The sequence below is a fragment of the Methylobacterium aquaticum genome (genome assembly GCF_016804325.1).
Taxonomy (GTDB): Bacteria; Pseudomonadota; Alphaproteobacteria; order Rhizobiales; family Beijerinckiaceae; genus Methylobacterium; species Methylobacterium aquaticum_C.
This window is the reverse complement of record NZ_CP043627.1, coordinates 5,898,691-5,956,361: the sequence shown is the minus strand read 5'-3', so window position 1 is coordinate 5,956,361 and position 57,671 is coordinate 5,898,691. Positions and strand designations below refer to the sequence as shown.

Sequence of the window (57,671 nt, the reverse complement as noted above, 5' to 3'; positions counted from 1 at the left end):
CGATGTCGGGGAAATGGCCGGTGGAGGTATCGTGCGTGATCAGCCGGAAACCGGTCCCGTCTCCGTAGGGGGGATCTGCTGCTTCCTCGGCGATGTAGACGCCGTAGTCGAGCTTGAACAGCCGCCGCTGAACGACGTCGGCGGTGTCGAATGGAACGATGCGAAAAGCAATGTCGGCCTCCCGCTGGGCGAGGTTGAACAGGCGCGTGCCGGTCAGGATCTCGACGTCGACATGGGGGTAGGCCTTCGCGAAGTCCGCCAGGATGGGCGGGAGGACGTAGGCCCCGAACCAGTCCGCCGACGAGATACGGAGGCTGCCTTTGAGGTTCTGCTCCTGCCCCGCGAGCCGGCGCTCCATGGCGAGCGCGCCTTCCTCCATCTGCTCGGCCAGCGCGATGATCCCGTGCCCCTCATCGGTCAGAACGAGACCGTCCGCCGTGCGCTGGAACAGCGTGTGACCGACCGCCTGCTCAAGGGCGCGGAGGCGCCTGCCGACGGTCGGATGGCTGGTGTGAAGCGCGCGCGCGGCACCGCCGAGCGTGCCGGATCGCGCGACAGCGAGGAAGATTCTGACGTCGCTCCATTCCATCGCGACCACCTGTACGAAACTGAACGCCTGGAGTGCAACTCTGTCAGTTAACGAACAAATCTGAGCATTTAAATTCCCGCCATCGCCACGGGCCAGCTCGCAGGCGCGGGTTGCGGCCCGACGATCCCCCGGCGGCCTGTTCCAGCTCCGATCCGAACGACAGGAGACGGATCATGCAGATAGGATTCATCGGCCTCGGCAGCATGGGCTCGGCCATGGCGCTCAACCTGGCGAGGGCCGGCCATGACGTGCGGGCCTGGAACCGGAGCAAGGTTGCTCAGGAGCGCGTTCCCAGGGTGACGCTGGTCGAACACGCGGCGGAGGCATTCGGGGCTGACGCCGTCTTCACGATGCTGTCCGACGACGCGGCCATTCGGGAGGTGATCCTCGATGCCGGCCTGCTGGCGAGCGCGCGACCGGGGCTGATCCATGTCGTCACGTCGACGATCTCGGTCGCTTTCGCGCGCGAACTGGAGCGCCTGCACGCCGAGGCCGGCCTCGGCTACGTGTCCGCCCCGGTCCTCGGTCGCCCGAGCGTTGCGGCGAGCAGCCAGCTCAACATCCTGGCGGCCGGGAAGGCCGATGCCGTTGCCGCGATTCACCCGTTGCTCGCCCCCCTCGGCAAGAAGGTCTGGACGTTGGGGGAGAACCCCGCTCGGGCGAATGCGGCAAAGCTCGCCTGCAACATGATGATCGCCATGGCGATCGAAGCGATGGCCGAGGGTGTCGTGCTGACCGAGAGCGTCGGCCTCGACCGCGCGGATTTCTTCGAACTCATCCTGGGCACCCTGTTCTCGGGCCGCGCCTACGAGAGCTACAGCGTGCAGATCACCGAACGAGTGTTCGAGCCGGGCTTCAAGGCCAGGCTCGCCCTCAAGGACATGCGCCTGGCGACCGAGGCCGGCCGCGAGATCGGACGTACGCTCCCGATGCTCGACGCGGTTCGCGAGGGCCTCGGCAAGGCCGTCTCGGCGGGCCTCGGGGATAAGGACTGGTCGATCATGGCCGACATGACGGTTCGCGGCAGCGACAGCGCGGCGGCGTCTGCCTGAAACGAGGAGACCCAGCGATGAAAACCTGGTTCATCACCGGCTGCTCGAGCGGCTTTGGCCGGCGCCTGGCCCTCGCCGCGGCACGGCGCGGCGATCGGGTCATCGCGACCGCTCGCGATGTCACATCCATCGACGAGATGGCGGTGCCCTTCGCCGGCCGCATGATCGCGCTGCCGCTCGACGTGACGGATGCGGCGGCCGCGAGGTCGGCGGTGGCGAAGGCTGTCGAGATATTCGGCGGGTTCGACGTACTGGTGAACAATGCCGGTTACGGATTGTACGGCGCGATCGAGGAGGGCACTCCGCAAGAATATCGACCGATGTTCGAGGTGAACGTCTTCGGCCTCATCGAGACCACCCGGGCCGCCCTGCCTGCCCTGCGGCGTAAGGGCGGCACGATCGTCAACATGTCCTCGGGTGCGGGCATCGCGGGCGGTGGGGGAGGGGGCTACTACAATGCCGCCAAGTTCGCCGTGGAGGGCGTGTCCGAGGCGCTCGCGGGCGAGCTGAAACCCTTCGGGATTCGCGTGCTGATCGTCGAGCCCGGGCCGTTCCGCACCGACTTCCTCGGCCGCTCGATCACTATGGCAGCGAAGGAGATGCCGGATTATGCGGCGAGCTCGCGCAGGCATTATCGCGAGACCAACGACGGCAACCAGGCCGGCGACCCCGACAAGGCCGTGGCCGTGATCCTGCGGGCGGTCGACGCCGACGACGCTCCGCTTCATCTGCCGCTCGGCCCGGTCGCCCACGCGATCGCCGAGCGGAAGCTGACGGCGTTTCGCCGCGATCTCGATGCCTGGCGCGAGATCTCGATCGCGACGGATTTCGATCGGCCCTGAGCGCCGGCCTTCAGCACCGTTCCAACACCACCATCTGACCGGGGTGCGATCATGATCGCGACTTTGCAGGGATTTACCCAGCAACTGGTGCCGGCGAACGGCATCAGGCTCAACGCCGTCACCGGGGGCGCCGGCCCGCCGATACTTCTGCTTCACGGCTGGCCCGAGACCTGGTGGGAATGGCACCACGTGATGCCGGTGCTGGCCGAACGTTTCAGCGTGGTGGCGATCGATCTGCGCGGCGCGGGCTTCTCCGACTGTCCGCTCGACGGCTACGACAAGGCGACGATGGCGCGCGATGCGCACGAGATCATGGTCGCCCTCGGGCACGAGCGCTACGCGGTGTGCGGGCACGACATCGGCGGCATGGTGGCGCTGCCGCAGGCGGCGCTCTACCGGGAGGCGGTCACGCATCTCGCCGTGCTCGACGTGCCGCTTCCCGGCTGGACCGGATGGGAGGCGACGACCGCGAGGCTCTGGCACTTCGGATTCCATAGCAACCGGGATCTGCCCGAGCGCCTGATCCACGGCCGCGAATACGACTATCTCTCGACCTTCATGGCCGAGCGGTTCTACGATTACGGGACCTTCGATCCGGCGGACATCGAGATCTACGCGCAGGCGATGGCGCGCCCCGGCCGCACGCGCGGCGGCATGGAATGGTATCGCACCCTCGCCGCCGACCATGCGGCCGCCCTCGCCTACAAGAAGCGACCGCTCGAGATACCTGTGCTCGGCTTAGGGGGAGACCAGCGGTTCGGGGCCCAGATGGTGCCGATGCTGCAGGAGTTCGCCGGCACCGTGACGGGCGGCGCGATCGCTCGGTGCGGCCATTACGTCGCCGACGAGCGGCCGCACGAGGTCGCGGCGGCCCTGATCGAGTTCCTCGAGGCCGCGTGACAACCAACGCCCGTGCGACAGGGCGGAATACACCGGTCGCGACCCTGCGGGCAAAGCTTGGCCAAGGGGTCGCGATTGATCGACCCAGTTATATCGCCGCGCCCTCGAACCGATCTGTTCGATGACGCAAGGCAAGCCCGAACGGGCGTCGGCGCTGATGCGCCGGACGCCTTGGCAGCGACGTGTCGATGCCAAGGCGCGAGGGTATTAAAGAAGGAGATTGTCATGTCCGCCCCCGTCATTCGCGGCGTCAATCACATCGGCATCACGGTGCCCGATATCGACGCGGCAAAATCGTTCCTGGTGGAAGCCTTCGGCGGTCAGGTGATCTACCAATCCTTCGGACCTCAGGATCCGCCGCGTCAGGGGCCCGACTTCGAGCGGGCGGTCGGCGCGTTCCCCGGAACGGTCGTTCGTGGCCAAGCGATGGTCAAGATCGGAACCGGGGCCGACATCGAGCTGTTCGAGATGCACGGCCCCGAACAGGCCCAACCGATCCGGGCCAGCGACTTCGGCATCACGCATTTCGCGCTCTACACCGACGACATCGATGCGTCGGTCGAGCGCTTCGAGCGGGCTGGCGGCACGCTCCTGACTGCGCCGCGCGCCATTCCCTACGCGACCGAAAAGGGTCCGGGAAACAGGGTCTGCTACTGCCGGATGCCCTGGGGTACGACGATGGAGTTCATCACGACCCCCGACCGCATGGGCTATCATGACCAGACGGATCTGCGGCGGTGGCAGGACGAGGGCTGATACCGACAGTCGCTTTCACCGACCCTTTGTCTCACAGCAGCCAATGACCCGGAGACATGGCGGCGCCGCGCACACCATGCCGCGCGGCCCCGCATCGGGGCCGGTGTGTCGCCCTAAAACCGTCTGCTGCGGGGCGCCTGCCTCGTACGCGGCCAGGGCGGATCCTTCCTCCGACGAAGCTCCGAGATGCCGCTGCGACAAGTCCCGACCGTTCAGTGGAGGCTCCGCGACGGCGTTGCCGCCCGATTCTCGGTTCTCCCGTGCCGGGCGGAACTTCGCGGGTCCGAACCCAGGTGCCGCCGCAGCATGAGCGCGAGGGCATGCGAGCGCCACGGCCGGTGCGCGACGTCGACGATGGGGATCGCCGAGAGCACCTCCGGTCTCACCGTATCCGCGGCCGACAGCGAGAGCACGATGGGGCGATGGACGATTCGGGCGGCGCGGCGAGCGAACGTGAGCCCCGAACGTCCGGATGGCTGGTTCTCGACGATCAGCAGGTCGAAGCGTCCCGGCTCCGCGCGGAGCGCCGCCAGCGCCGCATCCGGATCGGCGTAGCCGACGGGCTCGTAGCCCAACGCCGCGAGCGTCTCCTCGTCCTCCTGAACCGTGGAGCGGGCGTTTCCGACGATCATCACGGTGCCGCCGACGGCAGCGACCTCCGGCCCGGCCTGCGGGCGGACCGGCAACCAGACCTCGAACGCGCTGCCCGCCGCCAGAGCGCTGCGCACATGGAAGGCACCGTCCTGCTCCTGGACGAACTCGAACGCGGTGGCGAGGCCGAGCCCGGTCCCGGCCGGGCGGGTGGTGAAGAACGGTTCGAAGATCCGCGCGAGCGTGGCCGTATCCATGCCGCGGCCTTGATCGGCCACGCGGATGCAGACGTACTCGCCGGGGCCCAGCTCTCCATGCGAGAGCGTTCGGCGCTCGCGCAAAGAGATCCGTTCGAGCCGCACGTCGACCGCGCCGCCCGGATCGGAGGCCTGGAGGGCATTGCGGATCAGGTTGTGGACCACCTGCTGCAACTGCGCCGGCTCTCCCTCGACGACCGCGCCATCCACGGTCCCGGCGAGGCGGATCGCCGCCGGGTCGGTCGTCGAGGTGCGGATCTGGGCCACCGTCTCGGCCACGACCGCCTCGACGACGCTCGTGCCGCGAGCCGCACCGCCCCGCCGCCCGTAATCGAGGATCTGTCCGGCGATCTCGTGCGCCCGGCCGCCCGCCCGGACCAGGAGATCGATCTGCCGGGCGGCCCGTCGCGGGTCGGCCGGCAGGGCGTCGGCGGCGATCTCGGCGTGGCCCAGCATGACGTTGAGAACGTTGTTGATGTTGTGCGCCACGCCGCTGGCGAAGATGCCGATCGCTTCCAGCCTCTGCGCGCGCCGCAAGGTGGCCTCGATCTCGCGGCGCTCGGCCCAGACCTGCTGGCGCTCCAAGGCGGCCCCGAAGCTGTCGGCCCCGATCTGCAGAAGGCCGCGCGAGTGCCGCAGCCAGGCCGGTTGCGGGCTGCCGCGCTCGAAGCACATCACGCCGACGATCCGCTCCCCGCGGCGCAGCCGCGCGCCAGTCCACGAGACGACGCCGCGTGTGGCGAGCGCCCGCACCAGGGCCGGCGGGCCGGCGCCCGCGGCAGCCTCGACGAAGAGGTGGTCGTCGGGCGCGGCGAGGATGTCGGGGATCAGGTCGCGCTGCGCCCGCGGCCAGCCACGGGGAGGCGGGCGGCCGGCCCGGCCCCAGAGGTGGACCGCATCGCTCCCGTCGAGCATGAGCACGTAGCCGTGATCCACGCCCAGGCCCTCGCCGATCATCGCGAGGACCTCGCCGATGCAGGCGGAGATCTCGTCGGGCTGGCTCGCCAGGAAGCGGTTCGCGGCCTGGGCGACCACCAACTGGAAGGCGATCGTCCGGCGTAAGCTGACGGTCCCCGCCCGCATCAGCAGGCCGACGCGGATCACCAGGGCCACCAGGGCGAGGGCGGCCGCGTAGAGAGCGAGGCGGAAGCCATCGGCGCGGGCCTGACGCCGATCCTTCAGGGCGCGGCGGGCCTCGAGGAGGGCGCGCCGCGCCGCCTCGCTCGACGAGGCCGGCAGCGAGCGGGTGGCGGCGTCGACCTGCGGCAGCAGGTCGAGGAGCTGGCGTCCGTGCAGGACGATGGCGGCGATATCCGCCGCCCGGTCCGCCGCGGCAGCGCCGGACGCCAAGTTGCCGGACGCCGAGTTGCCGAACGCCAAGTCGGCGGACGCAAGGGCATCGAGCCGGACGCGGATGTCATCGATCCGCTCACGCGTCGCGTCCCGGGCGAGTTCCGAGACCCGAACCTGAATGGCCGCGACCGCCTGGGCGAGCCGGACGTCGACATGCGTGTCGGAGAGGCGGTCGCTCAGGGAATCGAAATACGCGATCGAGTTCTGAACGAGGGCGTTTCCGGTCTTGAAGCGCTCGGCCATCTGCGCCTCCCTGGCGATCGCCTCCGTCAGGGCGCGCATCGCGGGGTCATCCTGGCCGCTCGCCGCGCGCAGCCCGGCCAGCGCCTCCTCCATCTCCCGAACATGCGCCACGATCGGGTCGTAGTTGCGCAGGAGGCCCGTCCGCGCCCGGAGCACGTCGTGCTGCAGCCGGGATTCGGCGAGCGCGAGGGCGTCGACACTGCGCTGGGTCCGCAAGTGATCGGCGTCCAGCTCGCCCTTGCCGTTGATCATCAGCCAGGTGAGCAGGGCGGCCAGGAGCGCGCCGAGCACGGTCGCCTGAACGGTGAGCCTCATGCGCGCCTCATGGAAGTCAGCCTCTCGGCTGCGGCGGCGGCACTCCGAGGCCGGGTGCCCGCGGCGCCGTCAGGGGGCGTCCCTCGTAGGAGCCGGTCAGGGTGCCGAGGAACGCCACGATCGCGTCGGCCTGCGCGGCGGTCAGCTCCCGGCCGAGCTGGACTCGGGCCATCAGCCTGACCGCCTCGGCGAGCGTGGCGACGCTGCCGTCGTCGAAGTAGGGCGCCGTGACCGCGACGTTGCGCAGGCTCGGCACCCGCAGCACCTCGGCGGCCTTGTCGGGGATTGTGACGAAGATCCCGACCTTCTCGAACAGGTTGGCGCCGACATTGACGCCCTGGTGGCAGGCCGCGCAGCCGATGCCCCGGAACAGGGCGTAGCCCGCCCGCTCCGCCTCAGTAACGGCGCCGGTCTCGCCGCGCATCCATCGGTCGAAGCGGCTGTCCGGGGTGAGCAGGCTGCGCTCGAAGCTGACGACCGCATCGATCACCGCCGCCCGGTCGGCGTCCCGACCGAAGGCCGACCGGAACCGGCCGGCGAGCACCGGATCGGCGCGGATCACCGCCAGGATGGCGGGCCAGGACCCGCCCAGGAATTCCGGGCGCGTCAGATCAGCCTCGGCCTGATCCTGCAAAGTCGGGATCTCGCCGGCCCATCCTAAGCGGAAGCTCAAGGCTGCGTTGAAGACCGACGGCGTATTGCGCGCGAGGGGCCTGCGGTCGGCCGTCAGGTCCCGCGCCACCGCGCTCGCGCCGTTGGTGCGGATGTCGTGACAGGTGATGCAGGCCCGGTCGCCCCCGCGGGACAGCCGCGCGTCGGAGAACAAGGTCCGGCCGAGGGCTGCTCTCGCAGGATCCGCCCCGAGGCTGCCGGGAACCGGGGTGATGACGGCGAGCGCCTCCACGGCCTCCGCGGGCAGTGGATCCGTCGCCGGCCCCTTTGCCGCCGGACCCTCGGCCGGCCGCTCCCGGGCGACGGGAGCCAGGACGGCGACCGCGCTCCCGGCGAGGACAGCCGCGAGGGCGACCGCGAGAATCCGGGCGGGGCGGAGCGCGGCCACGGCTAGAGCTTCTCGACGGTGGTGGCGAAAAGGTAGCCGACGCCGCGCTCGGTGACGATCAGGCGCGGCGCGCTTGGATCGACCTCCAGTTTCCGGCGCAGCCGCAGGATCTGGACGTCGATGCTGCGGTCGAACACGTCTTCGTGGACGCGCGTGGCCTGCAGGAGATGCTCGCGGCTCAAGGGGCGCTGGGGAGCATCGAGAAAGGCCACCAGCAGCGCGTACTCGCCCTTGCTGAGGGCGACGTCCGCCCCGGTGGGGTTGGTGAGGCGCCGGCGGCGCCGATCGAGCACCCAGCCGTCGAAGCGGCTACGGTGCGAGCCCTGAGGGGCATCCTTGCCGGATTCCTGCCCCCGCGCCGCGGCGGGCGCGACCTCGGCCCGCCGCAGGACGACCCGCACCCGCGCGAGCAGCTCGCGCAGGCCGTACGGCTTGACGAGGTAATCGTCCGCGCCGAGCTCGAGGCCGATCACCCGGTCGATCTCGTCGCGGCGGTGGCCGGTGGTGATGATCACCGGCAGGTCGCTCCTGGCGCGCAGGTCACGCAGCAGGTCGAGCCCGTTCTCTGAGCCGAGACGCAGGTCGAGCACCACGAGGTCGAAGCCGCCTTCCGAAAGCCGCCTCTCCGCCTCCGCCCGGTTGGCCGCCGGGGTGACGTCGACGTCGTGGTCGGCGAAGTGCTCCGAGACGATGCGCCGCATCCCCGCATCGTCCTCGACGAGGAGGATCCGCGTCGGGCCCGGTCGCGCGCTCCGACCCTGGCCCCGGTCCAGACTGGGTTCGATCATGGCGAACTCCGCTTCGCGACGGGACGCCGCGACGGCACGATCCCGACGCGCCGGCTCGATGACCGGGACGGCCGGCCGGACGATCGCCGACAGACGGTCGGGCCGTTCCGGTGTCTCGTCCTGGAACTGACGGACGTCGGGTCTTACACGGCTGGGTTGATACCACGCCGTTTGCAACGATGGGCCCTTCATCATGTGCGCGACAGCACAAGGCGAGCATGCGCGCCGGACATGGTCCTGTCTGCCAGTAAAAGCCGTCGTCGTTACCGTTGTAACGGAGCCCGGCGCGGCCCGAAACCGCTCCGTAATTCGTCGCGAACCACGATCGACCGCCCGCATCACGGAGGCGATGATGATCGATACCGGGAGAGACGGTTCTCATTCCCGACGCCGCCGACATCCCCGTGAGACCGGGCCCGAGTGCCGGGGGATCGCCGGCGTCGCGGAGCCCGCCCGAGGCCCGGGGCATGGCGGCTTCAAGCGATGGCTGCTCGACGCGCTGGTGTTCGGCTTCGCCCATGGCGGCTGCATTCACCATACGCATCCGAGCTACCTCGACTGTCTGCGCGATCTGAGCCGGGCGAGGCGGCGTGAGAGCATTGTCCAACGAAGGCGATACCGGTTCGTCGCAGAAAATCCGGCAAAACCAGAGCTCTAGAGCACTTCACGCTTGCAGCGCGTTCGTGACGTGCTCTCCTCGAACCGGAGGGCCCTTACGGGCGGTCCGATTTCTGTTCGCGCACGGGTTTCCGATCGACGGACGACGTTCCGCGATCTCCGCCCCCGTAGCGATCCTTCGTCACGGCTCGCCCCCGCCCCCCGCTTCGTCGCCGAGAAGACGGCGCGCCGAGGCGATGACCTGGCGCGTCTGGGAACTCAGCCGTGGCTGCTGCTCGTAGTGCCTCAGGCGCGCGACGAGATCACGATCGTCCGACGTTCCGTGAGGCATGCCGCCGAGCACGGATGTCGTGATCGCCTGCCTCAGCTGCGTCTCGAAGGCGTCGTCGGTCTGTCCACGTCCTGCAACCATGAGGTCATCTCCTTCCACCAGGCGGACGATGTCTCGATGAGCCGGGTTACCGTATGATGTCGGATGATATGACGCATGAAATGCCCTGCACGGGACGTGTTTCGGCGCACAGTTCAGGGCTGATAGAAGCTTCTGAGCGACCCTTCCTCGCTGTCGAGCTGTCCGGTGCGCCGATTGTTGCAGCCGTCATCATCGATCGGGCATCCGACATCATCCGGTAGCTTGGGATTACGAAACATTCTCGCGCCAGTCAGGCAGCGAGGACCGACCGATGGATGGACCCGAAGACCCGATTCTGCACCCCGGCCCGATCCGGCCTGCGGAGGACATTCCGACGCTGACGGTGGCGGAGCTGGAGGCCGATCCGCACGGGGTGTTCCGTGCCTGGCGGCCCCGGCTGCCCTTCGTCGGCCACGAGATCGCGGGCGCCCTCGTCCTGCGCGCCGCCGATGTCGACCGGCTGATGCGCGACCCCCGCCTCCAGGCGACGGAGACGCTGTACCCGGAAACGCGCGGGATCCGCGAGGGCGCGCTGTTCGATCTATTCGCGCACGGCATGCTCACCGCCAACGGGCCGGCCCATCGCCGGCGCCGCTCGCCCTTCACCCGCACCTTCGCGGCGCGGATGATCGAGGGCGTGAGGCCGCGGATCCGCGCCGCGGCGGAGACCCTCGTCCGGGAGTGGATGCCGGAGGGCGAGATCGACCTCGTCGCGCGCTACACCGCCCTGATCCCGGCCCGAACCATCGCCGACATCCTCGGCCTGCCGCGCGAGGATATCCCGCGCTTCACGCAGCTCGCCTACGAGGTCTCCCGGGTGCTGAGCTTCACCTTCGGGCCGGAGGACATCCCGGATCTCGAGGCGGCGGCGGTCGCGCTCCAGGACTACGTGGACGCGCTCCTCGAGGCGCGGCGTTCCGCGCCGCGGGACGACCTCTTGTCGCGCTTCCTCGCGGAGGCCGAGGCGGCGGGCGAGCTCACGCCGCAGGAGGTGGTCGTCCAGATCGTGCAGATGATCGTCGGCGGCACCGACACGACCCGGGTCGCCGGGGCGATGCAGGTGGCCTTGCTGCTGCGCCACCCGGAGCAATGGGCGGCGGTCGCCCGCGACCCCGATCTGATTCCGGCCGCAGTGGCGGAATCCCTGCGCTACGAGCCGAGCGTCGGTTCCGCCGCGCGGGCCGCCCGGGACGACATCCCTCTCGAGGGGCACGTCGTGCCGGCGGGAAGCCTGGTTCTGCTCTCGACGATGTCGGCCTCCCGCGACGAGGCGGTCTACGCCCGGCCCGACACGTTCGACATCCGGCGCACCGACCTGCCACGCCTGCATCCGGTTTTCGGCGGCGGCGCGCACCGGTGCATCGGCGAGGCCCTGGCGCGGGTCGAGCTGGAGGAGGCCTTAGGCGCCCTGATGCGCCTCGCTCCGGGCTTACGCTTGGCAGGCGCGATGCCGGTGCTCCGGGGCCATAGCGGCATCCGCCGCATCGATGCGCTGCGGGTCGCCGCCTAGCGCCGCCTCCCGCCCGTTGCGGCCGTCACCGTTTCGGCCGCGATCCGCAGCCGCGCCGTAACAGGCCGCCCCCAGCCTGGCTCCCGGGCGCCGCGGCGGATCGTGCGGCCCCCACCATCCCCCCTGCCGACAAGGACGCGCGATGAAGGTCCTCCTCTGCTCGACGCCCGCCACGGGCCATCTCAACCCCCTGCTCGCCATCGCCCGCATGCTGGCCGAGGACGGCCACGAGGTCATGGTCCTGTCCGGCTCGGCCTTTCGCAACCGCATCGTGGCAGCGGGCGCCCGCTTCACGGCCCTGCCGGGCAGCGCGGATTTCGACGGCCGCGACCTCCGGGGCGTGGTGCCCGAGTTGGCCCGGATTCCGCCCGGCCCGGACTGGCTGCGCGTCGCCATCGAAAAGATCTTCATCGACCGGATCCCCGACCAGCACCGGGGTCTGCGGGAAAAGCTGCGGGCCTTTCCGGCATCCGTGGTGATCGCCGACGACATGTTCTTCGGTGTCCTGCCGTCCCTGCTCGGGCCGCGGGCGGAGCGGCCCGCCATCGTCCTGTGCGGCACCTCGATCCTCCACTGCACCCGCCCCGACGGGGCGCCGGCCTTCCTGGGCTTGCCGCCGGCGGCATCGTCGGAGCAGGAGGCGGTCTACGCGCGGATGGCCGAGGCCTACGACGCGGCGGTCGACCGGCCAGTCGGGCTGAGGCTCGCCGCCGTACTGGCCGAGTTCGGCTTCAGGTCCCCGCCCTGGCCGCCCTTCGACGCGGTGGTGCGGCTCGCCGACACCTACCTGCAGCTCACCGCCCCGGGCTTCGAGTACCCTTTCGCCTATCCCTCGACCGTCCGCTTCGTCGGGGCCCTGCCGATCGTCCCCGGACAGGCGCCGCTCCCGCCCTGGGCGGGCGACCTCGACGGCAGCCGGAAGGTCGTGCTCGTCACGCAGGGAACGGTCGCGAACCACGATTTCGGGCTGCTCGTCGGCCCGGCCCTCGCAGGCCTCGCCGGTGAGCCCGACATCCTGACCGTCGTGACCGGGGGAGGGCGGGGGCTCGACGCGATCCGCGACGCGGTTGCGGGTGCGGTCCCGGCCAATGCGCGGCTCGCGTCCTACCTGCCCTTCGAGTGGCTGCTGCCCCGGATCGACGCCATGGTGACTAATGGCGGCTACGGCAGCGTCAACCAGGCCCTGAGCGTCGGGATCCCGCTCGTCGGCGCCGGCCTCACCGAGGACAAGGCCGAAGTGAACGCCCGCATCGCGTGGTCGGGAGCAGGGATCGACCTCGCCACGAATACTCCGACCCCGGAGGCGATCCGGCGGGCGGTGCGGACCGTGCTCGACGAGCCCGGCCATCGCCGGAGGGCGCGGCGCCTCGCCGCCGAACTGGCGGGGTACGATGCGAAGGCCGAGATCCTGCAAGTTCTGACCCGGTACGGCGGCAGCCGCAGCCGCAGCGCCGCCTGACGGGCAGCGCTTCGGCGATGCCGGAGGCGGCCGTGGAGCGCCGCGCAGCCGACACCCGCCCCGTCCGCCAAGATGACGGCACCCGGTCTGCTGGACCGGGTGCCGTCGGCGTTCGTGTTCGGCTAAAAATTTTTTATTTTCGAGCGCTGAAATCAATCATATTTGTATTTCCGATGTAGTCGAGTTTCGGCGCTATGACATCTCGATGAAAGTTCGGACATCTAATTCTGGGGCTTCATCATCAGGAGCACCAGATCATGATCGCTTCCCGGACGAGACGTGCGGCTGTCGCCGCGACCGGAGCCCTTCTCCTGTGCCTGGCGGTGCCGACGACGGCGCGATCGCAGCCGGACCCGCGCGTGGCGCAGCCCGGGGGTGCGATCCCGCCCGCCCTGCCGTCCCCGGCGGGTCGGGAGTCCCGGCCTCCCGCCGTCGAGCGCGAGCACGTCAGGGCGCAGCGCATCATCGCCCGCGTCTGCACGGGCTGCTGATGTCGGCGGTGTCGCTTCCGGAGGCCTGCGCCGAGATGGCAGGCGCCCGTCCCGGGCTTCGGTGGGCGCGAGCGGCCCGGCCCGTCCGTCGCTCCCTGCGCCGTGCCCTTGCCGTTTCCCGCTTCCTCGCCCGTTCCCTTGCCCGATCCCTTGCCGCATCGGCAACGGGGCACGGCGCGCTTCTCGCGGCAGCGCCGATGCCGCTGCTCCTCGGCCTCGCGGCCGCGACCGCGCCTGAGCCCGTCACCCTCGGCCTCGCCGGGCTCGCCCTGGCCTGGCTCTCGCTGCGGGTCCGGCACCTGCACCGTGCCGGGGAGGAGGCGGCCCGCCAGCGCAGCAACCTCGCGCGCCTGACCGCACCGGAGATCGCCCGGCTGGTTGCCGACTCCGATCCCGCTGCCCCGCACACCGGGTGGGAGCAGGAGGCGACGGTGCTCTTCGCGGATATCCGCGGCTTCACCTGCCTCTGCGAGGGCCTGGCCCCCGCCGGCGTCGCCGCGTTCCTCGCCGAGTTCCGGGTCCGCGCCGCGCGGGCCGTCGAGGCGGCGGGCGGCTTCGTCGACAAGTTCGTCGGCGACGAGGTGATGGCGGTGTTCGGGGTGGCGGAGCCTGCATCCGGGGATGCCGACCGCGCCGTCGCGGCGGCGCATGCCCTCGCGGCGGCGATGCAGGACTGGAGCCGCGAGCGCGATCGGGCCGGCCTGCCGCCGGTCCGGATCGGGATCGGCCTGCACCGCGGCCCGGTCTTCGTCGGCGCCATCGGGGTGCGGCGCGTCGAGTTCACCGCGGTGGGCGACACCGTCAACGTGGCCCGCCGTATCGAGCAGATGACCCGCACGCTCGCCTGCGACTGCCTCGTGTCGGAGGCGGTGATGCGGGCCGCCGCGTGCGGGGAGGCGCGGGTCGCGGCGATTCAGCCGGTGCGGGGTGCCCGGACCGTCCGGCGCCTGTTTGCCCTCCGGCTGGAGCCCGGGCGGACAGAGGCGCTTCCGATCGAAGCGGAGTGACCGGCGCATGCGCTCGCTCACGCCTGCACGGGCCGCCGATCCGCTCCCGCCGATGCAGCCTCGGCGGCATCGCGAAAAAAATTCGCCGGCCGGCGGAATAACTCGGGCGAGGCGGCGTCCTTCTCAGGGTCGCCGCCTCGCCCTCGCGCAGGGCGCCCGTAACGACAGGAGATGCGCGCATGTCGGGAGGCTGGCCGTGAGCGACATGATGCGGCTCGTCGAGCCACTGATCCCTTCCCTACGCCGCTACGCCCGGGCGCTCCTGCGCGACCCCGTCGACGCGGACGACCTCGTCCAGGACTGCCTGGAGCGGGCGGTGAGCCGCTGGCACCAGCGTCGGTCCGACGGTGACGCCCGCACCTGGCTCTACGCGATCCTGCACAACCTTGCGGTCAGTCAGATGCGCCGGCGCGCCCAGCGCGGTGCGCATGTGACCGTCGAGGACGCGCCGGAGGCGAGCCTGTCGGTCACCCCGAGCCAGGACGAGGCCTTGCGCCACCGCGACCTGATGGCGGCGCTCGACGCCCTGCCCGAGGAGCAGCGCAGCGTGCTGCTGCTCGTCACCGTGGAGGGGCTGTCCTACGCCGAGGCCGCGCGGGTGCTCGTCATCCCGACCGGCACCGTGATGTCGCGCCTGTCGCGCGCCCGCGACCAGATGGTCCAGCTCATGGACGGCGCCGATGCCGTCGAACGTCCCCCGCTCAAGCGCCCGCTGCTCAGGAGGGTGAAGTGACCGCGCGCCCAATCAACGAGGACGATCTCCAGGGCCTCGTCGACGACCGGCTCGACCCCGCCCGCCGGGTCGAGGTCGAGGCCTATCTCGCCGGCAGCCCCGATGCGCGCGCGCGCGTCGAGCGCCTGCGGATCCTCGCCCGAGACCTGCGCGCCGCCTTCGCGCCCATACTGGGCGAGCCGGTCCCGGCCCGGCTCAACCTCGCGCACATCGCCGTGGCACGGCGGCGCCCGCGGCTTCCGATCCGGCAAGCCGCGGCCGCAGCGTTGTTCCTGACCCTCGGCGGTCTCGGCGGCTGGGCTCTGCACGGCGTGTTCGCGCCGGTCCCGGCCGGCGTCGATGCCCTGGCGCAGGAGGCGAGCGCCAGCTTCGCGGTCTACGCGCCGGACCGGACCAGGCCGGTCGAACTCGCGGCTGGCGACGGCGACGAGATCGCCCGCTGGTTCTCCGCCCGGCTCGCACGCCCGGTCAGCGTGCCGGATCTGAGCGCGGCCGGCTATCGCCTGATGGGTGGGCGCCTCGTCGCGACGCCCCACGGGCCTGCGGGCCTGCTGATGTACGACGATTCCCGTGGCACGCGCCTCGTCATGCTGATGCGCCCAATGGTCGAGCCGGGCGATGCGCCGATGCGCGAGCACCAATCCGGTTCGGCCACCGGCTACGCCTGGGCCAGGGACGGGCTCGGCTACAGCCTCGTGGGACCGGCCGACCTGGCCGGCCTGCATCCCCTCGCCAACGAGATCCGCCGCACGACCGCGACGAACAGCTGAGGCTGCCATGACCCTGTTGCACGACCTGATCGGAGCGCCTCCCGGATCGACCACGCGCTCCCTGCTGCTGCGGCTCTCCGCCATCGGGGCTGTGCTGGCGGCAAGTGCGGGCACCTTCGCCTATGCGGGCGGCTGGCTGTCCCCGGGCGCGCTGACGCCTGCCCGCATCGTCGACCGCTTCGAGCAGGTGAACGGTCCGCATCCCGGCTTCCGGCGCAACCACGCCAAGGGCCTGTGCGTGTCGGGCAGCTTTGCCGCCAACGGCACTGGCGCCAGGCTCTCGAAGGCGAGCCTGTTCGCGGCCGGGCGGGTGACGCCCGTCGAGGGACGGGTCGCGCTGGCGGGCGGGCAACCCTACGCGGCGGATGCCGAGGCCATTGTGCGCAGCCTCGCCCTGCGCTTCCGGCTGCCGGACGGCGAGGAGTGGCGCACCGGCATGAACAACATCCCCGTCTTTCCCGTGCGCACGCCCGAGGCGTTCTACGACCAGCTGCTCGCCGCCAAGCCCGATCCGGCGACCGGCAAGCCCGACCCGGAGCGCCTGAAAGCCTTTTTCGCCGCGCATCCGGAAAGCGCGAAGGCCGCCGCCCTGATCAAGGCGCGCACGATCACCTCGGGCTTTGCCGACAGCACCTACTGGGGCCTGAACGCCTTCCGGTTCGTGGCTGCCGACGGTCGTGCGACGCCGGTGCGCTGGGCCGTCGTGCCGGAGCGAGCGTCTGCGCCGGAGACCGCCGCGCAGGCCGCGCGGACCGACAGGAACTTCCTGTTCGACGACGTCGCCGCGCAACTCCGCCAGGGGCCGCTGCGCTGGCACCTCGTCGCGACGCTCGGCCGGCCGGACGATCCGGTCGCGGACGCGACCCTTCCCTGGCCCTCGAATCGCGAGAGCGTTGATCTCGGCACCCTCACGCTCACGGGCGCCGCGCCCGAAGCAGAGGGCAATTGCCGGGACGTCAACTTCGACCCGCTCGTCTTGCCGGACGGCATCGCGCCCTCCGACGACCCGCTACTGAGCGCCCGCTCGGCCGCCTATGCCCGCTCCTTCACCCGCCGGGCCGGCGAGGAGAAAAGCCCGAGCGCCGTTGCGGCGACACCCGCCCGAGGAGCCGACCTGTGAGCGACCTGCCGCGCTTCAACCTCCTCGCACGCCTGCTCCATTGGAGCATGGCGGCGATGATCCTGGCCATGCTGCTGATCGGCGTGGCGATGGTGGCTTCGCTGGCCGACTACCACGTGCTGGTCGCGGTGCATCGTCCGCTCGGCCTCCTGATCCTGCTCCTCCTGTTCGTGCGGATCGCGAACCGCTGGCGCCATCCGCCGCCGCCCCTTCCGGCGGACCTGCCCGCTTGGCAGCGGCGGGCCGCGCATGCCTCGCACGTCGCCCTCTACGGGCTCATGCTGGCCATGCCGCTCGTCGGCTGGGCGATGCTGTCGGCAGCATGCTATCCGGTGACCCTCGTCGGGCCGTTCGTGCTGCCGCCGATCATGCCCCACAGCCCGCGCGCCTACGCCGTGTTGCGCGAACTTCACGGCGTCCTGGCCTACGTGCTGTTCGGCCTCGTCCTGGCTCATCTCGGAGCGGCGCTGCTCCACGCCCTGATCCGCCGGGACGGTGTGTTCGCCAGCATGGCCCCCTGGCACCGCCGCCGCTCGGCGGCGGGGCTGCAGGCGGACCTGTGACGGGAGGCTCAACCGTTACCCTGGCTCTCCGCCGAGCGCGGCCGTGCTTGCGAGCGGTCGTGCCTCCGCCAGATCATTGTGGGAGTCAGGACGTCGATCGCTCCGTTCAGGACTCCGGGGCCGCCGGATTGGACTTCCCCTTGCAAAGGCTGCTCCTTGGGCACGAGCAGTCATTCACGCAGCTCGCGCCGAAAGTCCGGTAGTGGCGCGAAGCCGAACAAGCTGGTGGCGAACTCGTGACCCCTTGCGGACCTTGGACATCGTGCCATCGAAGATCTGCATCAAGTTGAGAAGCGGACATGATGCCGATGTTGGCGCAATCGGGAGCTACAGGATGTGTTCGCGTGCTCAAAGTTCCGCTTTGAGCACCAAAGTTCCGCTAAATTAAACTTCAAGTAAGTTGAGGCCGTCATCGCAAGGCGGCGGCCTCATTCAAGTTGCAGTGCTTGTTTTGGTCGCCTGCGATGTCGAGCGGTCGCGCAGGAACGCGATCAGCGCCCTGAGGGCTTCAGGGACCTGCCTGCGGCTTGAGTAATAGACGTGGAAGCCTGGGCCGGGCGAACTCCATTCGGGCAGGATTTCCACCAGGGTCCCGGCCGCCAGTTGCCGCGCGACCAAGCCCTCCTGGCAGTAGGCGATCCCGCCGTCCGTCTCGGCCATCGCCAGCGCGAGCGCCGTCTCGCTCAGCACGACGGACCAGGCTACGTCGACGACTTGATGCTCCGGGCCCCGCTCCACCTCCCAGTGGTAGATCGCGCCCGTGCCCATCCTGAGGCCGATGCAGTGGTGGGCGGCGAGGTCGGAGGGGTGTTCGAGGGGTGGGGCACCTTCGAGGTAGCCCGGCGAGGCCACCATGACCCACCGGATGTCGCCTCCGATGGGCACCGCGATCATCTCCTCAGGGACGCGCCCCCCGAAGCGGATGCCCGCGTCGAACCCCTCCCCGACGATGTCGACGAAGTCGTCCTGGACCACGACCTCCAGCTTCACCTCGGGGTACTCGGCCAGGAAGCCCGACAGGGCCGGGCCCAGCACCAGTCGGGCCGCATCGGTCAGCACGTTGAGCCGGAGCCGGCCGGCCGGCTTTCCCCGGTAGCGGTTCAAGGCCTCCAGGCCTTCCTCGATGGCGCCGAACCCGGCCTCCAGGCGCGCCAGCAGATCGGCGCCAGCCTCGGTCAGGGTGACGGCGCGGTTGGTCCGGTTGAACAGCCGCACGCCGAGCCTGGTCTCCAACCCGCGCAGGGCGTGGCTCAGCGCCGACGGCGAGACGTCGAGTTCGAGGGCGGCGCGCCGAAAGCCGCCGACCCGGGCGATCACGCGGAACAGGTTGAGGTCACCCAGATCGCCCCGGGTCAGTCCCGCCACGATTGCCGCCCCCTATCCAGTGTTGAGCTCAACTGAACGCTACGATGAGTTCCATCGCGGCACAAGCGAGCCGCCGCGTGGTTAGATGTCAGCAAGGCCGGACGCCGGCACCCACCGACAATCGAGGACGAGACATGGCTGAAAACAGCAAGCGCATCGCCGTGACCGGAGGCCATGGCAAGGTCGGCACGACCCTCGTGCCGTACCTCAAGGACAAGGGCTACGAGGTCTTCATTATCGACCGCGACGCGCCCACCGATCCGAACGAGTTGGCGATGGTCGCCGACCTGACCGACTTCGGCCAGGCACTCGACGCCCTGTCGTCCGCCGGCGAGGACACCTACGCCCACGCCGAACCCAAGGCGTTCGACGTCGTCGTTCACCTCGCCAGCATCCCGCACCCGCGCATGCTGCCGGACAGCGACGAATTCCGGCTCAACATGATGGCGACCTACAACGTCTTCGAGGCGGCCCGCCGGCTCGCCATCAAGGACATCGTCTGGGCGGCCTCCGAGGTCGGCATCGGCGTGCCGTTCGACAAGACCGACGCTCCCTACGTCCCGGTGGACGAGGACTACCCAATGCGCGGCTACAACGTCTACGCGCTGACCAAGGTGCTGGGCGAGGAGATGGCGCGCCAGTTCTGCCTCAACGACCCGGAGATGCGCATCACCTGCCTGCGGCTGTCTAACGTCATGGATCCGCAGGAATACGCCAAGTTCGAGGGTTGGCAGGACGACCCGACCCGGCGCCTCTGGAACATGTGGACCTACATCGACAACCGCGACGCCGCCCAGGCCATCGAGTGCGCGATCCGGTACGAGGCCCGCGGCAAGGACGCGTTCCTGATCACCAACGACGAAACGGTGATGCGCACGCCGACGGCGGAGCTTCTCGACCGCCACTTCCCGAAGGCGGAGCGGCGCAAGGCGTTCACCGGCAACGAGGTCATCCTCTCGAACGAGAAGGCCAAGCGCGTCCTTGGCTTCAGGCCCGTCCACCATTGGACCGACGAGGTCTGAGGTCATGACCGGTTTCGATCACCTGGGATTCCTCGGCTTCGACACCTTCGGAACGGTGGTCGATTGGCGCTCGGGCGTCGCCCGTTCGGCCGCGCCCTTCCTCGACCGCCATGGCATCGGCGTCGATCCGTTCGCCTTCGCCGACGAGTGGCGCGCCCTCTATCAGCCGGCGATGGAGGAGGTGCGCTCGGGCCGTCGCCCCTGGGTCCGCCTCGACGTCCTCAACGGTGAGAACCTGAGGACCGTGCTGGCGCGGCACGGGGTAGCGGTCGACGAACTCCCGGACAGGGAACTCGCCGATCTCAACCAGGCCTGGGAACGGCTCGACCCCTGGCCCGACAGCGTCGAGGGACTGACCCGCCTCAAACGTCGGTTCGCCATCGGCCCGCTCTCCAACGGCCACCTCGCCGGCATGATGCGGCTCGCCCGGTTCGGCGGGCTGCCCTGGGACGTCATCGTCGGGGCCGAGATCGCCCGATCCTACAAGCCGACGCCCGAGACCTACCTGCGCTCGGCCGAGGCGGTCGGCCTGCCGCCGGAACGCGTCGGCATGGTCGCCGCCCACAACGACGACCTCAAGGCCGCCCGGGCCTGCGGCCTGCGCACCGTGTTCGTCCGCCGACCGCACGAGCACGGCCCGGCCCAAACCACCGACCTCGCCCCCGCCGAACGCTGGGACGTCGTCGTCGACAGCCTCACCGAGGCCGCCAACGCGCTCGGCTGCCCCTGAACCGGAGAACCAAGCCATGACCGACCCCCATCGCCCCCTGGCGCTCGTCACCGGCGCGTCCAGCGGCATCGGCTACGAGCTCGCCCGACTGTTCGCGGCCGACGGCCACGACGTCCTCATCACGGCGAGCGGGCAGAACGATGGTCTGGAGCGCACCGCCGATGCGGTCCGTGCGACCGGCGTCGAGGCCATCGTCGTGAAGGCCGACCTCACCGAGTACGACGGCGTCGAGGCCCTCGCCCAGGCCTTGGCCGGGACGGGTCGCCCCCTGGCGGCGGCGGCCCTGAACGCCGGCGTCGATGTCGGCGGCTACTTCGTCGGCGGAACCGACCTCGCGGCCGAGCTCAAGATGATCCAGCTCAACGTCGTCTCGCAGGTCCACCTGACCAAGCGGCTGCTGCCGGCGATGGTGGAGCGCGGCGCGGGCCGGCTGCTCTACACGGCCTCGATCTCCGGCACGATGCCGACCCCCTACGAGGCCGTCTACGGCGGCACGAAGGCCTTCCTGATCAGCTTCGTCGAGGCGGTGAAGGAGGAGGTGAAGGATAGTGGCGTCAGCTTCACGCTGCTGCTGCCGGGTGAGGTCGACACCCCGTTCTGGCACCGCGCCGGCATGGACACGACCAAGCTCGGCCTGGGCGAGAAGGCCGCCCCGACCAAGGTCGCCCAGGAGGGCTACGAGGCGATGAAGGCGGGAGCCGGCTGATCAGGTGGAACAGCAGCTGACCGCCCGACTGCGCGAACGGCAGGTAGCCGAGTTCGTCCAGCACCACCAGGTCGAGCCGGGCGAGGTGGTCGGCGATGCGGCCCTGCCGGCCGGCTCGCGCCTCGGCCTCGAGCCGGTTGACGAGGTCGACCACGTTGTAGAACCGGGCCCGCGCCCCGTCCCGGATGCACGACCGGGCGACCGCGATGGCCAGGTGCGTCTTGCCCGTGCCGGTGCCGCCCACCAGCACGACGTTGCGCTGGTGGGCCAGGAACTCGCCGCCGCAGAGGTCGCGCACCAGACCTTCGTTGATCGGCGTCCCGGCAAAGGCGAACTCGGCGAGGTCCTTGGCCAGGGGCAGCTTGGCAATCGTCATCTGGTAGCGGATCGAGCGCGCCTGCTTCTCGCTGATCTCGGCCTGCAACAGGTCGCCGACGATCTGCTGCGGTTCGTGGCTGCGCTTGAGGGCGACCTTGATGATCTCGTCGTAGGCCGCCTTCATCCCGAACAGCTTCAGCTCGCCCATGGTGGCGAGGATCTGCTGACGTTCCATCATGGGGCTCTCCTCAGGCTGTCGTAGCGGGCACAGTCGGCGACCGGCTCGTGGCGCAGCCGCAGGCTCTCGGGCGTCAGCAGCGAGACGGGCGCGGGCGGCTCCCGCTGGCGGGCCAGGATGTTGAGCACCACGTCGGCCGAGTGCACGCCCTCGCGCAGTGCCTCGGCGCTGGCCGCTTCGACCGCGGAGAGGCCGTCGCCGAGCACGGCGGTGAGGATCTCGACCATCTGGCGGTCGCCGTCGGCGCTGCCGGCGAGCTTGCGGCGGATCCGTTCGAGGGCGGCGGGCAGGACCCAGTCCTTGAACGGTGCGCCGTTGCGCAGCGCGCCGGGCTTGCGGGCGAGCACGGGGACGTAGTGCCAGGGGTCGAACACCGTCTGGCCGCGTCCGAAGGCCCGCGGGTGCTCGGCGACGACGCGTCCGTCCTGGCGGATCTCGATGCGCTCGGCATAGGCGCGCACCTCGACCGGGCGACCGATGGCCGAGGCCATGACCGAGTACTTGTTGTTGTCGAAGCGCACCAGGCAGGTCGAGGACACGGCCGCCGGGACGGCGTGGAAGCCGTCGAAGCGTCCGGCGTAGGGGACCAGGGCTCCCCGTTCGGCTTCGAAGGCCTGCCAGATCGTCAGTTCGCGCTGCTCGGGATGCGGGTGGGCCTTGGCGTAGGCGACGACCCCGTCGAGCAGCAGGGCGTTGAGCTCGTCGTAGCTTCTCACCCGGACGCGCGGGGTGAACAGGCGCTCGCGCACCAGCCCGACCTGGTTCTCGACCTGCCCCTTCTCCCAGCCTGACGCGGGCGTGCAGGCCACGGGCTCGACGAGGTAGTGCGAGCACATCTGCAGGAAGCGGCGGTTGTAGGCGCGCTCGCGCCCGACGAAGATCGTCTCGACCGCGGTCTTCATGTTGTCGTAGATGCCCCGCTGGCAGGTGCCGCGGAAGAAGGCGAACGCCCGGTCGTGGGCGTCGAAGACCATCTCCTGGCTCTCGCGCGGATAGGCCCGCACGAACAGCATGCGCGAGTGGCAGAGCCGGACGTGGGCGACCTTGACCGTCGTGGTGACGCCGGCGATCAGCACGATCTCGTGGCTCCAGTCGAACTGGTAGGCCTCACCCGGGGCGAAGGCGAGTGGCACGAAGGCGGGAGCCGTCACGCTGGCCTGCTGGCGCTTCCACGTCTTGGCGTAGCGGCGGACGGCATCATAGCCGCCCTCGTAGCCGAGCCCCCGCAGCGCCTCGAAGATACGGGTCAGCGTCAGCCGCTCCCGCGCCGGCTTCCCCGTATTGGCCGCCAGCATCCGGTCGAGCTCGTCGCGCCAGGGCCCGAGCTTGGGTGCAGGCTGGACGCTGCGGGTGTAGCGGAAGGCAGTTGCCTCCGAGCGGATCACCTTCCTGACGACCTTGCGGGAGAGCTTCAGCTCCCGGCAGATCTGCTTGATCGGCTTATGCTGCACGAAGTACGCGCGGCGGATCTTCGCGACCGTCTCCACGACCAACATCCTCCGCGAGCCTCCCGTTCCGAATGCGGGAGGCAGTCTGGATGAAGTATCCTGGGGGTCCCGTTTGGACGCCGATCACCCCGGAAACGGGGTCCTTATTCCACGCCTAATCACAGACCGAGCGCATGGGATCGCCGCGGTCGTGCTCGCTGGTGTGATAGAAGACCGTCACGGCCGAGACGGCGAGACCATCCCGCCGTAACTTCTCGCCGAGGCGCGTCGCGTGCGCTGCCACGGCCGGTTCGAGCACCGTCCGATCGGTGATCCTCGAGGAGAACGAGCTGGTGACGGCACAGCCTTTCCGCCGGGCCGGCACGATCTCGAGCGGCAGGCAGGCCCGGCCGCGCAGCTCGTGGATGATGTGCTCGCCCACCACCGTCAGAGATTGGCGCGCCGGCCGTATGCCGGGGACGGCGGCCCTGCGGATCGTCGCGGATGACGAAACGGGCGAGCTCGAGAGCGCGACGATCCTCGAGCAGTTCGGTGAGGTGCCGGAGGACTTCGCTGAGCAGGTCAGCGGTGGGTGAGGATCGTCGTCGAGCGGGATGTGCCGTAGCCGGCCGGGACAAAAGCTGAAGTCTCGTTCCGGATCTGATTTTCGTTGTTTGTTCGCAACTCTGACATGAAAAAACTCAGATCAGATTGCAAACTCTAAGTATATCCTATTAGATCTCGCTTTAATAAGGAGACGTCAATGGCTTACGTGAATTTTCAAAACTATATAGCGAAACTTACTCAGATTGGGTCCGCAACTTTCAGATTCAACTCAGTAGACGGAAGACAAATACGGGGTGATGCCATCCCATTTGATACCGCAGACACCGGGAAATACGTTGTAATCCAAAGCATTGATAACACTGGAACTGTAAACATAAAAGAATATAACGCGGACGGAACATTTGTAACCAGTGCTAATTATTTCCAGACAAGCTATGAAGCTTCGACAGGGGTTTTACTTAGAAGTGATGTAGGCACAGGTTTTAACTATGCATTCTTGTCTCAACAAAGAATGCTTCCTGGCACTCCAAGTGCGAGTTTTACACTCGCCTCTGACCAAAGCCAAGGTACTTTCACACCCTGTTTCGTGACTGGCACATTAATCGCCACGACGACGGGCGACGTCCCGGTCGAGATCCTTGCGGTCGGCGACTGCGTAATCACTGCCTCGGGTAAGGCCCGCGAGATCGTCTGGATCGGGCGGCGCCATCTCGACCTCATCCGTCATCCGCGCGCTGAAGCCGTGCGCCCGGTCCGCATCCTTGCCAACGCGTTCGGTGATGGGCTGCCGCGGCGCGACCTCTTCCTCTCGCCGGACCACGCAGTCTGTGTCAGCAAGCCTGCCGAGGTGCTGATCCCCGTCAAGCATCTCGTCAACGACGCCACAATCGCCTACGTCGACCGAGACGAGGTCACCTACTGGCACGTCGAGCTGGAGAGCCACGACATCCTCATCTCCGAGGGGCTGCCGACGGAAAGCTTCCTCGACACCGGCGTGCGCGCCGGCTTCGAGAACGGGGCAGAGCACATGATGCTGCACCCGGACTTCACGCCCCTGACGCTCGACGATTTTTGCAGACCCCTGGTGCAGGCGGGGCCAATCGTGGATGCAGTGCGCATACGTCTCCTCGCCCAGGCTAAGGCGCTCGGCTGGAGCCTGACGGACGAGGACGACTTGCATGTCGTGGCCGACGGCGTGGCGATCCGCCCCGAGCGGGATGGGGCGTTGGCCTGGTTCAGCCTTCCGGCCGATGCGCGCGAGGTAAGGCTCGTGTCGCGCACCTTCGTGCCGGAGCGGGTGCGGGTGGGCGCTGGCGACGGTCGGCGTCTCGGCGTGCCCGTGCGCAGCGTCGTCGTGCGGGGACGGTCGGCGAAGGGCCGCTACAGCGTCACCCGCGCTCTTCCGGTCGGGACCACGGCGCTGCGCGCATCTGGGTTCTCGCACTTGCAACTCGGCCCGGCCGGCGCGTGCCGCTGGACCACCGGTGCCGCGGTGATCCCGGCAACACTGTGGGCCGGCTGCGACGGTATCTTTGACCTCATGGTCGAGACTGCTCCCGACCTCGGCCGCGTGGAGGCGTGGGTTGCGCCGGCTGAACAAGTCGCCCGTCCGGCGAATTGGGCGGCGTAGCGCGGAGACGAAAAAGCCCCGCGGGCGGCTGCCGGCGGGGCTGAAGGTGGGGTCTCGGGTCTGGAAATCCGGTGAGGCAACCGCTTAACGGCAGGGCGGGTTCCCGCCGGTCAGTCGTGACCGTGGTGGCGAACCTGCTTCCGGTCGACGCTCCGCAGCCGATCGGTCTCTGCCGTCAGCTGTTTCGGGCGGTACTCAGCGTTGGTCCCGCATCAGTCTCGCCTCGATCGCGGCGGCGAGCTCTCCCTCACCGCCTCCGGCATTTCGGTGAGCGCCTCGATGCAGGTCCAGGCGGTGCCGTCCGGGGTGGTCACGTCGCGCTGTTCGCTCTTGGTGTCGGGGTCGCTCCGGTGAGAGTGAGGGCGGCCTGCGCGAGGAGGCGCGCCACGGTGCCGGGATCGGCGTAGGCGAGGTGGATGCGCACAAGCGGGCGCCCGCCCGCGGCTGGCTCCACCGAGAAAGTCCGGGGTTCGGCCGCGACCAGCATGTCCCGCTCGTCCTCCTCGATCGGCACCACCAGCGACACCCCATCCTCCGCCAGCCAGGCAAGCCGCCGCCGGCCAATCCGGAAGACCGGCCCGGCGGCACTCGCATGCTCGGTGACGCCCAGCAGAGTGCCGGCTGCCCGGCGGGCAATCTCGAACCAGACAGAGGGTTTGCGGGGTGGCGCTTCACGGCGCGGGCGGTCGCGTCTCCTCATCCCCACTCAACGCCGGCCGATGGGATCTGGGCCAGCCGGAGGATGTTGCCCCTCGATCCTGCAGGGAGGCGCGCACACGATGTCGGACACCTGTATTGCCCTGGTCGCCGGCGCCAACGGCATCATCGGCAAGGCGCTGAAGGAAACGCTCGCCGCAGCGCCCGGCTGGCAAGCCCGTGCCTTGTCCCAGCGCCCGCACGGGTCGCCTGGGGCGGTGGCAGTCGACCTCACCGACGCGGCCGCGACTCGCGCCGCCCTCGCTGAGACCCGCGACGTCACGCATCTGTTCTATGCCGCCCTCGCGCCGCAGCCGGACCTCGCCGAGGAGGACAAGGTGAACGGCGCGATGCTCCGCCACCTCCTCGACGGGTTGGAGGCCGCCGGCGCGCCGCTCGAGCGGGTCGTGCTGTACCAGGGGGCGAAGGTCTACGGCGTCCATCTTGGGCCGGTGCCGTCGCCGTTCTATGAGGACGAGAACCCGCGCCACATCGGGCCGAACTTCTACTTCACGCAGGAGGACGAGCTGCGCGCCCGCGCCGCCCGCGGTGGTGCGGACTTCGCGATCCTGCGGCCGGACGTGGTGGTGGGGGACGCGGCGGGCAACGCCATGAACATCGCCATGGTGATCGGCGCCTATGCGGCTCTATGCCGGGCTGAGGGCGCGGCCTTCCGCTTCCCCGGGCCAGCCCACGTCTATGACGGGGTCTTCGCCCAGGTGACCGAGGCCGGGGCGCTGGCCCGGGCAAGCCTGTGGGCCGCCACCGCCGAGGCAGCGCGGGGGGAGGCGTTCAACTACGTCCACGAGCCGTTCCGCTGGCGCCGCGTCTGGGAGAAGCTCACCGCCGTCCTGGATCTGCCGCCCGGCCCGCCCCTGCCGCTGCGCCTCGCGAGCCACATGGCCGACAAGGCATCGGCCTGGGAGCGCCTCGTCGCCGAGCAGGGGCTCATCGATACACCGTACGAGCGCGCCGTCGGCTGGGCCTTCGGCGATTTCGTGTTCCACAGCGACTTCGATCTCGTCTCCGATATGGGCAAGATCCGCCGCAGCGGCTTCACGGAAACCGTCGACAGCGTCGAGGCGCTGATCACGGCGATCCGGCGCCTGCAGGAGGCGAAGGTGTTGCCACGGTGAGTCGGAAGCCGTCCAAGCGGCCCGATCTCAGAACCCGAGATCGTCCTGCCGGATCTCCGATCGGGGATCGATGCCGCGGCTCCGCAGCGATTCGGCGGCGCGCCGGTTCGCGGCCGTTTTCTCCGGGGCCTTTTGGCGCCGGCCACCGGTGCTGCGGGTTGAGGCCGGCGGCGCGGCTCGGCGCTCCTCACGGGCAGGCTGCACCTGCCGCTCATCATCGTCGCTGCCGGTCGGCGCCTGGCGCTCCTCCCGCGGCTGCGGTTCCTCGAGGAATACGCTCCACCGCGCCACCTCGCGGCCGGTGAGCTCGGCGCGATCGTCGCGCAGCATTACCACCCGGGTCTTGCCGAGGTACCCGGCGAAGTAGGTCGCGCCGGTGCGGTCGGACCGGTACTCGCGCAGCTCGGTCAGGACGAGGCGGGGGCGGTTCATTGGCGGTCCAACCCATACTTGGGACCGCATTCAGCGCTCATCATGCTAGTCTTGGTAATGTTCTTGGTTAGCTTGCTTGCTTTCCAAGATACGGTTCCTACTCCATAGCTGTTCAACCTGAATACGTAAGACTCTACGAAATATGCACCGCGAGCAGTGATCAGGAATGATTTATCTGTCTCGCTAAGATTTATTAATTCTACTTTATAACCTTCTTTGAGATAGCTATGTATGTCAGTTGTATCTTTAATAATCAAATCGATTCGGTTTGAGTTATTTATATACGCAAATATCCTCCCTCCATCAAATCCGTCTTTGCGCAAGCCGCCTTGGCCAGGGCCTACAAGGCCAGTTTCAAAATAATAACTCTGACCGTATGACGGCCCGCATCTTGCCAATATTGTCTCAGCTCCGGCAGTACGTGGAGAAATCACGAAGGCGAGGGCGATCCAAGGCCAGCAGCGGACCATTCCGGGACCAAACATCTAACCAGCGACGAGGAAGCTGAGTTGGCCTTCTGCGACGAGCCGCCCGGCCGCGGGATGCGGCGGCCACTATTGAGAGCTTCAGCCTGGAGCTGGCGCTCGGTCCGTTCCTACGCTTGGACGTCGCCAAAGGCACTCTGCGCTGTCACCAGACAGTGGCCTTCGCCGACCACGCTCTGGACGCTCACGTCGCCGCCCGACTGCTTGGCGAACCCGAACACCTGCGAGAGCCCAAGACCCGTACCCTTGCCCACCTCCTTGGTCGTGAAGAATGGCTCGAAGATCCTGGTCAGGTCCTCCTCGGTGATCCCAGTGCCGGTGTCGCTCAACTCGATCTTGGCGAATGGGCCTGGACCACCCCCGTGGCCGCGGATCGGCGGCATCGGCAGGCCGCATGTCAGCCGCAGGGTCAGCGTGCCCTCGCCCTCCATGGCATCGCGGGCGTTGACCGCCATGTTGACCAGCGCGGTCTCGAACTGGCTCACGTCGGCTTCGATGAAGCAGGGGTGTTCTGGCAGTTCGGTCACCACCCGCACGCGGGCACCGGTCACGGTGTCGAGCATGTCGGCAACACCACGCAGGCGATCTCCGACGCTCACCACCTCCGGCTTGAGCGCCTGACGGCGGGCGAACGCCAGCAACTGTCCGGTCAGCTTGGCGGCGCGCTCGACCGTGTCGGAGACCGCATCCATGTACCGCTTGCGCCGCTCCTCAGGGAGGTTCGGCCGACGCAGGAAGTCCACCGACGAGCGGATGATGGTCAGCAGGTTGTTGAAGTCGTGCGCGACGCCTCCCGTGAGCTGGCCCACGGCTTCCATCTTCTGCGACTGGCGCAGGGCCTCCGCGGTCGCTTCCAGCGCCTGAGCCTGCTCCTTCTCCGCCGTGATGTCGCGGCCGGTGGCGTAGGTCATCTGGCCCGCCGGGGCTGCCGACCAGGATATCCAGCGCACCGAGCCGTCCTTGTGGCGGTAGCGGTTCACGACTCGGGGCTGCCCGCCCGCGGCTGCCTGCGTATAGGCTTCGGTCGTCCCGACATGGTCTGCCGGCACAACGAACTCGTTGACGTGGTGGCCGATGAGCTCGTCCGGTGCGTAGCCGAGCAGGCGTGTCCACGCCGGATTGACTCGCTGGAACACCCCGTCGAAGTCGATCACCAGCATCAGGTCCGGAGAGGTCTCCCACATCCGGTCGCGTTCGACGGTCCGCTCCGCCACCTCGTGCGCCAGCGTATCGGCACGGGCTGCCAGCAAGGCGGTCGCATCGCGCAGGTCGGTCACATCCTGCGCGAACACGTAGAACCCATCGACGCTGCCGCTTGCGTCGCGGCGGGGCGTGTAGCGGATGGCTGCGATGCGTCGCCCCCCATCCGACCATGGCCAGTCCAGGTCCATCTGCACCGTTTCACCGGCCAGGGCCTGCTGGATCCCCGCTCGACGCTTGGCCACGCCGCCCTCGCCGAAAAGGTCATGCATGTTCCGGCCCACCACCGTGTCCGGGGCACGCCCAAACCACGACTCGCCCGCGGCATTGACGAACCTGTATGTCAGGGATCGATCGACGAATGCGATCAGCACTGGCTGGGCATCGGCGACCAGCCTTAACTCCTCCTCTCGAGCCTGCAGGGTACGTTCGGCCTGCTTGCGAGCGGTTGCCGTGCGGGTCCATGCAGCGACCTCGCGGATGAACAGTAGTTCTTCGTTGGTCCACTGGCGCGGTGTGGCGCTACAGACGAACAACAGCGACACGAGGTGGCCGTGCTCGACCACCGGCGTGTTGACGAAGGCCCGGGCGCTGATCCCTTCCAGCGCCTCGGCATGGGCGCTGGTGCGCGGGTCGGTTCGGGCATCGCCGACAACAACCGTTTCGCCGCGCTTGATGTCCTCAATATAGGAGCCGAAATCCCGGAACCTGCGTGTGCCCGCGAGGGAGCGAGCACCGCCGCTGGTCCAATCACGCTCGACGTCAATGGTTTCGGCCTCGCGATCCACCAACCCGTAGCCAACGAGCTGAACGCCGAGCGCCCGCCCGAGGATGCCGCTCGCCACGTCGGCGAGGCTGGCGGTGTCGTGGTTGTACTTGGCGAGTTGGTCGCTCAGCTCGAGCAGCGCCTGGCGACGCTGTTCGCCTGCGCGGAGGGCCACACCAGCCAGGTGTTCGGTGGTGCGGTCGCGCATGATCTTGACGAAGCCGATGTGCCGGTCGTCCTCGTCCCGCAGCGGCATCATCTCGCCGGAAGCCCAGAACCGCTCCTCATCCTGTTTGAGGTGCCAGCGTTCGTCCTGGGCGCGCCCGTTCTTGAGGGCGGTTTCCATCTCGTAGGTGACCCGGCCGTTGGCACGGTCTTCGGGCGTGAAGAAGCGCGCAGCGTCCTGCCCACGCATCTCCTCGGCGGTCCAGCCCATGACGTGCTCGGAGCCGCTGTTCCAGCCGGTGATGGTCCCTTGGCGGTCCGTGACGACAATCGCGAAATCCAAGGTGCTCTCGAACACCGCGTTCTGCCGAGCTGCATCCATGCTGCCGCTGCGAGCCCGTTCGCGCAGTTGCCGCACCTCGGCTTCCAGTTCCTCTCGCGAGAGGAGGCTCACCTCACGTTCCGGCACGCCACACCCTTCCTCGAACCTAAGTTACTGCGAGAACGGAGAAATCAGTGCCGCTCTCGACCGCTCCAATCAGGCCTGAATTGATTGGTGTGCAACCGAATCGTATGCGTTATGCCACAAACTTGCGAGTCGTGAGTCCTCGCCTCCACGCTTCGGGACTGGCACCGAAGCGCGCTTGAGTTCGGATGCACGGATCGTTGAAAATGGCTCGTCCGCCACAGCAAGGCCATTTACTATAGATCTGATCCGCATTGATGGATGGCGCAGGGCCGGCATTCAGAGGTGTCGTCGAGTAATATTTCTGCAATTAAGTAGATCTATCGACTGTGACCGTGAGATCAAAACTCGTACGATTCTCGTATGGCGCATGGCCGGTGCGCGCGTGCCCTCAGTCATATTGAAGGATCTTGAGTGTCACGAAGCGTAACGCTCGACGCGCGTACCTTTCACCCGTCTGCGATGGGTCCGATCGCCCCGCGTTGTCGTGACCGAATGGCCGACAGGCGACGGCTGCAGCGAACCTTGGCCGTTGTGGTGCGTTGATGATCGCCGTTCGTGCGTGGGACGGTCGAGCGACGACGAGACCGATGCCCCGGAATACACGGCTCCAGACGATCAACGCGGAAATCGCCGCCGCGGAGCATCGCACGGAGATTCACGCTCAGACAGTGCGAGCCCTTCTCGCCGTTGATGAAAGTAGCATCGAGGCAGAGCAGGCGCTCTATCTCGAACTCGATCGTCTCACGCTCCTGCGTGATCGTCAGTGGAACTTTCGCTCGATGCAGGATGTTCTCTCGGCTGCTTGAAACAGAGGGCTGGAACTGGCGAAGGAGATGCCCTCTTGAGGGCCAGAGCATCTCTATGCATTGTGCGTGATAAAATTGCGAGACGACCATCCCTGCTCTGGGCTACAAGGCAGGGGTGAGAAGCGCCCTGCATGATATCTGACCTGTTCCCGTCCGCCCTCGTGCGAGACGCCGCCCGCCTCGGTTCGCTCGCAGGCCTCAACCTGCTCGACACGCCGCCCGAAACGGAGTTCGAGGATATCGTGCATCTGGCCTCGACCGTGTGCGAGACGCCGGTGGCGCTGGTCAGCCTCGTGGCGGGAGATCGCCAGTGGTTCAAGGCTCGGGTCGGCTTTCCGCCCTGCGAGACCGCCCTCAACGCCTCGGTCTGCGCCTACACGCTGGCTGAGCCGGACCTGCTCACGATCCCCGACCTGACGGCGGATCCGCGCACGCGCGACAACCCGCTGGTCACGGGGGAGCCGTTCATCCGCTTCTATGCTGGTACCCCCTTGCGCGCACCCGACGGGCAAGTGCTCGGCAGCCTCTGCGTGATCGACCACATGCCGCGGCCGAAGGGCCTGTCGAGCCGGCAGGCCGACGGGCTGCGGCGGCTGGCCCGGCAGGTGACGACCGTGCTTCGTGAACGTCAGCTCAACGTGGAGATGCGGGCCGCCCGTGACGCTCTGCGGGTGTCCGAGGAGCGGCTGGCGTTGGCGTTCGCGGCGGCGGGCAGCCTCGGCTGGTGGGATTGGGACATCCCCGCCGACTGCGTCTATGCCGGGGAGCGGTTCGCCGACATGTACGGGATCGACCCTGCCCTCGCCGCGCAGGGTGCGCCGCTGACCGCCTTCGTCGAGGGCATCCACCCGGACGACCGCTCGTGGGTCGGCGAGCGCATCCAGCAGGTCGTCGCGACGGCAGGCGAGTTCAGCGAGGAGTATCGCCTGCGCCACGCCGATGGCAGTGTGACGTGGGTCCTCGCCAGGGGACGATGCTTCCACGATGGCGATGACAAACCGCTGCGCTTCCCCGGCGTCGTCGTCGATATCACCGCCCGCAAAGCCGCGGATGCCGCACGCTTCGCCGGCGAGGCGCGGCTGAAGTCGATCATGGAGACCGTGCCAGTCGGAATCCTGCTGGCCGAAGCCCCCTCCGGGCGCATTCTCATGGGAAACCGGCGGCTGGCCGAGATCCTCGGCCACACCACCCTCTACGCCTCGTCCAGCAACGCCTACGGTGAGTTCGTCGCCTACCACGATGATGGCAGGCTGGTGGAAGCGCAGGAGTACCCGCTGGCGCAGATCTGCGGAGGCCAGTGCAAGCGGGCCGCCATCGAGGTGCTGTACCAGCGTCCGGACGGCGAGCGGCGCTGGATCGCGATCTCCGGCGAGGCGATCGAGGACGAGCAGGGCGGGACGGTCGGCGCAGTCGTCGCCGTCAGCGACATCGGCGACCGAAAGGCAGCGGAAGCGCAGCAGGACATCCTCAACCGCGAGCTGTCGCACCGGCTGAAGAACACCCTGACGCTGGTCCAGTCGATCGCCTCGCAGACCCTGCGCAACGCCCCCGGCCTCGATGCAGCCCGCGATGCCCTCGCCGCGCGGCTGATCGTGCTCGGCAAGGCGCACGACATCCTGCTGGCTGGGCAGACCGACAGCGCCAGCGTCGACCGGGTGGTGCAGGAGGCGTTGAGCCTGCACGACGACACCGGCCGACGCTTCCGGGTCTGCGGCCCGAGCCTGTTCGTCGGTCCCTCGGCGGCGCTCTCGCTCGGGCTGATGCTGCACGAACTGGCGACCAACGCCGTGAAATACGGGGCGCTCTCAGTGCCGACCGGCTGCGTGACCGTCGACTGGACGGTGGACGGCACGGGCGCGGCAGCCGAGTTCCGGCTGGATTGGCGCGAGCAGGGCGGCCCGCCTGTGACGCCACCGACCCGCCGGGGGTTCGGCTCGCGGCTGATCCAGCGTGGCCTCGCCGGAGGAGACGTGGCCCTGCACTACGCCGTCGAGGGGGTGCAATGCACCTTGAGCGCCCCGCTCGCGGGATTGCGCGTCGACGTTTGATCCACACGGCCGCGGATTTTGTGAGAAGGACGTCTGATGACCCTGAAGCCCGGCGCAGTGGCCCTCGTGGCCGAGGACGAGCCGCTGGTGCGAATGGAGGCCGCCGACGTGTTCGGGGATGCTGGGTTCGACGTGCTCGAAGCCAGCACGACCCCGGCGGCGCTCGCCTATCTCGAGATGCACCCGGAGATCACGCTGCTATTCACCGACGTGGTGATGCCGGGCCCGATCGATGGGCTGGCGCTGGCTCACGAGGTTGGGCGGCGGTGGCCCGGGGTAAAGATCATCATCGCTTCGGGTCGGATCACACCCGATCCCGCGCAACTGCCGGACGGAGCGCGTTTCCTGGAGAAGCCGTACTCTGCCAACGGCCTTGCTCGGGTAGTCCGCGAGTTGGGTCTGCGTTTGGCAACCGAATGAGGTTGAAGCTACGATACGTGGTGCCGTGATGCCGGCGCACGACTTTCGTCCTAAGTTCCCGAATCCGGCAGGAGCGTGGAACAGCACTCATCGGCATCGATGCACGCACGACCGATGATGCAGCCTTGTCGCTCCGCGCGACCGTCGACCCTGAGAGAGACTATTCGGCAAACCGTCGAAGCGTCGCCTCGATCTTGCGTCGGTCGAACGGCTTGCCGAGCACAATCCCGCGCGAGGGGATCTGAGCAGGGTCCCACGGTTGCGAGGAGACCATCAGGAGTTCGATCGGTGGCCAACGATCGCGGATGAGCAGCGCCAGTTCCATTCCGGCCGTCGAGCCGCGCATGTCGAGGTCGGTGAACACCGTACGGATGTCGGTCCGGGCCTCTAGGATTTGGATGGCCTCGATGATGCTGCTGGCCTCGACGGCTTCGCAGCCGGCGTTCTCGACGAACTCGGTCAGCGCCATCATCAGGATCGGGTCGTCTTCGACGACGAGAACCCGTGGCAAGGTCGGGGGGTGAGACTGACCCATCGGACTAGTGGACCTGAACTTGAACTTCGGCGAGCGGCGCGCGGAACTCAGCTCTGAGGCCCGTGGGCTTAAAATCGAGGTCGGCCTCACGGGTTCCGAGCAATCCCATGCGGATCAGGCGCGACCCGAAGCCGCCTTTGTTGCGCGGAGGCATCACGACCGGCCCGCCCGTCTCGGTCCAGTCGAGGACCAGCGTCGGAGCCGCTCCGCCGCCGGTCCGCCAACTCACGCGCACCATTCCGCTCTGGACGGACAGCGCGCCGTACTTGAGGGCGTTGGTTGCGAGCTCATGCAGCAGCAGCGACAGGGACAGCGCCGCCTGCGGGCTGATGTCCATGTCCGGCCCCTCGAGCGCGAACCGATCCAGGTCCGTCTGCATACTCAGCACGCTCTCCATCACGGCGCGGAGCTTGGCGGCCGACCAACTCTTCAGAATTAGGACATCGTGAGCGCGGGACAGGGCCAGCACGCGGCGCTCGAACGCCTCGACCAGGTCTCGCTCGCTCACGCCGCGCAAGGTCTGCGTGGCGATCGACTGCACGATGGCGAGGGTGTTCTTCAGCCGGTGCGCCAGCTCCTTATTCAGGACCGCCTGCAGTTCCTCGGCACGCACGCGCGCCACACCGACTTCGACCCGGTCGGCGACGTTGCGTAGGAACGCCAGTTCCTCGGCCGTCCAGACCCGCGGCTGTACGTCGTGGACGATGAACACGGCAACCGCACGCCCGCGCTCGCGCACCGGCATGTTGATCAGGGCACCGATGCCGATCGCCTGCATCGGGCCGGGGGCGTTCCTGGTGCGTAGATCGGTCGTGACGTCGTCGATGACCAGCGGCTCGCCTCGAGCGAGGTGGGCCCGCAGGTCGCCGTAATCGTCGAAGCGGTGTCGTCCGGCGATGCTGACCTGGCCCGGCGCGGTCCAGTCCTGCTCGATGTCGATGAACTCGACCTCGCCGACGATGCGCCCGAACCCTGCGCGGGTCGCACCCAATGTGCGGCCGACGATCTCGGCGGCGGCCTGTGTCATCGCGCCGACCGTGGTCAGGTCTCGCAGGTCATCGCCGAGAGCCAGGAGCGCGATGCGGCGGTTTTCCGCACTGACCCGTGCGGTCGCGTCCAAGAAGATGACTCCGAAGCGGTCGCCTTCGAGCTTGAACGCATTGCCGTCGTACCAGCGACCGTTAGGGGCAAACTGCTTGGTGAACCCCCATGATTCGCCGGTCTCGACCACCTGGGCAAACGCGGTGATCCAGTCCTGCGCGGCTTCGCCGAACAGCTGGCGCGCGGTGTGTCCGACGACCTGGTCCGCCGGGATGCCAATCTGGGTCGTCCAAGCCGGGTTGATGTCGATGATTCGGAAGTCGGCGACGTCGCCGGCGCTATCGCGGATCGCTTCGGCGAGCTGAAATCCTTCGCTCAGGCGCTCGAAAAGGCCCCGCCAATGCGCCTCGCTCGCCCGCAACGCCTCCTGGGCCGCGCGCCGCTCCTCCACGTCCAGAAGGACGCCGGGGAAGCTCAACGGGGTCCCGTCCGGCCCCTGCTCGACGCGCCCGTTGGCCTCGATCCAGTAGTAGCGCCCGTCCGCACGCCGGACCCGGTACTGGTGCGCATAGGCCCCGCCTCGCGCGATGGCATCGTTGATTGCCCCCGCCAGACCCGCTTGGTCGTCCGGGTGCACGGTGGCGACGATTTGATCCAGCGGGATGCCATCTCGACCAAGTGCCGGATCGAGGCCGAAGGAGTGGGCGAAGGCGTCGTCGATCGTGAACCGGTCGGACGGTATGTCCCAGTGCCACGTGCCGATGATCGCACCGGCCGCGAGGGCCAGTTGAACACGTTGGATGTTCTCGCGAGCCAAGGCTTCGCTGGCCCGCAGTTCCGCCTCAGCCTCCTTGCGGGCGGTGATGTCCTGCACCGTGCCGACCATGCGCAGCACGACGCCGGCGTCGTCCCGCACGAAGCGTCCAATCCGCGAGATCCAGCGCAAGGCACCGTCATTCGCGCGCCGAATGCGGTACTCCACCTCGGTCGAGGCTGTGCCGTCCCGGATCGTGGCCTGGGTCGACAGAATTCCGCGATCTTCGGGCACGGCCAGGGCCGTAAGCGTCTCGAGCGAATAGACCCCGGCCTCCGGCACGCCGTAGATCCGACAATGCTCGGCCGACACGCGCGCAAGGCCGCTCGCGACGTCGACCTCGAAGGTGCCGATGTTGGCGGCTTCCTGGGCGAGCCGCGAACGGGTGTCGCTGGCCCGCAGCACCGCATCCACATCAAGGCGCTCCCGAACGCCTGACATCAGGCGGGCGAGGGCGGCGAAGGAGGTCAGAGCTCCAGCGTCGAAGGCGGGCTCGCGGGTCGAGACGAACGACACCACGCCGACGAGTTGGCCGCGGCTCATGATCGGGTAGCCCGCGAAAGCGTCGAAGCCTGCCTCGCGCGCAAGGGCATAGCGCGGCTCGGTGCTCGCCTGCACGGCCTCCAGCACGAGGGGCCGCCGTGTTCGGACGACGATCCCGCATAATGGCAAATCGAGATCGACGCAGCTCAAGACGGCGCGCTGTTCGTCGGTGGTCCCAACCGACTGGATCAGCCGCAAGTGTCGGCCTTCGGGGTCGACATCGTAGATGAAGCATAGATCGAAGCCCAAGGCCTGCGTGCCCATGGCCAGGATCGGTTCGAGCACGGCCGCCGGATCAGTCGCAGAGACGAGTGCGGAAGAGGCTTTGGCGAGGAGGTCGAGGCGTCGCGCCTGCTGCAGTTCGGCGCGTTGATTGTCGAGGATCTCGTCGCGACGCGCGACGTCACGGCGCATGTCCAGGAGAGCCGAGACCTGGCGTGCAAGAGCGCGCAGGTCGTCGGCTTGCTCAGGCGTCAAGCCTTTAGGTCGGGGTGCGGTATCAATCACGCATAAGGAGCCGACGACCTGTCCGCCTGCCAGGCGCAGCGGTGCGCCGGCATAGAACCGGATGTTGGGCTCGCTGGTGACGAGCGGGTTCGCGGCTGTGCGCGGGTCTGCCGTCAGATCGGGGATGACGAGGAGATCGGGTTCGACGAGGGCGTGAGCGCAGACCGACGCATTGAGCGCGGTCTCGCAGGGCGGAAAGCCCACGCGGGCCTTAAACCATTGCCGATCCGCGGCCACCAAGCTGACGAGGGCGACCGGTGTCGCGCAGAGACGGGTTGCCAGACGAACGATGTCGTCGAACCCTTGCTCAGGTGTCGTATCGAGGATGGCCAACGCATCAAGGGCTGCGAGGCGGGCGGGGTCGCTGACGGTCGTGCCGGGTGTGTCGTTCTGCATTACGAGTGGCCGATAGGGCCACATCGCGCCCCGCCTGCACCTTTTCGCAGACTCACCATCCTGCCGCTAGTGTCCCAAACTCATCAGCGAATTCATGCGAGAGGCTGGTCGCGCATCCAAGCCGCTTGCTCGGTCAGGTGAATGAGGTTCGGAACCGGCGGCACCAAGCGCATCTTCCCGCTGCTCATGGTCAGGCCACGGCGCGTTTCGGCCGTCAGCGCCCGCGCGCCCTTGCCTCCTGCACGGCGCGTCGCAGCACCCGCGACAGGTCCGTTACGGAATACGGCTTTCGCAGCAGGTCGAAGCCGTGCGTCCCCTCGGCCGCGAGCACGTCGCTGTAGCCGGAGGTCAGAACGACCGGCAGGTCGGGCCGGCGCCGGCGGATCTCGGCCGCGAGTTCGACGCCGTTCATGCCCGGCATCACCACGTCCGAGAACACCACCTCGAAGCGGAATGGAATGCGCTCAAGCTCGGCCAGCGCCTTTGACGCATCCGTTGCCCAGACCGTCGAGTAGCCGAGCTCGCGCAGGGCCTGCTGAGCGAAGGCCCCGACGTCCAGATTGTCCTCTACGACGAGGACGCAGGTGCCGTGTCCGTCGGCAAGTGCCTCCGGCTCCGCAACGGGGTCGCTAGCTTCGACCGCAGCGACGCGTGGGAGGTAGAGGGTGAAGGTCGTGCCCTCGCCGACCGCGCTCTCAACGATGATCTCGCCGCCGGATTGCTTGGCGAAGCCGAACACCTGGCTCAGTCCGAGCCCGGTGCCCTGGCCGACGACCTTGGTGGTGAAGAATGGCTCGAAGATGCGCTCCAGGTTCTCGGGTGCGATGCCCGCGCCGGTGTCGGAGATCGATATCGCGATGAAATCGCCACGCTGCGGCGGGTGCGCCCGGACGGCAGGAATGCGGCCGGCGCGGCGAAGCCCGATTCGCAGGCGGCCCTCGCGGTCCATCGCGTCGCGGGCGTTGACGACAAGGTTCACCAACGCCGTATCGAACTGGCTCGGGTCGGCGTTGACGTGGAGGTCCCGCCGCTCGCCATCGGGTAGGCCGAGCTCGACCTGGATACGTGCCCCCGTGAGCGTGCCGACCATGTCGGCGAGCGCCGCCACGGCGCGGTCTGCTGCGAAGGTTTCCGGCCGCAGCGCCTGTCGACGAGCGAAGGCGAGAAGCTGACCTGTGAGCTTGGCGGCACGGTCGACCGTGTCGGAGATGGCACCGACGTAGCGAAGCCGGCGCTCCTCTGCGAGGTAAGGTCGCTTCAGCAGGTCGGTCGAGGACTTGATAACCGTGAGCAGGTTGTTGAAGTCATGAGCCACGCCACCGGTCAACTGACCGACGGCCTCCAGCTTCTGGGATTGGCGCAATTGCTCTTCGAGCGCCCGACGTTCCGTGATGTCGCGGCCAGCGGCGTAATAATGGTCGTCCCGCGGGATAGCATTCCATGAGAGCCACCGGTACCCGCCGTCCTTCGTCCGGACGCGCACGTCGATGTCATGCAGCGGAAACCCGGCGCTGATGCGCTCGAAGGCCGCAGCGGCCCGCGCATAGTCGTCGGGATGCACGAACGCGTCGAAGCGGGTGCCCACGACCTCGGCGACATCCCATCCGAGCGTTTCGGTCCAGGCGGCGTTCGCCTTGCGAAAGACACCATCGAATCCGCAGATCACGAAGAGGTCGCGGCTGGCGCGCCACACCATGTCGCGCTCGTCGGCTCGCTCCTGAGCAGTGGCCTCCAGGTGGCTCTCAAGACGGCGGCGGTCGGTGATGTCGTTGAACAGGATGGCAACCCGGTGCTGCTCGGGCTCGCCGATCCGCAGGGCGTGGACGTCGTACCAGCGCCCCATCGCGATCGACCCGCTCTCGAACCGTACGGGCTGGCCGGTCCGCGCAACCTCGCCGTAGGTGTCGAACCAGGAGCGTTCGAGCCCGGGCACGAGTTCGCTCGCCCAGCGCCCGGCCGCGTCGCACAGGCCCGTCTGCGCCGCGAAGGCGGGGTTCACTTCCATGAACCTGTAATCGATCGCGCGCCCCTGTGCGTCGAAACGCATCTCGATGACGCAGAACCCGCTGTCGACCGCGTTGAAGAGCGCCCGGTACCGGGCTTCGCTCTCGGCCAAGACCCCTTCTTTGGTGCGGAAGCGGGTGACGTCGAGCTGGCTCGCGAAGAAGTAGCGGAGTTGGCCCCCATCCGGATCGAAGACGGGGCTGACGTAGAGCTCGTTGCGGAACGGCGTGCCGTCGCGGTGGTAGTTCAGGATCTCGACCACCACGTCGCGCCGGGCAGCGATGGCGTCACGGACCTTGGCGACATCGGCCGGGTCGGTCCCAGGGCCCTGAAGGAATCGGCAGTTGCGCCCGATCAGCTCGGCAGCATCGTAGCCGCACAGGTTCTGGAAGGCCCGATTGGCGAATACGATGGGGTTGTCGGGCAAGTTGGGGTCGGTGATGATCTCCGGCATACGGGTCTTCTCCGCTGCCGTGAACAGAAGGTCGGTGGAGGCCGCGGAAGTCCGCTGACCGCGATCCGGCCGGCGCAGGCCATCCCCGCGCTCGGCCTCAAGCCTCGCGACGCGGGCTTCGAGCTCGCGCTCGCGCTCGCGCTGCCGCAGCCTCTCGATCTCTGCGTCCATGCCCCCCTCTGAGCGCGAGCAGCTTCCGACTCGGCGTAGAACGACGATCGCAAGGTGGACAACGCGGCACCACGGCGCAGGTTGGCGTCGAATCGGCCGTGACGTTCATCGGCATCGCGCGTTGTCGCCGGCCCTTACCAAAGGGCGTCTCCGAGGGGAACGACATGCAATCGGACACGCCGCGGCCGGGAGACGATCCATTGCCGCCCATCGGCGACCCGCCGCCGGACCCAGCCCCGCCCGAGGGCGACCCACCCAGCGAGCCACCGGCGCCCCAGCTCCCTAGCCCGATCAACCGGCGTTAAAAGTCTCCTGTGGCGTCACGGCCCTGTGCCATCGCTCAGGCGCCAGGGCACCCACGTTCGCGGTCTCGGGAGCCATTCCTTTGGCAACTCATTGAACGTCGTCGCCATTCTGAACGCATTACTTTAGGACATAAATCGATAAAATGAGATGCTCGCCTTCCACAAGCGTATCATGCCGGATGATCAGGCTTTAATTGCTGAACATGAATGTGTAGCGAGTGTACAGATATAGATTACGAGCCCGATTGGCGAACTCGCGCCTGCCTAGTGACAAGCGGAATGTCATCGATTAATGGGATTTGGCTGCAATACTGATCCCGTACAATCTCCGACCCTATTCGCCTGTAAGATATTTTGAGCATTTTGATCAAGGCCCATCAGTGTCGCGGACCAGATTATACGAATCTCGCTTTGTCCGCGACACCAGAAATATTTAACTGAGTGGACGGAGGTTGCGATTATGGCAATAGGTGCCAAGCACGGTCCCCTGCCCGGCGCTTAAGCTAAGCCTCCCTGAGCTTTCGCAATTTCGATAACCTCCTGAGCGTGCGGCCCGACCGGGTACCGATTTTTTTCAAGAAAGGCCTTGGCTGCGGCGATCTGATCGAGGGCTGGGCTTGGCTTGCTATATTGCTCCGCCATGAGATCTGAGGTGAGGGCAAATGCAAGCTCCTCCGCCAGCGCGGCGACAAGTGGGAGAGCACAAAAGAGTGGGTTGGGGGCGATCATATTATACCCTAGCTGCGCTGTGGTCGATTGTATGTAGGGCAATTTTCTTTCCGCCGATCAAAAAGGGGTCGGCGGAGAGGGCCGCGCTTTTGCGATCATCCAACGCGCCTCGGTCGATTCCCCGGTTAAGATTGCCGCCTCTAATAGGTTGCCGCAACGGCATGAAATCGGCATTTCTCAAGATCGCGCAAGAACAACACCGATCGAGTCGTGTATATTCTAAATCGGACATCGATGCTCACTGCCGGATTTGTGCGCCAAACGACCTTCGAAGCGCGCGCAATTTTTCCCCGCACGGCATCTTAACTCTTGATTTAATGATGAGCGGCTATGTGTTTGCATCAAGCGGCGCTGCTGTCGCCGTTGCCGGGGGACGCGTCGATGTCGTTGTTTCGGTCCAGGCTGCGTGCCCTCACGGAGGCTATCAACCGCTCGCGGGGCTGCCTCGATCTTGATCTCGACGGCACCATTCGCAACGCAAATGCTAACTTCCTCGATCTGATGGGTTACCGCCGCGAAGAACTGATCGGCCAACCCCATAGCCTTCTGCTCCCCCCGAACGAGCGGGATAGCGCGGAGGGCGTGGATTTCTGGGCCAGCCTGCGCGAGGGCAAGCCCCAGACCTGCGAGTTCAAACGGATCACCAAGGCGCGGAGCGAGGTCTGGATCCTGGCATCATACAACCCCGTGCTGAGCCGCTCCGGCAAGCCCGTACGCATCGTCGTCTTTGCCTCTGACATCACGGCGCAAAAGGCGCGGAGCATTGACACAAATGGTCAGGTCGCCGCCTTGCACCGATCGCAGGCCGTGATCGCCTTCACGCCAGACGGTACCATCCTCGATGCCAATACCAATTTTCTTGATACGCTGGGCTACGAGCTGAACGAAATCCAGGGTCAGCATCACCGCATCTTCATCGATCCGTCCGAACGTGAAAGCGTCGCCTACCGCGAGTTCTGGGCTGCCCTCGGCCGCGGCGAGCACCAAGCGGCAGAGTATCGCCGCTTTGCCAAGGGCGGGCGGGAAATTTTCATCCAGGCGACCTACAACCCAATTCGTGACGATGATGGGCGTCTGGTCAAGGTCGTGAAGTTCGCCGTCGATGTGACCGCTCAGGTGCACGAGCGCCGGCGCCGGGCCGAAAAAGCTCAAACCATCAGCCTCGACCTCAATGCCATCAGTCAAGCGGTGCATGGGGTGACGACCCAGACGGTCGCAGCAGCGGGCACGGTGCATCAAGTCTCGAGCGACATCCAGGCCGTCGCATCCGGAGCCGAGGAGCTGTCTGTCTCGGTGGCGGAGATCAGCAGCCAGGTGCAGCACGCCTCTCAGATCGCCGGGCGGGCGGTTACCCAGGCCGAGCATACCGGTGGCATCGTCGCGGGCTTAAGCGAACAGGCTACCCGTATCGGCGAGGTCGTCGCCCTCATCCAGGCGATCGCCAGTCAGACGAATCTGCTTGCGCTCAACGCGACCATTGAAGCGGCTCGCGCAGGCGAAGCGGGGCGGGGTTTCGCCGTTGTGGCGCAGGAGGTCAAACAACTCGCCGAACAAACAAGCAAGGCCACCGATCAGATCCGCCAGCAGATCGGTGCGACGCAAGGGGCAACCCAGCAGGCGGTGGAAGCTATCGGCGCGATCCAGGGCACGATCCGGACGCTCGATCAGGTCGCAACCGCCATCGCGGCGGCGGTGGAGGAGCAGTCGGCGGTGACCCACGAAATCTCGGCATCAATGCAAACGGCCTCGCACGGCGCTAACAGCCTTGCCAGCAGCATGGAAGCGATTGCCCAAGCGGCCGAGCAGGTCGATCAATCGACTACGAAGGTTCGTGAGGCCTCCGAGGCGGCGTAAAACTCTCTAGACCTGGATCGTCTAATCATTCCCGTGCACCACTGATGAAACCAGACGCAATCAGCCGTTTGGGAGAACACATTGTGAGTGTTGATCAAATACCACCGAGTGAAGATTGGCGACTGCGCGCAGTGGCCGCCTACGGCCTCAGCTCCGACGTCATGCAGGGAGACCTGGAGCCGCTGAACCTACTAGCACGCGCGCTGTTCGGCGTACCAACTTCGATGGTGTCAGTTGTTTCGCACCATCATACGTTTTTCGCTAGCCGAGTCGGTATCTCAGTCTGCGAGGTCGATCGACACATTTCATTCTGCCATTCTACGATCGCTCGGGACGAGCCGCTGGTTATCCTCGACGCCAGCCAGGACTCGAATTTCTATGACAACCCACTGGTGACCGGGCCGGCGCATGTCCGCTTCTACGCCGGTGCGCCGCTGATCGGCCCATCCGGTGCGGCGATCGGGTCCTTCTGTCTTCTCGACACCCGCCCGCGTAAGGCGTTCACGCCAGAAGATGTCGCTAACCTGAAGCTTTTGGCCACGCTCGCCCTCGACAAGATGGAGCTGCGGCGGCTCGCGCGCGCTCAGCAAGCCAGCGATAACCGCTTCCGTCAGATGTCGGATACTTCGCCGGCCGGCATCATCTGCGCCGACCACGAGGGTATCATTTGCTTCTGGAACCAGGGCGCTGAGGCCATGCTCGGGTTCTCGGCCGCCGAGGCCGAGGGTCAATCGATTGACTTCATCGTTCCTCATCGACTCCGCGGCAGCCACGGCGGTGGGCTCAAACACGTTGCCGCCGGCGGGAAACCGAAGCTTGTCGGCCAGTCGGTGGAACTGTGGGCTCTGTGCAAGGACGGCTCGGAGCTTCCGATCGAGCTGGCCTTATCGATGTGGCAGGATGAGGGGGGCGCAAGCTTCGGCGCCATCATCCGCGATCTCTCCGGTCGGCGCGCGAACGAGGAACGCCTAGATCGGCTGGCGCATCGTGACCATCTCACCGCCCTACCTAATCGTTTAGTCCTCCGCCAGCGTCTCGATGAAGTGACTAGGGCGCAGGTCGATGCGACCTTATTAGTTCTCGATCTCGATGGATTCAAACAGGTCAACGATACGCTGGGACATTCGGCAGGCGATCGCTTGCTTCAGGACGTTGCAGGCCGCCTGTTGAGCGCAACTGGTCCGCTGGATACGGTGGCCCGCCTTGGAGGCGATGAGTTCGCAGTCATCCTCTCCGAGCACGACGTAGATCAGGGGGCAGGCACCGTAGCCGAACGTCTCATCCAACTCCTCTCCGCCCCCTTCACGGTGGATGGTCTAGCTTTCAATCTGAGCGCCAGCGTCGGCGTCGCCCACTATCCTTCGCATGGGAAGCAAACCGACGACCTGCTCTCGGCCGCCGACCTCGCCCTTTATGCGGCTAAGGCCGGGGGCCGACAGCGCCACTGCATCTACTCTCCGAGGTTTCGCGAGGCGGCGCTACAGCAGCACGCGCTGGAAAGTGAACTACGTCACGCCTACGAGAACGGCGAATTTCGGCTGTTTTATCAGCCGCAGATCGATGGCGACGGGCGACTGATGGGGGCGGAAGCCCTGTTGCGTTGGGACCATCCAGAGCGCGGGCTGCAATCTCCCGCCGCTTTCTTATCGTTTCTCGAGAAAAGCCCCCTAGCCATCCAAGTCGGACAGTGGGTGCTGCAGACCGCTTGCGCCCAAGCCGCCATCTGGCGGCAGGACGCGCCAGGCTTTCGAATCGGCGTGAACCTTTTTGGGCTGCAGCTGCATAACGGTAACCTTGCTGCGAAGGTGCGTGCGGTCCTGGAGCAAACCGGTCTGCCTGCTGCAAACCTCGAGCTTGAAGTCACAGAGAACATAATTCTCCAGCAGAACGACGTCGCCTTACGAATGCTTCGGACGTTGTATGCCGACGGGGTTAGCATCGCGTTCGATGATTTTGGGACGGGGTTTGCCTCGCTCAGCCTGCTTAAGCGATACCCGCTGTCTCGGCTGAAAATCGACCAATCCTTTGTACGCAATCTGGGCCAGTCGCGGGAAGACGCCGCGATCGTTCGGTCCATCGTACATATGGCGAAGGCCTTCGGGCTCGGCGTTATCGCAGAAGGGGTAGAAACCGTAGAACAGCAGGAGCGATTGCTCGCCAAGGGCTGCGATGAGCTCCAGGGCTACTTGCACGGTCACCCGATGCCTGCCTTAAGCTTTGCCTCTCAGTTTGGGCTGGCGGATCGGCTCGTCTGCGAAATCGCCGCCTGACGTACGCTCTGGATTTTGCATCGTAGATGCCTCGGAAGCTTCCGGGAATCGGATGAATACCCGGGCCCATACACGCAGTGGGCCTAGGCGTAGATTTTAATGTAGCGTTATGTGACGCCATCGTGTGAATGCGGGCTGATCATGCCATCTACAAGGTCGTCATCAGCTGATCTGATCCATCTAGAGCTTTGACGGCTTTAAATTTACGAGTCTGGCGACGAGGGTACGAGTTTTATGGTGGATAATCAGCGCGAGGCACTTCGCTATCAGGCCTTGGCCGAGGCCTCCCTCCTCGACACGCCGCCCGAGCGCGAGTTCGATGTGCTGGCGAAACTCGCGCAGACCTTGCTCGGCACCAGCATGTCTTCGATCACATTAATCACCCCGGAGCGCCAGTGGTTCAAGGCACGCTGCGGTCCGCTGGCACCGGAGACTCCGCGGGAGCAGGCCTTCTGCCCTGTCGTAGTCGAGACCGAAGCGCCGCTCACGGTGGCGGATGCCCGCCTCGACGCGCGCTTCGCCGACAGCCCGTTCGTGACCGGCGCCCCGAATATCCGCTACTACGCGGGCGTTCCACTTCGCGTCCGGCGCCTCGAAAGTGAGGCGGTGACGATCGGCACGATCTGCGTCCTCGACGAGCAACCACGCGGACCGCAGACGAACGACCTCGAAGTTCTGGAGCAGTTGGCCTGCATCGCCGAGGCCCTGATCGACGCCCGAACCATCGCGCTTCGCGCTACCGAGGCCGCGGAAGAGCACCGACTGACCGTCGAACGACTGGAGCGCGAACGCCGTCAATTCAAACAGGCCGAGCGCATGGCCCATATCGGGTCGTACCGTTACGATATCGAGAAGCAGTCCACCTCTTGGTCCGATGGCGCTTTCGCCGTTCACGAACGTCCCGTCAGTGGCGGCGTGCCGAACCGCGATATCATGAACCACTTCCCGGAGCCGGATCGTACGGCGTTCATCGCCGCAGTCATGCGCACATTGGATACGGGCGAACCCTTCGAGATGGACGCCGATTTCGTAACAGCCAAGGGCAACCCCCGGCGGGTCCGGTGCTCGTGCGAAATCGAATTGATCAGAGGTAAGCCGGTCGCTCTTATTGGCTTGATTCAGGATATCACTGAACAGCACGAATTAGAGCAGCGCCTTCGTCATCGAGCTTGCACCGACGAATTGACCCAGCTTGCCAACCGAGCCGAGTTCCATCGTGTTCTAGATGCGCGGCTACGCGAGGCGCGTGCCTTGAATGGTGATGTCGCCGTACTTCTTATCGACCTCGACGGCTTCAAAGGTGTCAACGACGCCTTCGGCCACGCTGCAGGCGATGCGGTGCTGCGCCGTGTCGCCGATCGGTTGCGCGTCTATCGCGACGACGGGAGTTTTCCGGCCAGGCTAGGAGGCGACGAGTTTGGGATGGTGATGTCTGTCGGTCTCGATCGGACGGCACTTGACCCGCCAAGTGCGACGACTTCTGCGCGACCTGGAGATGGTGACGGAGGGACAGGGCCATATCGCTCGAGTGACGGGCACGATCGGCATCGCGTTGTCGAACGCGGCTGCGCAGGATCGCAATGTGCTACTGCGTCAAGCGGATGCGGCGCTCTACAGCGCCAAACGTAATCGAAAAGGAACCGCGGAGACATACCGAGTCGAAGTGGATCGCATAGCATGTTGATCTATTAAACCAGAAGAGGTTCTCGCGATTCAATTCCGAAATACGCTTTAACTTGGCCGGCAGTGCGACCGATAGCTCATTCGTAAACAAACAGTTACTGTCAGTAATCGCCGACGAAAGATGACGATGATACGAGCGCCATTTCCACAGGGGGATGTATTGCGCTGCACCAGCTAGGATCAAAATTGGGGTGCAGCTGGCCTTCTTGTACCAGAAAGCCAGTCACATCCTTCGGTCACGGGTGGATTTCGATGAGGTTATAACCGAACGAATTTTTACGAACTGTGATCGTTACCAATCCACGCTGACACGAGGACCACTCGGCCTCGAACACGCACGAACGTACTGCATCCGGTTGCCCCGAATTCGTAAGCCCACGTGTCAAATCGAGCAGCTTGTGCCCCCCAAAGCGTGCGCGGTCCATCGCATTGGCGGCCTCCATCAACTGCCGGCGCACTTCGACCCTGTTGCACGGATCACGCGCCAGCGCCGTCTCCTCCTCGCGCCGGAGGCGAGCCGAGGTCTCGGCCGCGGCTCGCTCCTGCGCCGCCCGGTCGGCGGCGCGCTGAGCTGCGTCGCGTTGCTGTTGCGCTACCGCCTCCGCCGCCTGCAGCTCGGCTTGCGACCGGGTCCCAGCCTGCCGTTCTGCCTCGATTCGGGCGTTTCGTTCACGCTCGGCCGTTGCCGCATCATCACGCTCGCGATTCTGACGTTGCAGGCCCGCCAGTTCGTCTTCTTGCTGCTGGGCTCGTGTCTGCCGAGCCGGGCGATCCCGCTCCCAGGCTTCGGCTTCGGCCACTCGGGCTGCCCGCATTCGCGCGCCTATCCGCTCGCGTGCCGCCGCAACCTGCGCGGCTTCGGCAGGGGCGAGCTTCAGCCCCGCCGCGAGAGCATCGACGGCTTTGAGCTTGCCAGCGATCTCGTCGGCCGAGGTTGAGTTCTCGGCCTCGGCAGCCCGACTCAGAATGCCGGCAAGCCGTGCTGCGCCAGCGGCCTCCTCCTGCTGCGCCTGCCGGATCGCAGCGGCATTCCCCGCCTCCTGTTGCGAGACGACGACGCGCATCCAGCTCTCGTCGGCTTCGACCGGCGAACCGGACCGCTTGCCGCAAGCCAGCACGCGGTTCTCGAAGGCGCGCCAGACCTCGTAGCGCCATGCCGCCAGAGGCACCGAAAACGGTGCGGCCGAAGACGCATCAGCCGGCCCACCGCGCGTCCAAGCGTTGATCGTCGCCTCGGTGAGGCGGTCGCAGGACAGCGTCTCGAAGGCACGGGTGTAGTGCACCTCGCCCGGACGGGGTCGAGATCCGCTCTGCCGGCCCATCGGCTCGCCGAATCGGTTCACGTAGCCGCTGTAGGTCTTCAGGGTGGCGACGCTGCTCTCGACGGCAGTTGCCCAATCGCGCAGTGTCATATCCTCGCGGAAGCCTGGAAGCGCGCGCTTGCAGTCCAGCAGTAAGGCCCGATAGCGGCCGTACTCGGCGTCGCCCCAGCGGTAGATCGACAGGCCGAACAGATCGGACAGCTGCTCCAAAGCACCACCGCGCGGACGCTCGCGATCGTAGGTCTCGCAACTCGGTACCGTCATCCCGGTTGCGCTGAGTTGGGCACGCGCCGGGCCGGCATCGGTCAGCGTGGCGGCCAGGACCGCAACTCCGACGATGATGCCAGCCACCAAGGATGTGCGTGCCCGCCGCGCGCTGGCTGAGGCGATAAGGCGCGCCGTGCGGAGGTCGCCGGTCTGACGCTCGCCGACGTGATAATGTCCCGCTGCGTCCCGCAGCACCGCAACCCCATCCTGAGTCTCGAGGTACATCAGACCTGCGGCCGTGTAGCCCGACCATCGTGTCTCGATGGCTGAGACCATCGACGGCAACGCCCCTTTGTCGGGCACCGCCGCCCAAGCCCGCCGCAGTTCGTCGAGGGCAGGTGCGCCGTAGGGAGCGAGCTGCCCCGCGGCGGCCTTGATGTCGGGATCGTAGGCAAGAAGGGCCTGCCAAGTCTCATCCAGGATGCCACTCGACCGCTCCGGCCTCTGCCGTGAGGGCACGAACGGCAGGATCGCCGCGGGGACGAGCAACAACAGCGAGGCCCACGCCCAGGCGACGGCGTTGAGGCCCTTCCGGTGCGCCACGACGTAGCTCACCGCGGCGGCGATCAAGGCGACGAAGAAATAGGCTCCAGAGGCGGACAGCAGCATGGCGGAGGTTCCGTGGAGCGGGCCAACGGCCTGTGGCCGAGCCCTTATGATCGGAATGTGGGACTGTTGGTCCGTCGATTGTCAAGCCGCGGACTGGCTCTCTCGCGCCATGGAGGCGCGAGCACTCATCGGCTGGAATCTGCGGCGGCTGCGCGTCGCCAAGGGCCTCTCGCAGGAGCGACTGGCGCTCGCGGCCGGCATCGACCGCGCCTATGTCGGGCGGGTCGAGCGCGGCTCGGAGAACGTGACGATCTCGACGCTGGAGGCGATGGCGGTTGCCCTCGCCGTGCCGGTTGCAGCTCTGTTCATCGAACCCGAAGCCGGGGCCGAGCCGCCGATGCCGTTGCGGGCCGGGCGGCGTGCGAAGTCCGGGTGAACCTCGACACCGGGTCGAGGAGGCTGGTTGCGTCAGGCGCATGGGGCGCCTCACGCGTTGATCTCCAGCTGAGGGGCAACTCGGACGAGGAGCGCCCAAGCTGCATCGATCGCCGCGCGGGTCCGGGCGTCGAGGTCGCGCGATCGGAGTGCGGGCGCCGTGAGCAGCGCGAGCAACCGGTCCGCGAGATCCGGCGTAGCGGCGAGGAGCTGGGCATCGGCGAGCCGCTGGATGCCGGTGGCGATGTGCAAGTGGGAGCCGCCGGGCTCGACAGGTGCATCCCGCCGGATGAAGTAGGGCCAGCCACCCGGGCGGTCCTCGGCCGCCGGCTCGACCCTGAGCATGGTTTGCGCGGGCGATGCGCCCGGTTCGGCCGCGCCGCGCACCAACCATGGCCCGGGAGTGGGGACGGCCGAGGCCGGCAATCTGCGCCCAGCCACGTCAGTACTCCCCGGCCAGCATGACGGTCAGCATCCGCGTCGTGATGCTGCTGTCGGCCGGATCCGGGGAGTGCCCCGTCATCGCGCGGTCGTAGTAGTCGATCTTGAAGAACACTCGCTCGCCCGCGACCTCGAGTGCACCGAAGTCGTGTTCGCCGCGGGGATCGTTGTCGGGCGTGAAGTCGTCGAAGGCGGCGATGGCGTCGAGAATGGTCTGCTGGCGCTCGCGGCCGAGGGCGATGACGCCGGCGGTCAGCATCAGCAGGCCGCCCGAGAGGGAGCGGCGGAGGATGTCGTTGAGCGCGCGGGTGCGATCCACGTCGAGGACGGTGGTCAGCATAGGAGCCTCGAATGTCGGAAGGAGGGTAAGCGGCGGCGCCGGGCGGCCGGCCGCTGGACACCCGAGCCAACCTGTGTGGCTCGGGTGGGGGCGCGGAACGGCTAGGCTTTAGCGGGCGGCAGCAGCGCGAGTTCGTCGGCGCGGCGCAGGATGGTGGGCTCGGTCGGGTAGTCGCGCCAGCGCAGCGAGTGGACGGTGCCGTTGATCCCGATCACCTCCGCCTCCCACCAAAGGTCATCGGGCCCCTCGTGGGCGAGGACGACGCTGCCCAGCCCGATCTCGTCGCGCTCGCGAGGCAGCTTGTGCCCGACGAAGGGTCCGGGCGGAGCGGGCGGCAGAGGGGCTGCCGACGTCGCGCGGGGCAGCGATCCACGCTCCGGCTCTTGCGGTGCCGCGGGCGGGCCATCCTCAGCGGCAGGAGCCAGGTCCGTGCCGTCTGGATCCACCTGCACGCCGGCCAGTTCGAGGAGGCGGGGGAAGAGCTCGCGCCGGATGTAGGGGATGAAGGCGCGGCCGCTGCCGAACAGCCGGCCATGTGTGAACTGATCGGCGAAGGCGCGCTGCTCGTCGTTGGCGAGTTGCACCACTCGGAGGTTCATCACCTCGGCTGCATGTGCTGCGAGCTTGGCTTCGCTGGCATCGAACCAGGCGGCGCGGGGCCGGCCGGCATCATCGCGCCCAAACAGCACGAGCGCCGGTGTCATCGGCCGCAGCGGCACTTCGGCGACGAGTTGGGTAGCGGGTTTGGCGCTCATCAGAGTGCTCCTGAAACGGAGAAGGCCCCCGGAGCGGGGGCCTTGGCGAAAAGGTTGAAGCGGAGTGCGCGTTGTCGGGGCTGCGGCCGCCATCGACGCTGGGTAGGGGAGGGTGGTGTTTTGATCATCACAGGGCTCATTGGCTAGCATCAATCGGCGCGAATGCGATGCACCGGCCGGTTTCGACAATAACAATATTGCACGAAAGAAGAGATAAGTCAATGTTTTGATCAAACTTTATGAGTCTCTAGCACTGCGCGCATGTTACATCAAAATAAATACCTTAGATTAACAATAGCAACCGATTTCGATACCGCCTTCAGATTGCCTCATGCTGTTCCGCGCTACATCGCTTTCAACCCAACGAGATCATTCACGCGTGACCGTGCGAATCCCGAAAGCGGACGCTTGTTCCGCTGTTACTATGGCGGAGTTGCCCCCATCCTCTCCGTTCAGCTAAGTTCGACCCAATCCCGAAACCCGCCGGTCGTTCATACAGCCCTTGGTAGCCGCAAGAATCTTGCTGCATCTGATCAAATTTATCTGAGAAGTAGCGGGCACCTAGTCGCATGGTTAAGCAGTTGCGTCCAGCTAGCGCACGGTCGTTGCCTTCGAGATGAAGATCAAGTCGGGGACATTGGCAACTACACCGCCGTCGATCATTCACTTGTCGCCCATCCTGCGCCCCGGGAAGTATGTTGGGATCGCTGCCTCCCGCGAACGCCCTATGAATTCTTGTATGCAGCAACAAGCCGCTCTCACACAGGTTGCGATTAGGACGACCATCGGCTCTAGTTGATCGCTTCCGTACGAGCCGAATCAATGCAGCCAACCGATTCGAAATCATATTCGCCACGCCGCCGCCCGGGAAATCCGAGCGCCGGTGCCCGTGCTTCGAACTAAGATGGCGAACGGCGGATCGGATAGCGACGGCCCCGATGAGGAGGTGGAAGCCCTCGCTCGCGCGCTCGCGACCCTGCTGAATCCTTCGAAAATCGATGGCGTGGTGAACTGCTGCGTTCGGGCGGTCCATGACGAGGCCTGGGAAGGCCCCCGGATGGGCTTGCTACACGTCCGGTTCGGCGAGGATAGGCCGAGGGTGGAGGACCTCGCCTACCTACTCTGGTCGGAGTGTATGTACTACGCACTCCCCCGGCGTAGGCAGGAGAGGTTCCGCCGTGAAATCGCAGCGGATATGACGGCGGTCGCGCGATGCTACCGGGCTGTCAGGGATCTCTTTATCGACTTTAACGCGCGCCATCCCGAGCGCGCGAGCGAACTGGGCGAGGTGCTGGCCTACTGCCTGGTGCAGGAGCACCTCGGGGCCGCGCAGGTGGCGAGTAAGATGTCCTTGAAGACGGCGGCCAACATGCCCGTGCACGGGCTCGACGGCATCCACGCGGTTTTCGAGAACGGCGCGCTGACGGTCTACTTCCTGGAGTCGAAGCTAGCGAGCGAGGGCCGGCGGGGCGTAGCGTCCTACGCCGCGTCGGCCGCCGAGTTCCTAAGCGACCGCCGCCAGTATCTCCGTGAGTACGAGATCGTCGCAGACCTCGGGAACCTAGACGCGCTTGAGGGCGAGGCAAGACAGCGCGCACTCGACCATTTCGACGTAATCGGTCACCCCGAATTCCGGCGCAGGGAACGGTTCGTGGGGATCATCTGCCATTCGGAACCGGGGCACTTCGGCAAGCGCCTGCGCATACGCGATGACCAGCCCCCCGACATCCACGAGCGCGACTTTGCGGAACGGTACGCCGCTGACCACGGCAAGCTTCGGCTTACCGCGAGGAAGCAGTTGCTGAAGCATGGTGCAGACCCCGCGAAGGCGATCGTCCTCCTCGTTGCAGTGCCCGATGTGCGCGAGCTGCGGAAGGCGTTCTACGCGGCGATGGGCGTGGCCGAACGGGAGTTCCCGCTGGACGGCGACGACCTTGAGATCGACGACGACGAGGGCGCGGGAGGCGACCCGGCATGAGCTTTGCGCTGGATCTCTCGGACCGCATGGCGGGCCATGCGGCATTCTCGGACATCTTGTGGCGCCTGGAGAGCTCGGGCGCCGCCCGTTCCATTGCCGCCGAGATCGAGACCGTGACGGAGCCGCCATCCGACGAGGACCTGCACAAGCTCCTCTACTGCGCGGGCGTCTTCGTGCAGACGGACGTTTTCGCCTACAGGCGCATGGCGCAATCCATCGCCTTAAATTCGCTCATCGTCGCCGGGGGCGACGAGGGAGCGTACCAGCGCGGCCGCCGCATTCTGACGGACCTTGGCAACTTCCCCGCGCTCGACCGCGTCAGGCGCGAGGGTGCCGAGGCTGGGGCCTCGTTCCTCGACGCACTCCGCTGGACGCTTTCGCGCGAGCTGAACACCGTCAAGGTCGGCGACCAGTGGATCCCCCTGACTGACTTTCAGAAGGACGCCTGGGACGAGCTGCCCGAAGCGCGGGCAATCGCCATCTCGGCGCCGACGTCGGCGGGCAAGTCGTTCCTCGTCATCGAGCACCTGTGCCGGCAGGTCGAACGGGCGGCCTCCTTCCGCGCCGTCTACGTCGCTCCCACGCGGGCGCTCCTGTCGGAGGTGAGCGCGAAGATCCAGAGGCGCCTCGGCGAGGCGACCGACGTCAGGATCACCACCGTGCCGACGCAGGACCCCTCCGGCCCGGACCGCCAAGTCTTCGTGCTGACACAGGAACGCCTCCAGGTGCTGCTCGCCGCCTCGGCCGTGACGTTCGACCTCGTCGTCGTCGACGAGGCTCAGAACCTCTCGGACGGCTCCCGGGGGATGATCCTCCAGGACAGCGTCGAGCAGGCGGTTAGCCGAAGCGAGACAACCCGCCTCGTGCTCCTCGCGCCGGGTGCTCGCGGCTTCGAGGCGGTCGGCGCCTCGATCGGTGCGCCCGATCTCACCGTGACGCGTTCCGAGCTTCCCTCCGTTCTCCAGAACAGGATCCAGTTGAGTAAGGCGGAAGTCGGCAACGCGCTCGAACTGGACCTGCTGACCCCGGACGGTCCGCGGCGGCTCGGCACCTACCGGAGCGGGCGGGGTTTCGACGTGCCGGACAGCCGACTGGCAGCCGCGGCACTCGAGTTGGGCTCGACAGGGGGATCCCTCGTCTACGCGACTGGCCCAACGGAAGCGGAGAAAGTCGCGCGGCAACTATCCCACGACCTTGCGGACGGAAGCGACCCCGCGCTGGCCACGATCTCCGATTTCGTGAGGAAGCACATCCATCCCGACTACACGCTCGCCGGGATGATCCGTAAGGGTGTGGCATTCCATTACGGCAAGATGCCGACGCTCCTTCGCGAGACCCTTGAGGGCGCCTTCCGCGACGGCCACGTGAATTTCCTCGTCTGCACGACGACGCTGTTCGAGGGCATCAACCTCCCAGCACGGAATGTGTTCATCGACACACCCACCAGGGGCGCGAGGAAGCCGCTCGCTGCCGCGGCGCTGTGGAACTTCGCCGGGCGCGCCGGGCGCATGTCCGCCGACATCGTGGGAAACGTGTTCCTCGTTGACTACGAGGACTGGCCGGATAAGCCCCTCGACGCGTTCGTCGGCTACGAGGTCCAGTCCGCGTTCTTTCGGACGGCCTCGGAGGTGCCGGACCGCCTACTTGGGGCGTTAGGTGGCGTTATGCCTGCCGAGTTGCCGAATGACGACGACGCCCCGCGCGTGAGGGCAGCCGCCGGGCTGCTGATCTCCAAGGCCGCTGGGAATGCGGTCCGCGGGTATGTCGAACGTACCCTCGGGAGCCTCGACGAGGGGCTGCGTACCCGCCTGACGGAGGCGAGCATCACCGCCAACGAGCGGATCGGTCTTCCGGCGACGCTGCTGGCGACCAACTGGACCGTCGATCCCTTCGGCCTGCGTCGGCTGTACGACAACATGCTCAAGAAGGTCGAGGAGGGGAAGACGAGCCGGATAATACCCGTCAGTCCGCTCGGGAAGGGAGCCTATAAGTCGTACAGCTCGATCTTCTCTAGGATCCACAGGGAGGTGAACGGGGGAAGCGTCAACTTCGCGGGCCTAGTGTCCGGCATCGCTGTCGATTGGATGTGCGGGTTGCCCTATCCCGTCATGCTCGCCAAGGCGGTCAAGCGGCAAAGGAGATCCGACGAGAAGCGGATCGAGCGCAACAAGATCATTCGCGAGAAGAACCCCGCTAGCAGGGTCCGGGACCCCGACGAGATTGTTGTAGACGACGTCGTCCGCCGGGAGTTCGACCTCATCGAGGACCAGGTACGCTTCCGCTTCGTCCAGCTCGGCAAGGCGTACATTGACATACTCATCATCGTCCTTCGGGAGACTGGGCAGGAACGATTGATCGGCGACGTCTACGATTTCCCGTTGGCGTTGGAGTTGGGTATCTCGACCAAGTCCGGCTGGTCGTTCATAGAGCTCGGCCTGTCCCGGATCGCCGCGGTGGCCCTCCAGCCGGAGTTCCCCGACAGCAACCTTACACCTGATGCGGCGCGCAGGTGGCTGGCGGGAATCGAGGACATCGGCACGCTACGCCTAGGGCCGGTGATCGTGGATGAACTGCGGCGCTTGAAGCTCGTACGCCCGGCGGCGTGATCCGTCCGGGGTGGACGCTCTGGCGTAGTTCGTTTGGACTGCGACACTGCCGCCAGCACCGATGCACCCCGTGGGATAACGGCGACGTCGAGTCTTGTACTGAGATCCAGTCGCAGGCATCGACGCAAAGACTGCTTCCCGCCCCTTGCGCTCCTCCAGTGCCGGCGGCTCATGGGTCTGGAAGGAGGCACGTTTTCGCGTGCTGCTCGTTCGGCTGCTCGCTGAGCCTTGACGAAGGCAGTCTCAAGGTACTGTAGGCGATATTTCTATTATAGATTATCTTTTGCGATCTGTGTGTACTTAACCTATTTTGTGTATATTTCTAGGCCGCCGACTCGCAGCTATGGCCTGGGAATTTTTTCGATTTCTCTCTTCATCGCCTGAACGTCATACTCACCATATCCGTCCCCAACCGATCGATGCGCATGTCCGGTGATCGCATCAGTCACATCGCTAGCAAGGCCATGATTTCGCGCCAGCGTTTTGAAGCGGTGCCGCCACGAGTGATTCGGGGCAAGGCGTGGATCGGTTAGGCCGAGCCCGCGAACCCATCGACCGAGAATCTTGGTTCCGTTGCCGCCGCGCTTGCCGAACTTGTCCGGCGGCAAATCGGGGAACAACGGCCCGGCCTTCTGGTGGCCTACAAAATCAAGGAAGCCGGCCGCGATGAGCGCGGAGTGCAGGGGCACCGTCCGCTCCGAGCCGACATTCTTCAGCGACCCGGCCTCGGCATCGAAGTGCATTACGGGGATCCCGTCGATCTCGCTGATATCTTGAACGCGCAGCTGGCACACCTCCGACAGCCGCGCACCCGAGTACGCGCAGACAAGTGGCACCCAACGCTTAACCGGATCGCTCTCGGCAGCAGCCGCCTGCAAGATCTGGGTGGCCTCGGCGTCCTTGAAGCCGCGCTTGCCCTGTCCCGGCTTCTGTTTGACGCTGATCGTGATCCGCTCGGCGGGATTCTCGGCGAGCCGGCGGTTATCGACGCCCCACCTCAGGATCGCTCGAACGGGTGCGAGCCGGCTTTCACGGATGGTTTTTGCGGCAAGCCCGGACGCGACGAGGCTGTTCTTCCAGGCGATCAGATCCTCGCTCGTGACCCGGGCTGCGTCGCGATGCCCAAGAAACTCGGCGAGCTGCACCATCACGCGCTTCCAATCGTAAAGCGTCTTCTCGGCCGGTTTGCGCTCGGCGGCCCAGCCTTTCACGAGTTCATCGAACTCGACCTTCGACGGCGAGGCCTTGGCGGCGGGCACAGAGGCTGCAAAGCGAGGTCGCACAGGCGGTGCTTCGTCACCCACATCGCCAAGCGCGAAACGCTCTAGGGTCAGGCTGGCGCGCTGGAGTGCCGCCCCGACCGCCTTGGCGAGGGTGCGACGACCGTCCTTATCGACGACCAGTCCCTTCGCTTCAATGAGCTGATCGGCGTGCTCGTAGCAGAGCACTTCCATCCCGTCCTCGCCGCGGTCGGCGTACTCGCCGTGGAGGACTTGATGAATCAGGTCCGGACGACCCCACAGGCCGGCCCTCCTGTTTCGCCACAGGCGCTCGAAGAGATCGGTCCGCCACGGATTGCGACTTGGATTATCGCGGTGGAGGGCGACCCAGTCGCCC

At 66.9% G+C, this 57,671-nt stretch carries 44 protein-coding genes and 3 pseudogenes (2 of these 47 only partly in view); 26 read left to right on the top strand and 21 right to left on the bottom strand.

Going from position 1 to position 57,671, the window contains the following annotated elements:
- On the bottom strand, window positions 1-589 hold the 5' portion of the coding sequence (locus F1D61_RS27360) for a LysR family transcriptional regulator (protein ID WP_203155230.1). It extends 272 nt beyond the left edge of the window; the window shows 589 of its 861 coding nt (coding positions 1-589); it begins with the start codon at window positions 587-589; its stop codon lies beyond the left edge, outside the window.
- A gap of 110 nt (window positions 590-699) precedes the next feature.
- On the opposite strand from F1D61_RS27360, the gene F1D61_RS27355 reads away from it, so the two are divergent.
- From F1D61_RS27355 to F1D61_RS27340, 4 genes are all read left to right on the top strand, one after another.
- On the top strand, window positions 700-1,641 hold the full coding sequence (locus tag F1D61_RS27355) for an NAD(P)-dependent oxidoreductase (RefSeq protein WP_246775567.1): 942 nt from the start codon (window positions 700-702) through the stop codon (window positions 1,639-1,641).
- A 17-nt stretch (window positions 1,642-1,658) separates the two neighbouring features.
- Window positions 1,659-2,483, top strand: a complete 825-nt coding sequence (locus F1D61_RS27350; protein WP_203155229.1) for an oxidoreductase — start codon at window positions 1,659-1,661, stop codon at window positions 2,481-2,483.
- 51 nt (window positions 2,484-2,534) lie between these two features.
- The gene (locus tag F1D61_RS27345) at window positions 2,535-3,383 is read left to right on the top strand and encodes an alpha/beta fold hydrolase (protein ID WP_203155228.1); all 849 of its coding nucleotides are present in this window, start codon (window positions 2,535-2,537) and stop codon (window positions 3,381-3,383) included.
- Window positions 3,384-3,608: 225 nt separating this feature from the next.
- The gene (locus tag F1D61_RS27340; protein WP_203155227.1) at window positions 3,609-4,139 is read left to right on the top strand and encodes a VOC family protein; all 531 of its coding nucleotides are present in this window, start codon (window positions 3,609-3,611) and stop codon (window positions 4,137-4,139) included.
- Window positions 4,140-4,351: 212 nt separating this feature from the next.
- Here F1D61_RS27340 and F1D61_RS27335 read toward each other — a convergent pair whose 3' ends face one another.
- From F1D61_RS27335 to F1D61_RS27320, 4 genes are all read right to left on the bottom strand, one after another.
- Entirely contained in the window at window positions 4,352-6,898 is a 2,547-nt protein-coding gene (locus F1D61_RS27335; protein ID WP_203155226.1) for a two-component system VirA-like sensor kinase, read from the bottom strand.
- Between the two features lie 16 nt (window positions 6,899-6,914).
- Window positions 6,915-7,958: a cytochrome-c peroxidase gene (locus tag F1D61_RS27330; RefSeq protein ID WP_246775566.1), complete on the bottom strand. Its 1,044-nt coding sequence runs from the start codon at window positions 7,956-7,958 to the stop codon at window positions 6,915-6,917.
- Window positions 7,959-7,960: 2 nt separating this feature from the next.
- Window positions 7,961-8,746 carry a response regulator gene (locus tag F1D61_RS27325; protein WP_203159310.1) on the bottom strand — a complete coding sequence of 262 codons (786 nt, stop codon included), beginning with the start codon at window positions 8,744-8,746 and terminating at the stop codon, window positions 7,961-7,963.
- Window positions 8,747-9,545: 799 nt separating this feature from the next.
- Entirely contained in the window at window positions 9,546-9,776 is a 231-nt protein-coding gene (locus F1D61_RS27320) for a hypothetical protein (protein WP_203155225.1), read from the bottom strand.
- 271 nt (window positions 9,777-10,047) lie between these two features.
- On the opposite strand from F1D61_RS27320, the gene F1D61_RS27315 reads away from it, so the two are divergent.
- From F1D61_RS27315 to F1D61_RS27285, 7 genes are all read left to right on the top strand, one after another.
- Window positions 10,048-11,286 carry a cytochrome P450 gene (locus F1D61_RS27315; protein ID WP_203155224.1) on the top strand — a complete coding sequence of 413 codons (1,239 nt, stop codon included), beginning with the start codon at window positions 10,048-10,050 and terminating at the stop codon, window positions 11,284-11,286.
- A 142-nt stretch (window positions 11,287-11,428) separates the two neighbouring features.
- Window positions 11,429-12,745 (top strand): glycosyltransferase, encoded by a 1,317-nt coding sequence (locus F1D61_RS27310; protein ID WP_203155223.1) that lies wholly within the window; start codon window positions 11,429-11,431, stop codon window positions 12,743-12,745.
- A 688-nt stretch (window positions 12,746-13,433) separates the two neighbouring features.
- Complete coding sequence (locus F1D61_RS27305; RefSeq protein ID WP_246775565.1) at window positions 13,434-14,243, top strand: adenylate/guanylate cyclase domain-containing protein; 810 nt, start codon at window positions 13,434-13,436, stop codon at window positions 14,241-14,243.
- Between the two features lie 196 nt (window positions 14,244-14,439).
- Window positions 14,440-14,976, top strand: a complete 537-nt coding sequence (locus tag F1D61_RS27300; protein WP_203155221.1) for a sigma-70 family RNA polymerase sigma factor — start codon at window positions 14,440-14,442, stop codon at window positions 14,974-14,976.
- On the top strand, window positions 14,973-15,746 hold the full coding sequence (locus tag F1D61_RS27295; RefSeq protein ID WP_203155220.1) for an anti-sigma factor family protein: 774 nt from the start codon (window positions 14,973-14,975) through the stop codon (window positions 15,744-15,746). The genes F1D61_RS27300 and F1D61_RS27295 overlap by 4 nt, the downstream gene beginning before the upstream one ends.
- Before the next feature lie 7 nt (window positions 15,747-15,753).
- Window positions 15,754-16,866 carry a catalase family peroxidase gene (locus F1D61_RS27290; protein WP_203155219.1) on the top strand — a complete coding sequence of 371 codons (1,113 nt, stop codon included), beginning with the start codon at window positions 15,754-15,756 and terminating at the stop codon, window positions 16,864-16,866.
- Window positions 16,863-17,429, top strand: a complete 567-nt coding sequence (locus tag F1D61_RS27285; protein WP_203155218.1) for a cytochrome b — start codon at window positions 16,863-16,865, stop codon at window positions 17,427-17,429. The genes F1D61_RS27290 and F1D61_RS27285 overlap by 4 nt, the downstream gene beginning before the upstream one ends.
- A 432-nt stretch (window positions 17,430-17,861) precedes the next feature.
- Here F1D61_RS27285 and F1D61_RS27280 read toward each other — a convergent pair whose 3' ends face one another.
- Complete coding sequence (locus F1D61_RS27280; protein WP_203155217.1) at window positions 17,862-18,794, bottom strand: LysR family transcriptional regulator; 933 nt, start codon at window positions 18,792-18,794, stop codon at window positions 17,862-17,864.
- A 134-nt stretch (window positions 18,795-18,928) separates the two neighbouring features.
- On the opposite strand from F1D61_RS27280, the gene F1D61_RS27275 reads away from it, so the two are divergent.
- The 3 genes from F1D61_RS27275 to F1D61_RS27265 are packed head-to-tail and all read left to right on the top strand — an operon-like array spanning window position 18,929 to window position 21,252.
- Window positions 18,929-19,816, top strand: a complete 888-nt coding sequence (locus F1D61_RS27275; RefSeq protein WP_203155216.1) for an NAD-dependent epimerase/dehydratase family protein — start codon at window positions 18,929-18,931, stop codon at window positions 19,814-19,816.
- A gap of 4 nt (window positions 19,817-19,820) precedes the next feature.
- Window positions 19,821-20,546, top strand: coding sequence for a haloacid dehalogenase type II (locus F1D61_RS27270; RefSeq protein ID WP_203155215.1), 726 nt, complete (start codon window positions 19,821-19,823; stop codon window positions 20,544-20,546).
- A gap of 16 nt (window positions 20,547-20,562) precedes the next feature.
- Window positions 20,563-21,252, top strand: coding sequence for an SDR family NAD(P)-dependent oxidoreductase (locus tag F1D61_RS27265; RefSeq protein WP_203155214.1), 690 nt, complete (start codon window positions 20,563-20,565; stop codon window positions 21,250-21,252).
- Here the strand turns inward: F1D61_RS27265 and F1D61_RS27260 are convergent.
- The 3 genes and pseudogenes from F1D61_RS27260 to F1D61_RS35135 all read right to left on the bottom strand — a co-directional run.
- Window positions 21,242-21,805, bottom strand: a pseudogene (locus tag F1D61_RS27260) (ATP-binding protein); the annotation flags it as partial. The gene F1D61_RS27265 and the pseudogene F1D61_RS27260 overlap by 11 nt on opposite strands.
- Window positions 21,806-21,810: 5 nt before the next feature.
- Window positions 21,811-23,304 (bottom strand): annotated as a pseudogene (istA, locus tag F1D61_RS27255) (IS21 family transposase); the annotation flags it as partial.
- A gap of 106 nt (window positions 23,305-23,410) precedes the next feature.
- Window positions 23,411-23,554 (bottom strand): hypothetical protein, encoded by a 144-nt coding sequence (locus F1D61_RS35135; protein WP_348649395.1) that lies wholly within the window; start codon window positions 23,552-23,554, stop codon window positions 23,411-23,413.
- A 10-nt stretch (window positions 23,555-23,564) separates the two neighbouring features.
- Between F1D61_RS35135 and F1D61_RS27250 the strand changes: the two genes are divergently transcribed.
- Window positions 23,565-23,831, top strand: a complete 267-nt coding sequence (locus F1D61_RS27250; protein WP_203159389.1) for a hypothetical protein — start codon at window positions 23,565-23,567, stop codon at window positions 23,829-23,831.
- Between the two features lie 557 nt (window positions 23,832-24,388).
- Window positions 24,389-25,432, top strand: coding sequence for a Hint domain-containing protein (locus F1D61_RS27245; protein WP_203155213.1), 1,044 nt, complete (start codon window positions 24,389-24,391; stop codon window positions 25,430-25,432).
- Window positions 25,433-25,742: 310 nt separating this feature from the next.
- On the opposite strand, the gene F1D61_RS27240 is transcribed toward F1D61_RS27245, so the two are convergent.
- Window positions 25,743-26,132 carry an MmcQ/YjbR family DNA-binding protein gene (locus tag F1D61_RS27240; protein WP_203155212.1) on the bottom strand — a complete coding sequence of 130 codons (390 nt, stop codon included), beginning with the start codon at window positions 26,130-26,132 and terminating at the stop codon, window positions 25,743-25,745.
- 79 nt (window positions 26,133-26,211) lie between these two features.
- On the opposite strand from F1D61_RS27240, the gene F1D61_RS27235 reads away from it, so the two are divergent.
- On the top strand, window positions 26,212-27,264 hold the full coding sequence (locus F1D61_RS27235; protein WP_203155211.1) for an SDR family oxidoreductase: 1,053 nt from the start codon (window positions 26,212-26,214) through the stop codon (window positions 27,262-27,264).
- 27 nt (window positions 27,265-27,291) lie between these two features.
- Here the strand turns inward: F1D61_RS27235 and F1D61_RS27230 are convergent, their stop codons facing one another.
- Window positions 27,292-27,696: a hypothetical protein gene (locus F1D61_RS27230; protein ID WP_203155210.1), complete on the bottom strand. Its 405-nt coding sequence runs from the start codon at window positions 27,694-27,696 to the stop codon at window positions 27,292-27,294.
- A gap of 595 nt (window positions 27,697-28,291) precedes the next feature.
- Window positions 28,292-30,781: a PAS domain-containing protein gene (locus tag F1D61_RS27225; protein WP_203155209.1), complete on the bottom strand. Its 2,490-nt coding sequence runs from the start codon at window positions 30,779-30,781 to the stop codon at window positions 28,292-28,294.
- Window positions 30,782-31,368: 587 nt separating this feature from the next.
- On the opposite strand from F1D61_RS27225, the gene F1D61_RS27220 reads away from it, so the two are divergent.
- From F1D61_RS27220 to F1D61_RS27210, 3 genes are all read left to right on the top strand, one after another.
- Window positions 31,369-31,587 carry a hypothetical protein gene (locus tag F1D61_RS27220; protein ID WP_203155208.1) on the top strand — a complete coding sequence of 73 codons (219 nt, stop codon included), beginning with the start codon at window positions 31,369-31,371 and terminating at the stop codon, window positions 31,585-31,587.
- Window positions 31,588-31,718: 131 nt separating this feature from the next.
- Window positions 31,719-33,635, top strand: coding sequence for a PAS domain S-box protein (locus tag F1D61_RS27215; protein ID WP_246775564.1), 1,917 nt, complete (start codon window positions 31,719-31,721; stop codon window positions 33,633-33,635).
- 36 nt (window positions 33,636-33,671) lie between these two features.
- Window positions 33,672-34,055, top strand: a complete 384-nt coding sequence (locus F1D61_RS27210) for a response regulator (protein ID WP_203155207.1) — start codon at window positions 33,672-33,674, stop codon at window positions 34,053-34,055.
- 160 nt (window positions 34,056-34,215) lie between these two features.
- Here F1D61_RS27210 and F1D61_RS27205 read toward each other — a convergent pair whose 3' ends face one another.
- The 4 genes from F1D61_RS27205 to F1D61_RS27180 form a co-directional block, all read right to left on the bottom strand.
- Complete coding sequence (locus F1D61_RS27205; protein WP_048430995.1) at window positions 34,216-34,590, bottom strand: response regulator; 375 nt, start codon at window positions 34,588-34,590, stop codon at window positions 34,216-34,218.
- A gap of 4 nt (window positions 34,591-34,594) precedes the next feature.
- Window positions 34,595-37,891: a GAF domain-containing protein gene (locus tag F1D61_RS34490; RefSeq protein WP_246775563.1), complete on the bottom strand. Its 3,297-nt coding sequence runs from the start codon at window positions 37,889-37,891 to the stop codon at window positions 34,595-34,597.
- 214 nt (window positions 37,892-38,105) lie between these two features.
- The gene (locus F1D61_RS27185) at window positions 38,106-40,520 is read right to left on the bottom strand and encodes a hybrid sensor histidine kinase/response regulator (RefSeq protein ID WP_203155206.1); all 2,415 of its coding nucleotides are present in this window, start codon (window positions 40,518-40,520) and stop codon (window positions 38,106-38,108) included.
- Window positions 40,521-41,323: 803 nt separating this feature from the next.
- On the bottom strand, window positions 41,324-41,554 hold the full coding sequence (locus tag F1D61_RS27180) for a hypothetical protein (protein WP_203155205.1): 231 nt from the start codon (window positions 41,552-41,554) through the stop codon (window positions 41,324-41,326).
- Between the two features lie 381 nt (window positions 41,555-41,935).
- On the opposite strand from F1D61_RS27180, the gene F1D61_RS27175 reads away from it, so the two are divergent.
- From F1D61_RS27175 to F1D61_RS27165, 3 genes and pseudogenes are all read left to right on the top strand, one after another.
- Window positions 41,936-43,408, top strand: coding sequence for a methyl-accepting chemotaxis protein (locus F1D61_RS27175; protein WP_203159307.1), 1,473 nt, complete (start codon window positions 41,936-41,938; stop codon window positions 43,406-43,408).
- A gap of 131 nt (window positions 43,409-43,539) precedes the next feature.
- The gene (locus F1D61_RS27170) at window positions 43,540-45,678 is read left to right on the top strand and encodes a putative bifunctional diguanylate cyclase/phosphodiesterase (RefSeq protein WP_203155204.1); all 2,139 of its coding nucleotides are present in this window, start codon (window positions 43,540-43,542) and stop codon (window positions 45,676-45,678) included.
- 234 nt (window positions 45,679-45,912) lie between these two features.
- Window positions 45,913-47,362: pseudogene (locus tag F1D61_RS27165) on the top strand (diguanylate cyclase domain-containing protein).
- 235 nt (window positions 47,363-47,597) lie between these two features.
- On the opposite strand, the gene F1D61_RS27160 reads toward F1D61_RS27165, so the two are convergent.
- Window positions 47,598-49,559 carry a hypothetical protein gene (locus F1D61_RS27160; protein ID WP_203155203.1) on the bottom strand — a complete coding sequence of 654 codons (1,962 nt, stop codon included), beginning with the start codon at window positions 49,557-49,559 and terminating at the stop codon, window positions 47,598-47,600.
- Window positions 49,560-49,668: 109 nt separating this feature from the next.
- Between F1D61_RS27160 and F1D61_RS27155 the strand changes: the two genes are divergently transcribed.
- Window positions 49,669-49,935 carry a helix-turn-helix domain-containing protein gene (locus F1D61_RS27155; protein ID WP_109961380.1) on the top strand — a complete coding sequence of 89 codons (267 nt, stop codon included), beginning with the start codon at window positions 49,669-49,671 and terminating at the stop codon, window positions 49,933-49,935.
- Window positions 49,936-49,985: 50 nt separating this feature from the next.
- On the opposite strand, the gene F1D61_RS27150 is transcribed toward F1D61_RS27155, so the two are convergent.
- From F1D61_RS27150 to F1D61_RS34480, 3 genes are all read right to left on the bottom strand, one after another.
- Window positions 49,986-50,321: a hypothetical protein gene (locus tag F1D61_RS27150; protein ID WP_203155202.1), complete on the bottom strand. Its 336-nt coding sequence runs from the start codon at window positions 50,319-50,321 to the stop codon at window positions 49,986-49,988.
- A gap of 55 nt (window positions 50,322-50,376) precedes the next feature.
- Window positions 50,377-50,712, bottom strand: coding sequence for a DUF3768 domain-containing protein (locus tag F1D61_RS27145; protein ID WP_203159306.1), 336 nt, complete (start codon window positions 50,710-50,712; stop codon window positions 50,377-50,379).
- Window positions 50,713-50,816: 104 nt separating this feature from the next.
- On the bottom strand, window positions 50,817-51,470 hold the full coding sequence (locus tag F1D61_RS34480; RefSeq protein WP_246775562.1) for a hypothetical protein: 654 nt from the start codon (window positions 51,468-51,470) through the stop codon (window positions 50,817-50,819).
- Window positions 51,471-52,374: 904 nt separating this feature from the next.
- Here F1D61_RS34480 and F1D61_RS27135 point away from each other — a divergent pair.
- Together F1D61_RS27135 and F1D61_RS27130 are read left to right on the top strand one after the other, a co-directional pair.
- A complete protein-coding gene (locus F1D61_RS27135) occupies window positions 52,375-53,448 on the top strand; it encodes a HamA C-terminal domain-containing protein (RefSeq protein ID WP_203155201.1) in 1,074 nt (357 codons plus the stop codon).
- The gene (locus F1D61_RS27130; RefSeq protein WP_203155200.1) at window positions 53,445-56,054 is read left to right on the top strand and encodes a DEAD/DEAH box helicase; all 2,610 of its coding nucleotides are present in this window, start codon (window positions 53,445-53,447) and stop codon (window positions 56,052-56,054) included. Before F1D61_RS27135 ends, F1D61_RS27130 begins: the two co-directional genes overlap by 4 nt.
- Before the next feature lie 341 nt (window positions 56,055-56,395).
- Here the strand turns inward: F1D61_RS27130 and F1D61_RS27125 are convergent, their stop codons facing one another.
- Window positions 56,396-57,671, bottom strand: the 3' portion of a protein-coding gene (locus tag F1D61_RS27125) for a site-specific integrase (protein ID WP_246775561.1). The gene runs 311 nt beyond the window's last position; only the last 1,276 of its 1,587 coding nucleotides appear in the window; its start codon lies beyond the right edge, outside the window; its stop codon occupies window positions 56,396-56,398.

Excerpts from the sequence above, each read along its gene's own strand:
- F1D61_RS27350 (WP_203155229.1), top strand. The coding sequence starts at position 1,659 with ATGAAAACCTGGTTCATCACCGGCTGCTCGAGCGGCTTTGGCCGGCGC.
- F1D61_RS27345 (WP_203155228.1), top strand. The coding sequence starts at position 2,535 with ATGATCGCGACTTTGCAGGGATTTACCCAGCAACTGGTGCCGGCGAAC.
- F1D61_RS27340 (WP_203155227.1), top strand. The coding sequence starts at position 3,609 with ATGTCCGCCCCCGTCATTCGCGGCGTCAATCACATCGGCATCACGGTG.
- F1D61_RS27335 (WP_203155226.1), bottom strand. The coding sequence starts at position 6,898 with ATGAGGCTCACCGTTCAGGCGACCGTGCTCGGCGCGCTCCTGGCCGCC.
- F1D61_RS27325 (WP_203159310.1), bottom strand. The coding sequence starts at position 8,746 with ATGATCGAACCCAGTCTGGACCGGGGCCAGGGTCGGAGCGCGCGACCG.
- F1D61_RS27320 (WP_203155225.1), bottom strand. The coding sequence starts at position 9,776 with ATGGTTGCAGGACGTGGACAGACCGACGACGCCTTCGAGACGCAGCTG.
- F1D61_RS27315 (WP_203155224.1), top strand. The coding sequence starts at position 10,048 with ATGGATGGACCCGAAGACCCGATTCTGCACCCCGGCCCGATCCGGCCT.
- F1D61_RS27310 (WP_203155223.1), top strand. The coding sequence starts at position 11,429 with ATGAAGGTCCTCCTCTGCTCGACGCCCGCCACGGGCCATCTCAACCCC.
- F1D61_RS27305 (WP_246775565.1), top strand. The coding sequence starts at position 13,434 with ATGCCGCTGCTCCTCGGCCTCGCGGCCGCGACCGCGCCTGAGCCCGTC.
- F1D61_RS27290 (WP_203155219.1), top strand. The coding sequence starts at position 15,754 with ATGACCCTGTTGCACGACCTGATCGGAGCGCCTCCCGGATCGACCACG.
- F1D61_RS27275 (WP_203155216.1), top strand. The coding sequence starts at position 18,929 with ATGGCTGAAAACAGCAAGCGCATCGCCGTGACCGGAGGCCATGGCAAG.
- F1D61_RS27270 (WP_203155215.1), top strand. The coding sequence starts at position 19,821 with ATGACCGGTTTCGATCACCTGGGATTCCTCGGCTTCGACACCTTCGGA.
- F1D61_RS27265 (WP_203155214.1), top strand. The coding sequence starts at position 20,563 with ATGACCGACCCCCATCGCCCCCTGGCGCTCGTCACCGGCGCGTCCAGC.
- F1D61_RS27240 (WP_203155212.1), bottom strand. The coding sequence starts at position 26,132 with ATGAGGAGACGCGACCGCCCGCGCCGTGAAGCGCCACCCCGCAAACCC.
- F1D61_RS27235 (WP_203155211.1), top strand. The coding sequence starts at position 26,212 with ATGTCGGACACCTGTATTGCCCTGGTCGCCGGCGCCAACGGCATCATC.
- F1D61_RS27230 (WP_203155210.1), bottom strand. The coding sequence starts at position 27,696 with ATGAACCGCCCCCGCCTCGTCCTGACCGAGCTGCGCGAGTACCGGTCC.
- F1D61_RS27220 (WP_203155208.1), top strand. The coding sequence starts at position 31,369 with ATGCCCCGGAATACACGGCTCCAGACGATCAACGCGGAAATCGCCGCC.
- F1D61_RS27215 (WP_246775564.1), top strand. The coding sequence starts at position 31,719 with ATGATATCTGACCTGTTCCCGTCCGCCCTCGTGCGAGACGCCGCCCGC.
- F1D61_RS27210 (WP_203155207.1), top strand. The coding sequence starts at position 33,672 with ATGACCCTGAAGCCCGGCGCAGTGGCCCTCGTGGCCGAGGACGAGCCG.
- F1D61_RS27205 (WP_048430995.1), bottom strand. The coding sequence starts at position 34,590 with ATGGGTCAGTCTCACCCCCCGACCTTGCCACGGGTTCTCGTCGTCGAA.
- F1D61_RS34490 (WP_246775563.1), bottom strand. The coding sequence starts at position 37,891 with ATGCAGAACGACACACCCGGCACGACCGTCAGCGACCCCGCCCGCCTC.
- F1D61_RS27185 (WP_203155206.1), bottom strand. The coding sequence starts at position 40,520 with ATGGACGCAGAGATCGAGAGGCTGCGGCAGCGCGAGCGCGAGCGCGAG.
- F1D61_RS27180 (WP_203155205.1), bottom strand. The coding sequence starts at position 41,554 with ATGATCGCCCCCAACCCACTCTTTTGTGCTCTCCCACTTGTCGCCGCG.
- F1D61_RS27175 (WP_203159307.1), top strand. The coding sequence starts at position 41,936 with ATGTCGTTGTTTCGGTCCAGGCTGCGTGCCCTCACGGAGGCTATCAAC.
- F1D61_RS27160 (WP_203155203.1), bottom strand. The coding sequence starts at position 49,559 with ATGCTGCTGTCCGCCTCTGGAGCCTATTTCTTCGTCGCCTTGATCGCC.
- F1D61_RS27155 (WP_109961380.1), top strand. The coding sequence starts at position 49,669 with ATGGAGGCGCGAGCACTCATCGGCTGGAATCTGCGGCGGCTGCGCGTC.
- F1D61_RS34480 (WP_246775562.1), bottom strand. The coding sequence starts at position 51,470 with ATGAGCGCCAAACCCGCTACCCAACTCGTCGCCGAAGTGCCGCTGCGG.
- F1D61_RS27135 (WP_203155201.1), top strand. The coding sequence starts at position 52,375 with ATGGCGAACGGCGGATCGGATAGCGACGGCCCCGATGAGGAGGTGGAA.
- F1D61_RS27130 (WP_203155200.1), top strand. The coding sequence starts at position 53,445 with ATGAGCTTTGCGCTGGATCTCTCGGACCGCATGGCGGGCCATGCGGCA.